We start from the raw sequence: 46,415 nt of genomic DNA, 5'->3' as shown, positions 1-46,415 counted from the left end.
TCTTTACACTGTCCGGAAAAAATCCTGAAGATTATTTTAAATACGTTAAATTAAAAGAAATATGCCGTTACTTTTATGAAGATGGCTTAAGGTTAAACGCCACTGCTGACCTTGATCAGTTTGCAAAGAATATAGCCGAAAAAACCCATTCTACTGCAGCAGAAGTACAGCATTATTTTAAAAAAAGCAAGACGATTTACGAGGTTACGCATCGTGTTTTTTTAGAGAGAAGTCTGCATAAACTTAAAAGCTACCTACATTGGGATACGTTAAAATCAATATTCCGATTCGGTCAGATTGATGCTTTCAGAACACAGGCTAAGGCAAACCAAGCGTTTTTTAAAGATGAGCGCATTACGCAGCTTTTTAACCGATACGCTACTTACAATGGTTCAGATCCATATCAGGCACCAGCTACGTTGAATGTAATTCCACATTTCGAATATCATTTCGGCGCTTTTATACCAAAAGACGGCATGTATGGTATTGTTAATGCTTTAGTGAAATTAGCTGAAGAACTGGGAATTAGGCTTCATTATAGCCAAAAAGTTGAAGAAATTTTGTATAGCACGGCAGGCAAACCTGAAATTCAAGGGTATTAAAGTTAACAATAAAACCCTCAAGGCAGACTTAGTGATCTCCAACCTCGATATCTGGTTCACATATAAAAATCTACTTAAAGGTATAACTGAACCGAAAAAACTATTGAACCAGGAAAGAAGCAGTTCAGCGTTAATTTTTTACTGGGGCATGGATGGCAATTATAGCGACTTAGGTCTGCATAATATTTTCTTTGCTGAAGATTACCAAAAAGAATTTAATGCCATCTGGAAAGACAAAACCCTCAGCGACGACCCTACTGTTTACATTAATATCAGCGCTAAACACATCAGATCAGATGCACCAGCTAATGCTGAAAATTGGTTTGTAATGATTAATGTGCCAGCCAATAACGGCCAAAACTGGGATCAGCTGATTAAGGAAGCAAGAACCAATATTATAAAAAAAATCAGCCGGATCTTAAACCGGAACATTGAAAACGATATCATTTGCGAGCAGATTCTTGATCCGAGAGGCATAGAAAGCAAAACAGGATCTTATCAGGGCGCTTTGTATGGCAATAGCTCTAACAATCAATTCTCCGCATTTTTAAGACACGCTAACTTCAGTTCGAAAGTGAAGAATCTTTACTTCTGTGGTGGAAGTGTACATCCAGGTGGAGGAATCCCATTGGCATTGTTATCGGCCAAGATTATTGATGACGATATTAGTTCAGTTCAATAGTTCATTAGCCATTTGTTTATTGTTCATTTGTCATTGGTTATTGGTCAATAGTTTAATGGTTGATAGCTTATAAACTATAGCAGTATTGTTTAAAGCGATAACCGACTATTGACTGAAGACTCCGGACTAAGGACTAACGACTTCCCTTAATCGCTTCCTCCAGCTTCTCCCCATCGAGGTCAAACGCATCTACAATTATTTTCGCCTGGGTATAAAAAGGATCCCGTTCCTGGAGTTTTTCCTTAATAAAAACAAGGAGTTGTTCATCATCCAAATCTTTAATTAGAGGACGTTTTTGACGATTATGCAAACGCGATACCAAAGCAGCGGGTTCCATCTGTAGGTAAACTGTTGTACCGTGTGCATTCATCCATTCCATATTATCGAAGAAACAAGGTAATCCACCTCCAGTAGCCACCACACAGGTTTCCGGATAATCGAAGGTTTTAAGCATCTCACTTTCGTAATCCCTGAAACCACTTTCTCCAAATTCAGCAAAATAATCGGCAATGCTTTTGCCTGTTTTCGTAACAATTTCGGCATCCAGATCAATCACCGGACATGTTAAGCGGTGTGCCAGTTGTTTTGCTTTAGTGCTTTTGCCGCAGCCCATATATCCAATCAGGAAAATTTTCATGTGATTTCTTATTGCCGGACCTAAAATAACTGGTCGCGTTTTAATATAATGTAATCAGTTACAGGCGGAGTAAAACCAGCCTTTTTTAATAATGTTACTACCTGCCCTCGATGATAAGTAGAATGATTAAACAAATGAAATAAAATTTCATCTACACGGTTTTCATATTGATCCCCTCTCGAATTTGAGTATAAAATCCTTTGATCTAAAGAATGATTTTTCAATGCCTCCTTAATCAGTTCAAAATTTTCTAAAGAAAGACTTTCAAATTTTTCTTTTGGGTGAATATCCCATACGCCATATTGTGGTTTTTGTCCTGAAATGCGATATGCCCAGATATGCTGTGCATTAAGCACATGGCTGAACAAACGCTCAGCATCAGGCATTTCAATCTTCGCACGCTTAAAGATTTCGATAATGCGCTGGTCTGTAAGCTCAGTATACTTTATTATTTCTTCTTCGCTCATCACTTAGTTTAATTCAACCCTTGGATCAACATAGGCATATAAAATGTCGACCAAAATATTAATGACCACAAAAACAAAGGCAATAAAAAGAATAGATCCCATTACCACTGGAAAGTCAGACATTTCCAAAGCAGTTACCGTTGTTCTCCCTAAACCATTGTAACCGAAAATGTATTCTACAAAAAAAGATCCTGCCAATAAAGATGCAAACCACCCGGAAATAGCTGTAATGACAGGATTCATGGCATTTCTTAAGGCATGTTTATAAATAATCGCATTTCTGCTCAAACCTTTCGCCTTTGCTGTTCTGATGTAATCTTGTGCTAAAACATCAAGCATGGCGCTACGGGTCAATTGCACAATAATAGCCAATGGCCTTAAACCCAGCGTAATCATCGGTAGCCATAAATTCCGTAAAGTTAATACCTCTCCATTAAAAGGATCATAGGAATACAAGCTCCCGCTCATTTTTAAACCTGTAAAATTACTCAGCACAAAGCCGAATAGCCAGGCAATGATAATCCCAGCGAAAAAAGAAGGTGCAGATATCCCCAAGATGGCAAATGCATTGGCTGATTTATCAATCCACGAATCTCTATAAACGGCAGACAGCACGCCTAAAAACACGCCGATTATAGTGGCAAAAATCATTGCGGTTAATGCCAGGATAAAAGTATTGGGCACTGTTTCAGAAAGAATGGCAGTAACATCGCGTTTAGTTTGATATGAACTGCGCAGATATGGCCATTTAAGTGCCAGTACTTTTTGATCAAAAGTCATTAGTTTGGCGTAATGGTATTTCTGCTGGCTGATACTGTCATTATCGAGAATACTGATTGGAGATAAGTCGTTGAGATATAAAACAAACTGAACCGGCTTGGAGCGGTCTAAACCAAATTCTTTACGAACAGCCTCAAGTGATTGCACATCGGCCCGCTGCCCCATTGTCATCCTCGCAGGATCGCCGGGCAAAATATTAAACAGCACAAAAACAACCAATATAACACCGCCCATTACCAGCAGTCCATACAATAGTTTCTTTAGTGCATATCCGATCATGTTTATTTATCGAAATATTTTCGGCTGAGCTGGTCGAAAGTGGGTACATTATGGTAATGCCACTTATTGATCACCACTCCGTTTTTCATCAATAAAACACCGGGATTTGCCCTTACCATACTTTTTAACGGAACGGCATCTGCGAAAAACACTTCTGAAAACAAGTTGTTTTTTTTGATAAAGGCCTGTGCATCCTGTGCCGAGTTAGCAGTAAGCAATACTGTGCGGATATTAAACTGTTGTGTGGCATTTAAGGCCAATGCATTTAATTTAGCAATTGCGACTTCATTAGTTGCATGCAGATCGTAAGCCACAAAAATTAAATTATAGTATGGGTTTTCGATCAGTTCTCTGGTATAATCAGTTCCGGAAGCATCAGTGATGTTCAAATCCTTGATCTTAGGCTCAAACCCTTTTTTAACCAGCCTTTTAGACGGTTCGCCAATAATTTCCCAATTTTCATCCTTCCATATCTCAGTTTTAAGATAGGCCTTATCGCTCATGTCTTTTTCCTCTTTGGTTTTCTTGTTCCTAAGGTGATACATAATTTCATATTCATCAGGCTTTTCTCCTGAAGGAATCACCATTAACGATGGAATATGTGCGCCAACCTTATAAGGTAGGAAATCAATAATTGGCAAAACATTATAAGTATATAAGCCAAAGCCTAAAGATACAAGTGTTACGGCAATGGCAATATTTCTTTGCGTGGCTTCTTTTCTAAACAGTGGATGAATGAGGTTTTTATTTAGGAAAATCACGATAATCAGCGCCAAGAGGATCAGATCCTTGGTAAATGACTCCCATGGTGTAAGCGGAATGGCATCGCCGAAACAACCACAACTGGTCACCACTTTAAATGCTGCAGAAATAAACGTGAGTAGGGTAAAAAAGATGATAAGCAACAATAAGCCCCAGGCTACCTTTTTACTCCAGAAACCCAATACCAACAATGCACCGAGAACAATTTCTAAAGTACAAAGTAAAATGGCGATACCAGTGGCCATTCCGCTCAGGAAATTCAGGTGAAAAACTTCAAAATATTCCTGTAGTTTATAACCAAAGCCAAGTGGATCGTTTGCTTTGATTAATCCTGAAAATATGAATAAAGTGCCGACAAAAATCCTGGAGAATCTTAAAAGTATATTTCGCATCTATGTGTCTATTTTTAAGGCTATTTTGTTATTACTTAACGCCAAGTTTGATCAGTGCAAAAACAGAATAGTTCAACATATCCTGATAATTCGCCTTCACGCCTTCAGAAGCCAGCGTCTGCCCTTCATTATCTTCTATCTGTTTAACCCTAAAGATTTTCATCAAAATCAGGTCGGTTAACGAGCTAATGCGCATATCACGCCAGGCTTCACCATAATCGTGGTTTTTGGCAAACATCAAATCTTTGGTTTCTGTTACCTTTTCATTAAACCTTTTTTCAACCTCCGCATAAGGCATTTCGTTAGGATTGCTTTCCGTTAATTCGAGTTGCATCATGGCAATCACGCAATAGTTTACAATCCCAATGTATTCAGATATCACACCCTCTCCCACCTTACTTACTTTTTTTTCTTCAAGGGTGCGGATGCGTTGTGCTTTGATAAAAATCTGATCAGTTATAGAACTTGGCCTTAAAATCCGCCAGGCAGTACCGTAATCTTTAGTTTTTTTTAAAAATAATGATCTGCAAACCGCAATCACTTCATCAAATTCTGTAGAGGTATTTGTTTGTGCCAAAGCCAATAATTATTTAGTTTTTAGTGTATTTTTGTCCTGAAAAAACAAAAGCTAAAGATACATTTTTAAAGCGAAACCCAAATCCCGAAAGGGTTTATTATGGCAGAAAAAAACTTTTTTGAGCCCAAGCAAAGCTTAAACATAAAAGGCAGACTTATCGATTTAAGCACGCCAAAAGTGATGGGAATCTTAAATATCACGCCCGATTCTTTTTATAACAACAGCCGTACAAAAACGATAGATGAAGCCTTAAACAAAGCAGCTCAGTTTTTAAATGAGGGAGCTACATTTATTGATGTTGGCGGTTATTCATCAAGGCCAGGTGCCAAAGATATTTCCACCAATGAAGAAACAGACCGTTTGATACCCGTGGTAGAAAGTTTGGTAAAAACATTTCCAGAAGCCATTATTTCCATTGATACCTTTAGGGCAAAGGTTGCCCAGGAAACCATTGCAGCTGGTGCCCATATCGTTAACGATATTGCCGCTGGCGATATGGACGAGCAGATGTTCGAAACAGTAGCGAAGCTACAGGTCCCCTATATTATCATGCACATGCAGGGTACTCCGCAAAACATGCAACAAAATCCCACATATAACAATGTATTGCTCGAAGTAATCGATTATCTGGCAAAAAAAGTTGCCGCACTCAAGGCATTGCATATACATGATGTCATCATCGACCCAGGTTTTGGTTTCGGAAAAACCACTGAACATAATTATGAACTGTTAAGGCAAATGGAAGCTTTTAAAATTTTCAAACTTCCGGTTTTAGTCGGTTTCTCACGTAAGGGAATGATTTATAAAACGCTTGGTACTACTGCAGGGGAAGCTCTGAACGGAACCTCCGTTCTCAATACTATTGCGCTACAAAGAGGTGCTGGTATTTTAAGGGTACATGATGTAAAGGAAGCGGTAGAATGTGTGAGATTGGTAGAGAAGTTAGCGCATAGCGGTTAGCGCATAGCGTCTTTTATACATCTATAATATGCTATCAACAATAACCTTGCTTGTAAACTGGAATCCGTTTTGCTATCTTGCCACTAATGAAAGGTTTTGATTTTGACTTCCTCAAAGTATCGCCAACTGATATCGTTGATATTATTTTGGTGGCTTTATTAATTTACTACGTTTATACCCTAATCCGCAATACACTGGCTGTTAACCTGTTGGTTGGGATGTTTATTATTACAGTTTTTTACTGGATAGTAAAAGCCCTGCATATGGAATTATTGACTGCCATTATAGACAAGTTCATGAGTGTGGGGATTATTGCCTTGATTGTAATTTTCCATCCGGAGATTAGGCGCTTTCTTTTGCTGATTGGCAAAAATGCCTTTTTACAAAAGAATAAAGCCTGGTGGGGTTATTTATTTGGCCGAAAAGAAATTGAAAGGAATAACCTAACCCGTATAAAACCGATCATAGATGCTTGTAAAAGCATGAAAAAAACGCGTACAGGAGCCTTAATCGTATTTGTTAAATTTTACGATGAACAGTTTTTTGCCAATAGCTGCGAACTGGTCGATTCCAAAATATCGAAACGTTTGCTTGAAAGCATTTTCCAGAAAAACAGCCCGCTGCATGATGGTGCTGTAGTAATCTCTGAAAACAGGATAAAAAGTGCCAGTTGCATTTTACCGTTAACAGATAACGATCAATTACCCCCGCAATTTGGATTAAGACACCGTGCAGGTATCGGCGTTTCGGAAACGACTGATGCTGTCGCCGTAATTATATCCGAAGAAACCGGAGAAATATCTTATGCTAAACAAGGCCGTGTAAGAATGAATGTATCTTTCGGAGAACTGGAGAAATTGCTCAATAAGGATTTTTAAAGCACTGATTGAAGATTTTTTTTCAAGCCGTCACCCTGAATTTATTTCAGGGTCTTAATGGTAAAAGATGCTGACCACGAAGTAGCTTCTCTAGTTTAGCGTCTCGCTAAGACTAGAGAAGCTACCTCAATAGATCTCTCGAATACGTTATACTTCGCTCTAGATGACGAAAAGTAACAAACGCAAAAAGGCGAATGTTTCCATTCGCCTTTTTAATATAATTTTAAGATCACCAATCGGTGTATCCCCAAATCTTCGCAATCATTAATTAGCAATACTGTTCAAAAGCACCGATCAGGTTATCAGCGATCATTTGCGCCGGTCTGCCTTCAATCTGGTGGCGCTCAATCATGTGTACCAACTTGCCATCTTTGAATAAAGCCATAGCTGGAGAAGATGGAGGAAAAGGCATCATATAATTTCTAGCCTGATCTACGGCTTCTTTTTCCATGCCTGCAAAAACAGTAACCAATTTATCAGGGTGTTTTTCGTGCGCTGCCGCTGCTCGAGCAGCCGGACGTGCGTTTGCTGCTGCACAACCACAAACTGAATTCACAACAACTAGCACTGTTCCCTCGCCTTTAATTGCTTGATCTACGTCTGCTGCATTTTTTAACTCTTGAAAACCAACGTTGGTCAATTCCTTACGCATTGGCTCTACTAAATATTCTGGATACATTATCTTAGTTTTTTATTTACAATATCAATAGTACAAAAATAAGAAAATCGAATGGCATGCACCATCCGATTTATATTTTTAAGGTAAAATTAACGACCTATTTCATCCCTTTGATAAAGTTATCAAACATCTGAGGATTAGAGATGGCTCCAGCTATAATTAATATAACCATCACGATTAATAGTGCGCTTAAAATGGTCGCGATCATTCCACAAATTTTGCCTGCTTTTGCATTTTTATAGGATGACTCTGTATACAAGCCCGGATTAAGCTGATATTTTTTCATATCGCCGGCACCTAATATCCAGGCGATTACACCAAATATTAATCCAAATATGCCGTAAAAACAGCATGCTGGAATTGCCAAAATACCTAACACAAGCGCGGCTGTAGCGTTTGGCAAATTTTGCTGACCAAAACCTCCTCCAAACTGACCAAATGGCGGCGGTTGCTGAAAGGGTGGCGGCTGCTGAAATGGTGGTGGAGTTGCAGGCCCCTGATCAAGCGGCTGAAAAGGTACGGGTTCTGGATTTTGATTCTTTGAAAGATCAATAGGTTTATTTTCCTGAGGGTTTTCCTGTTCTTCTGACATAGATATTAGATCAATTGGTGAGTGTATATTTTGTAAATGTAGTTGATTAAAATAATTACTGCAACTCCTGCAAAGACGATTTTAATCAGCTGTGCGCCATACTTAAAATCTAATTTTAGATGAATAAGAGTGAATATCAACACAAAAATAAGGGGAATTGTTGCAGGGTAAAACTTAAAGGATGCAGTCAAATCGCCCCGAAATAACGCCAAAATTGAACGCTGCAGTCCACACCCCGGACAATCGATTCCGAAATAGGCTTTAAAAGGACAACTAAAAAGATGTTCGCCCAACCATTCTAAAAAACTTTTATGCGGTTGAGCCATTTATATCGATTACTTTTCCCTGGGCATCTTTCCAGGCTTTATAATTTTCCAGATCTTTAAGCACTTGCCTGTACACCAGGTTTAGAATGTATATGTCATCAATGAAACCCAAAACAGGTACAAAATCAGGAATTACATCAATTGGAGATAGGAAATAAATCAATCCTCCTAAAATGGCAATGATCGATCTCTTAGGGATTTCGGTATAATCGCCATTTACATAGTCTTTAGATACCGCAAAAAGTAGGACCAGTTTCGACCAAATGCCTTCCAAATCGCTTTTATTTGTTACAGCCTTCCCCAAAGCATCTTTAATCGTATTACTGGCTTTAGTTTTATCACTCAAGATTATTGAAGCTTTACTTTGCGATTTCTTAAAAAAGCCAAGTATTTTGTCCTTGTTAAATTTCATAGTTTGGATATATCACAAATTAACGGCCAAAAGCATAATAATTCTCTTCTGCATATCCGGTACAACGGCCTGATGCTTTCATCTACCTTGATTAAAGCGCTTCAACAACTTTTTGTCGAAAGTGATGTCGATTAGTTTGTTGTTTAGCACATCTTCCTCGTAAAGTTGTTGTTTTTTTGGATCAAATACAAACCGAGCTAGAATAGGCATCCGATCGGAATAACTTTCGTGAAGATTAAAATTATAGTTTTTTGAATACGACTGAGAAAGATCCGTTTTAGGATTTGGACTACTTTCGAGCATAATGCCATAAGAGGTACCACCATTTTTTACAACCCTTTCGTAAAGTCCTTTGGTAAGCTGTTTGCAGCGCGGAGAAGTTTCTACAATTTTATAAGCAATCTGTGCCTTATAACTTTCTTTGATCTGGGCTTTTGATTGGTAAATAGACAATCCCAAAACAAAGAAAAAAAATAAGATATTTTTCATGATGGAGTGAAGTTATTTATAGCAGGCACACTAAGGAATAATTTATCTTATAAAAACCAATATTATTGAGAGCAACATCTAATTGAAATAAACCTCTCCGAGGATCGTCATTGCGAGAAGGCTTTTTCAGCCGACGAAGCAATCTTATAGTAAGGATCATCAGCATGAAAGATTGCTTCGTCGTTCCTCCTCGCAATGACGACTTTTTTAGGGCGTCTGTCAATAATAGTATGCTGCAGCACCGCTAAATGGTTTTCTACAGTTTCAGACTGACATGTTTAAATCGAAGTTAAGCTGATTTCATCATCTCCAAAATATCATCTACGTACTTACGCTCATTTGCTAACCGGGGTACCTTATGCTGTCCACCCAACTTATCTTTCGCCTTTAACCAATTGTAAAAAGTATGGGCAGGAGCATTATGTACTTTCGGACGGGCAAGCGCCATATCTTTAAATCTTTTGGCGTCGTAATCAGAATTCACCTCGCGCAAGGTTTGGTCCATCACATCAACAAACTTTTCAAAATCATCGGGCTGCTTATCAAACTCAATAATCCATTCGTGTCCGCCGGCCTTTTCATCTTTGAAGTAAATCGGCCCGGCAGTATAATCTTTTATTTCAGCACCTGTTTGCTGGCAGGCTTTAGTTAGGGCCTGTTCTGCATTATCAATAATCACTTCTTCGCCAAAAGCGTTGATAAAATGTTTGGTACGTCCGGTAATTTTTATCCGGTAAGGAGAAAGTGAAGTAAACTGAACCGTATCACCGATCATGTATCGCCATAAACCACCGTTTGTAGAAATAACAATAGCATAGTTTTTATGCAGTTCAACCTCGCCCAACAGCAGTGCCTTGGGATTTTCTTCTCCAATATTTTCCATCGGCACAAATTCATAGAAAATACCGTAATCGAGCATCAACAACATTTCTTCGGAGTGATCCTGATCCTGGATGCCGAAAAAGCCTTCAGATGCATTATAAGTTTCCAAATAATACATTTCAGTGGATGGGATCAGCTGTTTAAACTGCTCACGATAAGGCGTGAAGTTTACTGCTCCATGAATATATAATTCGAGGTTTGGCCAAACCTCCAATAAGTTTTGCTTTCCGGTTAGCTCGAGTACTTTTTTAGCCAACACGATGGTCCAGGTGGGTACGCCCGAAATACTGGTTACATTTTCATTAATGGTGGCTTCTGCCATTCGATCCATTTTAATTTCGTAATTGTCCATCAAAGCGATAGACATGTCGGGTGTGCGGTAATATTCTGCCCAGATAGGTAGATTTTTAATCAGCACAGCCGATAAATCACCATAAAAACAATCTTCGTTTAACTGATTAACCTGATGGCTACCGCCTAAAACCAAACCTTTGCCGGTAAACATCTGGTTATCGGGCCGGTTATTACAATAAATGGAAAGCATATCTTTCCCACCCTTAAAGTGGCATTCTTCTAAAGATTCTTCAGAAACCGGGATAAACTTACTTCTATCGCTAGTAGTACCTGAAGATTTTGCAAACCATTTGATATCAGAAGGCCATAAAATGTTCTGTTCGCCATTAAGCATACGCTCAATGTAAGGCTTTAAGCTATCGTAGTTTTGAATCGGAACACGCTCCTGGTATTGCTGCTGTGTTAAAATTGATTTATAATCGTACAACTTGCCCCATTCGGTATTTTCTGCACTATCAATCAAACTATGAAACCACTCCTCCTGAACATCGTGTGGATATTTCATAAAAAGCTCGATCTGGTGGATCCGCTTTTTCATTAACCAGGTAAAAATTGAATTTACAAATGCCATTTTAAATGTCAAAATTAACGGGCATCCTATTGCCACAGATTTTTACACCTGCCCCTTGGTTAAATGGACATATGCAGAAATTTTTATACACAGTAAACTTTATAATTTTTGGTTTGACGTCGCGATTATGCAACATGATAATTCAAATTTTGTTTGCTGAATCTTATTAAATATCAAATTTCTTGCGTTTCAACACAAAATTTGATCCCAAATATACTTTTCTAACCATTTCATTTTCAGCAAGCACTTCCGGAACGCCCTGCTCCAGTATTTTTCCTTCAAAAAGTAAATAAGCCCTATCGGTAATGGAAAGTGTTTCCTGTACGTTGTGATCGGTAATCAAAATCCCTATATTTTTGTGTTTTAGTTTAGCCACAATACTTTGGATTTCCTCTACCGCAATAGGGTCAACCCCGGCAAAAGGTTCATCTAATAAGATAAAATTAGGATTTGCGGCTAAAGCACGGGCAATTTCGGTACGGCGGCGTTCACCTCCTGACAATAGATCGCCCCGGTTTTTACGTACTTTGTGCAAACTAAATTCACTGATCAGTTCTTCAAGTTTATCACGCTGCTCCTCCTTGGTTAACTTGCTCATTTCCAAAATGGCCAGGATATTATCTTCTACTGTAAGTTTTCTAAAAACTGATGCTTCCTGTGCTAGATAGCCGATTCCTTTTTGCGCCCTGCGGTACATCGGATCTTCAGTAATATCTTCTTCCTCCAAAAAGATACGGCCTTCATTCGGTTTGATCAAACCTACGATCATGTAAAATGAAGTTGTTTTCCCCGCACCGTTCGGACCTAAAAGACCAACAATTTCTCCCTGACTTACGTTGAAGGAAACATTGTTCACAACAGTGCGCTGTTTATATTTTTTAACGAGATTTTCGGCCCTTAATATCATAAATCTATCTATCCGTCATACTGAACCTGATTCAGCATCTTAATTAAAAGACCCTGATCCCGATATGAATCGGGACAGGATGACGATTTTAATTATTTAACTTTTATTCCTTTAATATTTAATTGCAAACGTTTTTTATCTTTCCAAACGTTCTCTTCTAAAGTATAACAAACAGAAAACGGCACCCGAGGTTGTAAAAGATTTTGAAATTCAGCCAGTCCGAATGCAATGCCCTCAAAAATAGGCGAATTTTGTTGTTTAATGCTAATTTTTAAATGATTTTGACCAACCGCCATGGCATGCTGCGCAAGATATACGTTATGAGTAACAAATATTGGCGCCATATTTTCTGGTCCAAATGGCCCCATTTGCGATAAAACGCGGTAAAATTTACCATCAATCTGCGACAGTTCAATTTCGGCGTCAATCCTGATCATTGGCGTGAGCAGTTCATCGGTAATACTTGCCGATACAATTTCTTCAAATTTATCGGCAAAGGCATTTACATTTTGTTCCTGCATAGTTAAACCAGCAGCAAATTTATGTCCACCGTATTGATCCAATAAATGTGCACAACCGCTTAAAGCCTCATATAAATCAAAACCGACTACCGAGCGGCACGAACCGGCTACATGTCCGTTAGATTTAGTGAGTACAATGGTTGGACGGTAATATTTTTCCGTTAGACGCGAAGCCACTATGCCAATTACTCCTTTATGCCAGTTTTCGTTAAATACTACAGTGGTTTTTCTATTGATGAGGATTTCACTTTCGCCAATTAAAGCCAAAGCTTCACGGGTAATGTCCTGATCGTAGGTTTTGCGTTCGGTATTTTTGAGGTTAATCAGTTCGCTTTGCTCCAGCGAATTACCGTCTACCCGGCAAAGCAGCATGGCCACGGCATGTTTTGCATGGTCTATCCTGCCGGCAGCATTAATCCGCGGACCTAATGTAAAAACTACATCGGTGATGGTATAATTTTCAGTTTTGCCAGAAACTTCCATCAAAGCACGTAAGCCTTCGCATGGATTGGAGTTTAGTTTTTTCAGCCCATAATACGCTAAAATTCTGTTCTCGCCTACTACAGGTACGATATCTGCAGCAATACTTACCATCACCAAATCTAAATACTGCAGGTAACTCTCTTTTGGGAGCTGATGTTTTTGGGCGTAAGCCTGCGCCAGTTTAAAACCGATCCCGCAGCCCGCCAATTCTTTAAAGGGATATTCGCAATCAGTTCGTTTAGGATCCAAAACTGCAATAGCCTGTGGAAGTTCATCTCCCGGCAAATGGTGATCGCAAATAATGAAATCGATCCCAAATTTATTGGCATAATCAATTTTATCGATCGATTTTATTCCACAATCTAACGCGATAATTAAGGAGAATCCATTTTCATTGGCATAATCAATCCCGGCAGTAGAAATGCCATAGCCTTCCAGATAACGATCTGGAATGTAATACTCTATATTTTTAGTGAGCTGAGAAAAGAAACTGAAGGCTAGTGCAACCGAGGTGGTACCATCGACATCATAATCGCCATAAATCAATATTTTTTCATGGCCGGCCAGTGCCGTTTCAATACGGGCAATAGCAACATCCATATCCTTCATTAAAAAAGGATCATGAAGGTGATTAAGGTCTGGTCTAAAGAAATTTTTTGCCTGATCAAAATCACAGATATTCCGCTGCACGAGGATCTGTGCCAATGAGCGGTCTATGTTAAGTTGTTCTGCTACTTTTGCTACTGTATCATCATTACAATCTGATGCCAGCACCCATCTTTTTTCCATTTATTCTGTCTCCGAACAGTAAATATACATTTTAATTGGATAACAACGAGTGATGAATGACAGGGATAACAAACAAGCACCTCGAAAACAAAAGCTTAGGTTTTTCTATGAATTTCTAACCAATCGGGTGCTCAGTTTGATCTAATTGTAAATTGTAGCATTAGGCAAATCTTTAATTATGGATAGATTGTTACCTTTGTAAAAACATTAAAATATTCATATTTTGCAAGTTCACACCCTATTCGAAGGAACCTACTCTGTTGACGCCTCAAAGAAGTTTGTACCTTTCGATTCCGCTATACACAGTTATAAAGACAGACCTGCTTCATTATTTATCAATGTTCAGCCTTTTTTGGTTGAGCTGAAAAACGACCTCATCCTTTTTGATACTGGCTTAGGTTTTAGTGATGACCATGGGGAACTGATTTTACATAAAAACATCCGTAATGCAGGTTTCGATCCCACTGATGTGACCAAAGTTTTAATGTCGCACTTACACTATGACCATTCTGGTGGTATGATCCACAAACAAAGCAATGATAAAGTAGAATTAAGTTTCCCAGATGCTGAATATGTAATAAACCGGGGCGAATGGGAAACGGCTTTTAGCAGCACTTCATCATCTTACCATACCGATATTTTCGATTTCGTCCAGCGTAATGCACAATTGAAATTTGTTGAGGGTGATGGTGCTTTAGATGAAACCATCGCTTACGAATTTACCGGAGCGCACTGCCCAAACCACCAGGTTTTCCTTTTGACAGAAAGTAATCAAAAAGTATTTTTTGGTGGCGATGTTTTACCTGAACCTGAAGAACTGGTTAAGAATTTTATCGCAAAATACGATTTCGATGGCCGCAAGGCAATGGAATTACGAAAAGAGTTTGGAAAAAGAGCCGCAGAAGAAAACTGGGAATGTTTGTTCTACCATGGAAAAAGTGCAGCTAGTGGTTTTGTGGATACTGTTGAAGGTGGATTTAAGATTAGGTAGTTTAGGGTTTAGGGTTTAGGGTTTAGGGTTTAGGGTTTAGGGTTTAGGGTTTAGGGTTTAGGGTTTAGGGTTTAGGGTTTAGGGTTTAGGGTTTAGGGTTTAGGGTTTAGGGTTTAGGGTTTAGGGTTTAGGGTTTAGGGTGAAACAGATACTAAAGTGATTTAGTATGATTTGAGTTTAAAAAATCAATATATTTTTATTTCTGTGTGCACTTACGGCGTTCCGCCATCTCGACCGCAGCGCCTGCCCGTACAGGCGGGGAGAGATCTTTGAACTTTGCTGCAACTCTGTTTCTTACATATGCCAAAGTTTTTAAACCCTTCTATTTTTTTACCGCAAAGCACGCAAAGCAAGAACGCAAAGCACACAGCTTTTTTTAACACAGAGCTAACAGAGAAAGCACAAAGTAAACAGAGTTGAACGCTTAACAGAATCACTAAAACCTGGTGTCCCTCTGTGTAAAACTCAATGCTCTCTCTGGTTTGTCTTCTGCTCCATTCAAACTTACATCACTTAGCGCTCCTTCGCGTAAAACTTTGTGACCATCGCGGTTAAACAAAAACGGCATCCTTTTTACCGCAAAGTACGCAAAGAAAAGAACGCAAAGCATACAGCTTTTTTTAACACAGCGCTAACAGAGAAAGCACAAAGTAAACAGAGTTGAACGCTTAACAGAATCACTAAAACCTGGTGTCCCTCTGTGTAAATTCAATGTTCTCCGTGGTTATTTTTCTGCTCCATTCAAACTTACATCACTTAGCGCTCCTTCGCGTAAAACTTTGTGACCTTCGCGGTTAAACAAAAACGGCATCCTTTTTACCGCAAAGTACGCAAAGAAAAGAACGCAAAGCACACAGCTTTTTTTAACACAGCGCTAACAGAGAAAGCACAAAGTAAACAGAGTTGAACGCTTAACAGAATCACTAAAACCTGGTGTCCCTCTGTGTAAATTCAATGTTCTCCGTGGTTATTTTTCTGCTCCATTCAAACTTACATCACTTAGCGCTCCTTCGCGTAAAACTTTGTGACCATCGCGGTTAAACAAAAACGGCATCCTTTTTACCGCAAAGCACGCAAAGAAAAGAACGCAAAGCACACAGCTTTTTTTAACACAGAGCTAACAGAGAAAGCACAAAGTAAACAGAGTTGAACGCTTAACAGAATCACTAAAACCTGGTGTCCCTCTGTGTAAACTCAATGCGCTCGGTGGTAAAAAACTTAACGCTCTTCGCAATTAAACAAAAAAGCCCCGAAAAATATCGAGGCTTTCCTTTTTTCCGAGACTGGAAAAATTATTTTTTAGCTACCAATTTAACAGACAATTCGAAGTTATCATCAATTGCTTTGTCGCCAATGCTATCGAAGAATGATTTTGAACCGTATTTGATGTCGTATTTAGTTCTATCAACAACAATTTTACCAGCTAAAGCTGAAGCTGTACCATCTGCATTAACAGATACAGTTGCAGGGAAGCTTAATGGTTTAGTAATCCCTTTGATGGTTAAATTACCTGTTACGGTTACGTTAGCACCTGAACCTGCAACTTTAGTGATTACGAAAGTTGAAGTTGGGAATTTAGCTGTACCAAAGAAATCATCTGCTTTTAAGTGACCTTCTAATTTAGCGCTACCATCAGCATCTTTGATAGAAGTCATATCGATTACAAAAGTACCGCCAGTTACGCTTTTACCGTTAACAGCTAAGGTACCTGATTGTAAAGCCACGGTTCCGTTGTGAGAACCGGTTACTTTTTTACCAATCCAGGTAATAGTCGATTTTGCTACATCTACAGTATAGTTTACTGGTTTAATAGTTGTAAAAGCTGATAAAGAAACAACTGCAACTAATAAAAAAATTGAAGAGATTTTTAATTTCATTTTCTGGTTTTTTAAAATTTGATACAAATATAGATGAACTATCTATCTCTTGTTGTTGACCTATGTTAAGTTTTTTGAAAAAGATTGATTTATTTTAAATCATGCTATTGACTGTGGGATTATCTTAAGGTTTAATTTGCCTACTTTTTTATGAGAATTTTAAAGCAGAGAGCAGGGGCTTAAAGCGAAGGAGCCTATACTAAGGCAAAGAGTGGGGTTAATATTTGGGGTTTCTGTGCTAACTCCTGAAAAGACAAATAGTGTAAGGTAGAAAACTATTCTAATTACTAAGGATACCGCTTTCTCTAGCTAAGATCAAATGCAGATATGTTATTCTTTTACACCCAGCTAATCGATTTTTTTAATGCCAGCTATCTACAAGTACAAAAGAGTTAAACGGCTTATGCATTTTGGTTTTACCTACAGCCCCTCCTTCCTAAACCTGACAGCAGCGGAAATCCTTTTTGTTGGCACTTACAGTAAAAGATTGCTTCGTCGTTCCTCCTCGCAATGACGATATAACGAGAGAAGAACCACAAAAAGATTAAAGCGCCCGCCTGCGTTACGGGCAGGAATGGCAGGGCTGTAACCCCCGATGAAAAACTGACATTCGTTTTCAAAAAAACTGCAAGCTTTATGAAACGATTCCATAAAACCTGCAGATGAATATGTCTCGTGGAGACACGAACCTAGGCATTTGATATTATCTCAATAGACTGCCACGTCGTTCCTCCTCGCAATGACGATCGGGAGTAATTAGGGCGATGGAAAGTGAACCATTATCCATCTTACCTCTTCCCTTTTACATCCTAAGGAACTATCTCTTCTAAGTAGCTCTCTACCGGAGGACAAGCACAGATCAATGATCTATCGCCATGACTATCATTCACACGACCAACTGAAGGCCAGAACTTGCGCTCTAACACATAAGGAAGCGGGGAAAGCAGCTGTTTGACGACTGTAAGCATGCTCCCATTCATTTGCAGTAATTACTGAAACTGTGTGAGGTGCATTTTTTAGTGGATTATCCGTTTTATCAAAAGTTAAATTCTCTACCTGATCTATTTCTTTTTTAATGGCGATTAAAGCATCACAGAAACGGTCTAACTCATGTTTAGGTTCAGATTCTGTAGGCTCAACCATTAAAGTACCTGCAACCGGGAACGAAACCGTTGGTGCATGGAAACCATAATCCATTAAACGTTTTGCGATGTCAGTTACTTCAATTCCAAAAGCTTTGAATGAACGGCAATCTAAAATCATCTCGTGTGCGCAACGACCTTGAGCACCAGAGTAAAGCACCGGATAATGCTGCTCTAAACGCGCTTTCATATAGTTCGCGTTTAAAATGGCATATTTCGTAGCGTTAGTTAAACCTTCAGCACCCATCATTGCAATATAAGCGTGAGAAATGATCAGGATAGAAGCCGAACCCCATGGTGCAGATGAAACTGCAGAAATAGATTTTCCTTTATCAATATCAACCACGGCATGACCTGGAAGATAAGGAACCAGGTGTTTAGCCACACCGATTGGCCCCATACCCGGACCACCACCGCCGTGAGGGATACAGAAAGTTTTGTGTAAATTTAAGTGACAAACATCGGCACCGATATTGGCCGGACTTGTTAAACCAACCTGTGCATTCATATTTGCACCATCCATATAAACCTGTCCGCCATTAGCGTGAATGGTTTCGCAGATTTCGACAATGCTTTCTTCAAATACTCCGTGTGTAGATGGATAAGTTACCATCAAACACGATAAGTTGTCTTTATGTAATTCTGCCTTCGCTTTTAAATCTTCAACGTCAATGTTACCGTTTTCTAAAGATTTAACCACCACAATTTTCATATCGGCCATTGCAGCAGAAGCAGGATTGGTTCCGTGTGCCGAAGCAGGAATCAACGCTACGTTACGGTGGAAATCTCCCCTATCGTGGTGATAAGCACGGATCACCATTAAACCAGCGTATTCTCCCTGGGCACCAGCATTTGGTTGTAAGCTCATTGCCGCGAAACCGGTAATTTCGCTTAACCATTTGTCCAGTTCGTTAAAAACTGAATAGTAACCCAATACCTGATCGGCTGGGGCAAAAGGATGGATGCGACCGAAGTGAGACCAGGTAACCGGGATCATTTCTGCCGTGGCATTTAATTTCATGGTACAGCTACCCAAAGCAATCATTGAATGGCAAAGTGATAAATCTTTCGCTTCCAACGATTTGATATAACGCAACATTTCGTGTTCCGAATGATGCGAATTAAAAATTGGGTGTGTCAAATAAGCAGAAGTACGTTGTAAAGATTCAGGAATAACGGTTTCGACATTTTCTACAACTTCTACCTGATCGCCCGCAAAGCCTTTTGCTCTTGCAAAGATTTTAGCGATCAAAGTAATGTCTTCGAAAGTGCTTGTCTCATCAACAGATATAGTAACGGTATTACCTATATAATTTAAGTTGATTTCGTTATCTAAGCAATAAGCATGAATGCCACCTTTTAAATCACCCAAATCAAAACGGATGGTATCGAAATAAGCTGAATTTAACTGCTCGTAACCTAAATTATTTAGGGTAGATGCCAAACTGATGGCCAAACCGTGTGTACGCTCGGCTATGGCTTTTAATCCTTTCGGACCGTGGTAAGCGGCATAAAAACCGGCCATAATTGCCAATAATGCCTGTGCAGTACAGATGTTTGATGTTGCTTTATCTCTACGGATGTGCTGCTCGCGCGTTTGCAAAGCCATACGTAAAGCATAATCACCGTGGCTATCGATGGTTACACCAATAATGCGACCAGGGATGTTACGTTTATATTCTTCCTTAGTGGCAAAAAATGCAGCATGTGGTCCGCCAAAACCCATTGGGATCCCTAAACGCTGAGTGGTACCCACAACTACGTCAGCGCCCCACTCGCCCGGAGGCGTTAATAAGGTTAAACTTAAGATATCGGCTACTACGGTTAATTTAATATTTTGACTGTGCAAAGCTGATGCAAATGCAGCATAATCTAAAACTTCACCGTTTCCTGCCGGATATTGAACAATTGCACCGAAAAATTCTTCCGTAGCAGCAAAATCTAAATGGTTTCCGATTACCAACTCGATACCATAAGGATTAGCACGTGTTTTTAAAATATCGATGGTTTGAGGAAAAAGTAATTCAGAAACGAAAAACTTTTTAGCTGCCTGGTTTTTGCGTAAGCTGTATTGCATGAACATGGCCTCAGCCGCAGCTGTACCTTCATCCAATAAAGATGCATTGGCAATTTCCATTCCGGTTAAATCGATAACCATGGTTTGAAAATTTAATAAAGCCTGTAAACGGCCTTGTGCAATTTCTGCCTGATATGGCGTATATTGTGTGTACCATCCCGGATTTTCAAATACGTTACGTAAAATAACACCGGGGGTAATGGTATCGTAATAACCTTGACCGATAAAGCTTTTGAAAACTTTATTCAACAATGAAGTTTGTTTTAAAGCACCAAGATATTCAGTTTCTGATTTCGCTGCCGGCAAATTTAAAGGTTGTTTTAACCTGATTGCCGTCGGAACAGTCTGTTCAATCAGCTCGTCAATAGAATTTACGCCAACAGTTTGCAACATTTCGGCTATATCAGCCTCATTAGGAGCAATATGACGATTTTGAAAATCTTCCTTGTAGTGGATATTTAAGCTCATGCGGTATGAATAATAAATTTGCGTGCAAAGGTAGCAAAAATGCAGCTGTATTTCACTATCAATCAGTGTAAAAAAGGCGTCTTATTTAAGCTGAAACGCGACAAAATAGATAGATTTTATGAGTGTGTAACCGAGGTTAATGTTTATTCAGTTTTGAAAGATAGTTAATTATTTGGAAAGCAACTGCTGTGCTAAAATTTAAGCTTGTTCCCGCCATTCCTAACGATCTTTCTGCTACTTTATGGTGATGCTTAATACGAAACATATATTTCATAGCTAGCAGGATGATTCATATCTACCATTGACAAAATCCAGTGGCACTGGTCGTCATCCGATAGCAATCGGATCTCGCGCATGCGGGAATCTTAACGCCCATACGGGAATCTTAAAACGTTTGAAGTAAGATTCACAATCAAGTTGGGAATGACGATCTCTAGAAGGATGTGATCAACTTAAATTTATCTTTCGTACATAGTGATTTTTTTTACAGCAAATTACCCCTCAGCTTGAAAGCGTATCCAAGTTATTGCGGCGAATGGATTTCCACTGCTGTCGGCTTTAATAACAACAGAAAGTCACAAGGATATAAGATTCAGCAATTAAATTTTAAAAAATCCGACTCAACAAAACACATTACACTCAATTTCAATAACTTAAATGAAAAAATCAAATTCATTAACATATACATTGTTATACTATGTATTTTGTTATACCTTTACCCTATGAACGAAGACTTTATTAATAGATGGATATCGCAGGTTAAAAAGGGAACCTTATCCTTTATTGTGCTCAATGTTTTAAAAAGCGGAAAGGCCTATTATGGTTATGATTTGATTAATGAAATAAAAAAGATTACGGAAATAGAAATTGCCGAAGGAACCTTATACCCGCTTATGAACCGGCTTAAAGATGAAAAACTGATTATATCAGAATGGGTTGAGCAAGAATCGGGCATTCCCAGAAAATATTACAGCATCACACCAGAAGGAAAAAATACGGTGACCAAAATGGAAGAATACTGGCACAACCTGAACAACTCTGTTTTAAAAATTACGAAATGAAATTAAAAGAAATACAATTTAACGATCAATCGGCTGAGCGGATTTACAAAGATTACCTGTACCGAATAAGAAAAGAAGTAAAGGGTCTCAATCAGCCAAACCAGGACGAAATATTGATGGAGCTGAATAGCCACATTTATGAGAACCTGCAGGAAAATCAAACGGGAAATGAAGTAGAAAAATTACTGAATATCTTAGAGAAATTAGGAAGACCTGAGGAAATACTCAAACCACTTGTTGCTGATAAAAAATTGGCAGAAGCGACTAGAACATTTAACCCGATACATGTTTTAAAAGCTTTATTGCTCAATTTAACCAATGGCGTATCTTACATCATATTTTTTATACTGTACCTGTTTCTGTTTGGTTTTGTGTTTTTAATCGGTGCTAAAATATGGAACCCTTCACAGGTAGGCTTTTTTTATAAACCAGATGAAGTTTTCATAATCGGCCTTTCAAAAGGCTTGGTAAACCCTGCCGATGAGCTTCTCGGCAACTGGTTTATTCCTGCAATGGCTATCTCGGCAATCACACTTTACCTTATTATTACTTTACTCCTTAAATTAAAAAGAACATTCAACAAATAATATCATGATCAAAAAATTAATACTCTTTACCATGCTGATAATCCTCGCCCATTTCAGCTTTTCACAATCCTTTGATAAAAACAAGCTGGACGCTTATTTTGACACGCTTTCTAAATACAACAAGTTTATGGGAAGTGTAGCCATAGCTCAAAATGGCCATTTGATTTATAACCGAACACTAGGGTTCGCAGACATAAATGAACAGCAAAAAGCAAACGAAAACACGAAATATCGTATCGGATCTATTTCCAAAACCTTCACAGCCACTTTAATATTTAAAGCAATTGAAGAAAAGAAAATCGGCCTCGATCAAACTATCCAGAAATTTTTCCCGGACATCAAAAACGCTGTTAAGATCACCATTTCGAATTTGCTTTACCACAGAAGTGGCATACCTGATTTTACAGATGACAAAGAGGAATTCCTGAAATGGCACACACAACCCAAAACTGAAAAAGAAATGCTTACCATGATCAGTAAGGGCGGGATTGATTTTGAGCCAGATACTCAATCTGATTACAGCAATTCGAACTATTTACTGCTATCATACATTCTCGAAAAAACGTTCAAAATGCCTTATGCCCAAATATTGGACAAATACATTGCTAAACCTCTTGCCCTGAAAAACACTTTTCTTGGTAAAAAAATAAATTCAAAAAATAATGAAGCCAACTCATACCGTTTTGAAAGAGATTGGAAGTTAGAGGACGAAACTGATATCTCCATTCCAATAGGCTCTGGGGGAATTGTTTCGACCCCGATCGATCTGGTTAAATTTAGCACGGCATTATTCGGAGGCAAAGTGATTTCTTTAAAGAGTTTAGCTCAAATGAAAACCCTTAACGGCAAATATGGCATGGGTATTTCGGCTATTCCATTTTACGATAAGGCGGGTTTTGGTCATTCGGGCAGTATAGATGGCTTCAGTGCTACACTTTCTTATTTTAACGATGGAAATATAGCTTATGCTTTAACCAGTAATGGTACAAATTTCAACAATAATTCCATTTCATTAGCCGTATTAAGTGCTGTCTTTAATAAGGATTATAGTATTCCAGATTTTAAAACAGTTGAGCAAAGTACTACAGGCTTAAATAAATATCTAGGCACCTATGCATCAACTTCAATACCGATCACAATTACCATTACCAAAGACAATACAACCTTAATTGCGCAAGCTACAGGCCAACCGGCAATAAGGTTGAGCTCCAAAGGGAACCATGAGTTTATATTCGAAGATGCAGGCATCATATTAGCCTTCAACCCCGCCGAAAACCAAATGACCCTTAAACAGGGTGGCAAAGAATTTAAGTTTACCAAAGAATAATATAAATTAACTCTTGATTGCAGGTTAGTTTAATACAGACTAATCTGCTATTTCTGTACTTTCCATCCCTCATCTTTACTCAACTTTAATTTATAGGTTTTGGTGATAAAGTTGCTGTTTTTATTGGCTTCTTTATCAAAAGGTTCGAAATCGGTGGTATTCATTTTAAGCGAAACAGTTACTTTGGCCGTACTGGAATTTACCTGCGCAAAATCGACTGGTTTTTCGTCTGACAAAACATATTCAACCACTTTTACCGTAGCCCTGTCGCCATCCTGTTTCAATACCAGAGGACTTGCTTTATCGGTTAAGGTAATCTGATAAACAAAACTACTGTCTTTTGAAAGAAATTTCTTTTTGGCTTCTTTTAAACTCAGGGTAACCAAACCTTTACTGGCCAAAGATTTATATTTTCCCAGTTCGAACATATCGTTTGTACTATTAAATTTCATCTCGCCAAACTTAAACCTGGTGGTCTTATATTCGGGATTGGCTTTTAAATAGTTGGTAATTACTTCAGCTGCCTCATCCTGGTTGATGGTGGTTTTGGTTTTACATCCCGCTAAGCCGATAATGATTAGGGATAAAATATAAATGGTAATTTTTTTCATGAGTAATTGCTTTATGCTTTTTAAAGGTATTTATTTTTTCAATAAGTCTGGTGTCCGAGGTCCGAAAGTCAGAAGATTATTTATTGCTTAATTCAACCTTACACCTTCAACCCTCCTGCCCTCTACCTTTTCTCAAATACTTCAGGTTTGGTAAAACCATTGCCGATAAAATGACCACAACCCCAACCCATCTTAAAAACGAGACCTGTTCCTGCAATACAAAACCAGCCATCATTACGGCTACAGGCAGTTCTGCTGCGCTTAATATCGAACTTATGGCTGTACCAATTCTTGGCACACCTTCAGCATAAAACAAGGGAGGGATTACGGTACCGAATACAGAAATAATCAATCCCCATTTCAATAAACTTCCACCCAAAGCCCCATTAAATAAAAATGCAGGAGGAAAGATCATGAAGATCAGTATACAGGCTCCGGTAATCATAAGCGCACTTTTCTTTAATGGTGCATACTCATTCCCTATTCTGCCGCTCAACAACAAAAAGCCGGCATAACATAGTGCCGCCAGCAAACCAAAACCAATTCCTTTTAAATCCATGCTTCCCAAACTGGTTTCTGCCATTCCACTGGCTAAAACTGTACCACCTAAAACCAATAAAATAGCCACGAACTGCAAACCGGTAGGTTTCTTTTTAAAAATGAGGTATTCCATTAAAATACTTATCCAGATAAACTGCATCAATAAAATAATGGCCACCGAATTAGGCACCAATTTTACACATTGATAGTAAAAAATACTCACCAGACCTGTGCAGGTACCCGCAATTACCATTTGCCACCATGGTGTTTTAGCAGGCAAAGCTTTAGCCTTATAAGTTGAAGTTCTGCTTTGGAAAAAGAATAATACCCACAAAATTACAGCGCCGAAAAAAGCCTGAGCACCGGTAACATCACCCAAAGTGTAACCTTCGTGATAGGCGAGTTTAACAAAAGTAGATAGGATGCCGAAACTGCAGGCACCAAAAAAAACAAGGAGAATTCCTTTTAACATAAATTTTAATATTCAACCGCAAAGGACACAGAGCCTTTCGCAAAGCAGCACAGAGATAATCTAAAATTTATAGCTCTTACTTCGTGTTCTTTGCGCCCTTTTCTTTGCAGTCTTTGCGGTTAAAAACTAAGCCAATTGCTGTAAATATTTTTGAATGGTGGTTTCCAAACCTAAATAAAGTGCATCACTAATTAAAGCATGACCTATTGAAACTTCCAATAAACCCGGGATGCTCTTTGCAAAATAATGCAGGTTGTGCAGATCCAGATCGTGACCAGCATTAATGCCCAAGCCTAATTTATTGGCATGATGTGCCGCAGCAATATAACTCACTACAGCCTTTTCGCGATCGGCAAAATAATTGTGTGCATATGCTTCAGTATATAGTTCAATCCGATCTGTTCCGGTTGCAGCTGCTCCTTCAACCATTTCCACTACCGGATCAACAAAAATAGAAACGCGGATGCCTTCTTTCTGAAAAACCGAAACCATTTCTTTCAGGTAATCTTTATGTTTGATCGTATCCCAACCATGGTTAGAAGTGATCTGTCCTTCAGCATCGGGCACCAAAGTAACCTGTGCAGGTTTGTTGGTCAAAACCAGATCAACAAATTTATCTTCCTTGCAATTTCCTTCAATATTAAATTCTGTAGCAATGGCAGCCTTTAAATCGTAAACATCCTGGTAACGGATGTGGCGTTCATCAGGGCGTGGATGTACTGTGATTCCCTGCGCACCGAAACGTTCACAGTCTAATGCAACCTTAACCAAATCAGGATTATTGCCTCCACGACTGTTGCGGAGTGTAGCAATTTTATTGATGTTAACCGATAACTTTGTCATAAAGCAAAGATAAGGCTTTGCTCCTGTTTATCTTAAACCTTAAAAAAAATTGACTTTTTTTTGCTCATATTTGCTTCCTGTAAATGAAATGAAAGACACCTCTCTATATAAAACTTTAATCGCCCTGATCGCTTTTGTGAGTATATTGGCTCTTTTTGGTGGGGTAATGGAACCCGATTCGGCACTTTATGCATCCATAGCCAAAAACATGGTGCTTCGCAATGATTGGATCAATATTTATGTTCGCGGTGCAGATTGGTTAGATAAACCGCATTTAACATTTTGGCTGACGGCTGCCTCATTTAAAATTTTCGGGATTACGGCTTTTGCCTATAAACTGCCCTCTTTTTTATTTGGATTATTGGGTGCGTGGTACCTTTATAAACTGGCAAAAGATATTTACAACGAAAAAACAGGATTGATTAGTACATTGATTTTTTTGAGCTCGCTGCACATCCTCGTTTCGACCTTTGATGTTCGTGCTGAGGTTTACATTACCACATTTACCTTAGCAGCCATTTATCATTATTATAAAGCGCATCAGGTTTCCTTCTGGCATATTGTTGCAGGTTCTTTTTTCGCTGCATGTGCCATCATGATTAAAGGCATATTTGTACTAATCCCCGTTTTTGGTGGCTTTATCATTTATTGGTTACTAACCAAACAGTTCAAACAATTGTTAAAACCCAAATGGTGGCTAGCCATTATACTAATTTTCATTTTTATCATTCCGGAATTATATACTTTATATATACAGTTCGACTTGCATCCTGAAAAGGTCGTATTTGGGAGAACCGGCGTTTCAGGCTTAAAGTTCTTCTTTTGGGACAGCCAGTTTGGTCGTTTTTTTAACAATGGACCAATAAAGGGCAAAGGTGATATTTCATTCTTTTTACATACTACGCTATGGGCATTTCTACCCTGGTCAATACTGTTTTACACCGCTGTGGTCAGTCTTTTCAAAAAGAAAAACAGGGTAAATTTACCTGCAGAAAGCATCATGATCTGGACGAGTGCAGCCATTACCTTTTTATTGTTTTCACTTTCGAAATTCCAGTTGCCGCATTATATTTTGATCATCTTGCCACAGTTCGCCATCATTACGGCTTTGTATATACAGAAACTGGAGGGCAAAAGTTTAAAAGTGTTTTTTACCATCCAAAATGTACTGGCCGTGTTAATTGTTTTGATTTTATCTGCTGTTGCTGTCTTTTTTGGGTTTAAAAACCATTATGTGGCAATTACCGTTTTAGTTATTTTATTAGCAGTTTCCTTTTTAATTTTCAAAGGATTAAAAACTGAAAATTTACTGGGCAGAAGTGCGATGATTTCAGTTGGCTTAATGATATTTCTATCGGTATTTTTCTATCCATCGGTGTTGAAATATGAATCAGGCATGGAAGCGGGAAATTGGTTAAAAGAGCATTACCCTGGGGTCAAAACTTCGGTATTAATGTACGCGGATGCATATTCATTCGATTTTTATGCCAATGGCGACCCAAAATACTTTTGGAGCTACGAGGAGCTGAATAAATCGAAAGATGAAAAGAACCTGGTGATTTACACTCCAGAATCTGAACTGGCGAAATTGAAAAAAGAATATGGCGCTGAAGTGCTAAAATCTTTCGAATACTATCACATCACTAAGCTTACCCCAAAATTTATCAACGCCAAAACTCGTCCTCAACTGTTAGAACATTTTTATCTGGTTAAATTGCATTAAAATGGATTTATTCTTCCGCATTATAAAATTTGGATTGACGGGACTGCTCGGAATGGCGATTGATTTTGGCGCAACCTGGTTGTGCAAAGAGAAAATCAAAATCAATAAATACATTGCTAATGCCATTGGTTTTACTTTGGCCGTAACCAACAATTACCTCATCAATAGAATATGGACATTCCAGAGTACCAATAGCCATTGGGGGACTGAATTCAGTAAGTTTTTGGTAGTGAGTTTGATCGGATTAGGCTTAAATACCTTTATTATTTACTTATTCCACCAAAGGAAAAACGGAACCAACTTTTATGTGGCTAAATTTTTTGCCATTGTAATCGTATTTGTATGGAATTTTTTAGCGAATATGCTGTTTACATTTAAGTAGTTACCAGAAAGACCCTGAAACAAATCCGATAGCTAGCTATCGGATCAGTATGACGGTCAGCTAAAGATTTTACGCAACTGGCATGGACTAACGAACGAATGGCAAATGAACAAATAAACTAATTACGAAACATTTTTGCCAATAAAGTAGAACACAACAAGCCATATTAATCCTTTAATCAGGAAGAATAAAAACCCCACTAGCCCTACCCGCTTAAACCATAATTTTAATTTTTCTTTGTTCATGGCGATGTTTGTAAAGATAATGGATTTGGCTTAAATTAGAAAGATTTTAAATAAGGAAATATGAGGTTATCTAAATCCATGCTACTCAGCATTTTTTGTATCTGCTTTCTCTGTGCTGAAATTTTTGCGCAAAACTTTGAAGATATAAAACGCTATAAAGTAAGTTTTGGCCTTACTACGCGTAACAATGAACAATTGATTGCCCTTAGAAGCTTTTCTGCCAATAATCAAAAATATTTATTGCTGGTAAACCCTGAAACCTTAGATACCAAAATAGATCTGGCAAGTAATTATAACACAAGAAGCCTACAATATTCCAATGTACTCGCCATTTTTAAAAACACAGCTTATATCAAGTCTTTGGAAGCAGCGGCAGCTAAAGATTTGCAACTTCAAAATGCCGGGATTGATCACGCCATTCCTGGTGAGAAAGGCATTACCTTAACCATTGATCTTTGTCCTTCGCATAAGGCTTTAGACCGCATTATTTTCCAATCGGTTTTTGATGAATTTAAAAAGACGGAACAGCAAGCACCACTTGCGGTATCTGTTTCGGGTAAATGGATGTTAAAACACCAAGATGACCTGAACTGGTTAAAAAGTTTAGTTAAGAATAAGGAACTGAACATTACCTGGGTAAACCATACTTACAATCATGAGGTAAATAAACTGCCATTGGCTGAAAATTTCCTATTGGCACCTGGAACCATTTTGGATGTAGAAGTATTGGAAAATGAAAAACTGATGTTAAAAAATGGCTTAACGCCTTCGGTATTTTTCCGTTTCCCGGGATTGGTGTCGGATAAAAAAATTGTTGAAAGAATTGAAGCCTACGGATTAATTCCAATCGGAAGCGATGCCTGGTTAGCCAAAGGACAGCAACCCAATTCGGGCAGCATTGTACTGATCCACGGCAATGGAAATGAAGAAATAGGCGTGAAAGATTTTATACAGTTATTAAAAATGAAACAGGCTGACGTTAAGAATAAGCAATGGTTGCTTTTTGATTTAAGGCGGGGTTTGGAGAAAGAATTTGAATAATCTATCTTTTAACCGCAAAGGACGCAGTGGGATGGCGCAGAGCACGCAAAGCCAATTATTTTCGTCATTGCGAGGAGGAACGACGAAGCAATCCTACAACGATCGCTACCCTGGAATAGATTGCCTGCCTGCAGCAAGGTAGGCTTCCCCGTAAAGTCGGGGCAGGCTGTCTGCTGAAAAAGCCTTCTCGCAATGACGTATTTTATCTAAACTATTTTCTAACCGGCAATAACTTTATCTCTTTCGCTTTAAAGCGGTTATTTACGATTTCGCCGGTGACTTCTGCTTTACTTACCGCATTGCAAAAACCATGTTCACCATGTGCATCGCCAAAATCATCGATGCCTTTGCCATCTATAAAATAAGGTTTGCCATCTATTTTAACAGCCAGTTCACAATCTTTACCTTTCATTTTAAACTGGCATTCGCCGCAGGCAATATCTACCACCTGTTTGTTAATTACTTTTGCAGTTGCATTTTTTTGAGGACTGGTTTGCGCATTTACAACAACTGAAAATACACCAAGTAAAAGGGTAAATATTAACTTTTTCATCATTTTATTTTTTCAAAGGTAACGAAACCTCGCAGGTTTTAAAACGGTGGGTTTTGCGTTAGGGATTGGAAGGGGTCAGTACCGATCCTACATCGGTACCGAAGCAAAGCGCAGCCCCTGAAAAGCCCGCCCCTTGCGTAGCTTGGGGGACGCCCAAATCGCTATAAATTTGAATTGCTCCTTAATAGATCCTGAAATAAATTCAGGATGACGTTATGCACTAAAAAAACCTCACGGGTTTATATATAAAAAAGGGACATGCAAATTGCACATCCCTTTTATTATTTGTTTTTATGTTAACTGCTAACTAGAAACTGTAAACTGAACTAGTACCTGTAAGTATCTGCTTTGAATGGACCTTCAACCGGTACGCCGATATAATCAGCCTGGTGTTGATCCAAAACATCTAATTCTACACCGATTTTTTCTAAGTGTAAACGGGCAACTTTTTCATCTAAATGTTTAGGCAAAGTATATACTTTGTTTTCGTAAGCTGCAGTGTTGGTCCAAAGCTCTAGTTGAGCTAACGTTTGGTTGGTAAATGAATTACTCATTACAAAACTTGGGTGACCAGTCGCACAACCTAAGTTAACCAAACGACCTTCAGCAAGAACGATTACATCTTTACCATCGATGGTATATTTATCAACCTGAGGTTTAATTTCCACTTTGGTATCGCCATAAGCGCCATTTAACCAAGCCATATCAATTTCGTTATCGAAGTGACCAATGTTACAAACAATCGCTTTATCTTTTAATGCCCTGAAGTGTTGCTCACGAACGATGTCGCAGTTACCAGTTGTAGTAACTACAATATCTGCTTCTTTAATGGCATTAGCTAATTTTTTTACTTCATAACCTTCCATTGCAGCCTGCAAAGCACAAATCGGGTCAATTTCAGTTACAATAACGCGTACACCTTGTGAGCTTAACGACTCTGCAGAACCTTTACCCACATCGCCATAACCGCAAACAACAGCTACTTTACCAGCCATCATGACATCGGTAGCACGACGGATCGCATCAACCAATGATTCGCGGCAACCGTATTTGTTATCGAATTTAGATTTGGTAACCGAATCGTTCACGTTAATTGCAGGTAAGTGCAAGGTTCCGTTTTTCATTCTTTCGTACAAACGATGAACACCAGTCGTCGTTTCTTCTGATAAACCTTTAATACCTGCAATTAACTCAGGATATTTGTCAAAAACCATATTGGTTAAATCACCACCATCATCTAAAATCATGTTTAATGGCTGTTGCTCCGGACCGAAGTGTAAAGTTTGCTCAATACACCAGTCGAATTCTTCTTCGTTTAAACCTTTCCAGGCATAAACCTGAATACCCGCAGCAGCAATTGCAGCAGCAGCGTGATCTTGTGTAGAAAAAATATTGCAAGATGACCAGGTAACTTCAGCACCAAGGGCCACCAATGTTTCGATTAATACAGCCGTTTGGATGGTCATGTGCAGACAACCTGCAATACGCGCACCTTTTAACGGTTGTGATGGACCGAATTCTTTACGTAAGCTCATTAAACCTGGCATTTCTGCTTCGGCTAATTCGATTTCTTTACGGCCCCATTCTGCCAGTGAAATGTCCTTAACTTTATAAGGGATATAGGTTGTCTCTACTGATGACATAATTATTTGTTTTTAAATGTGATGCAAAGTTACGGCATCCCTTTGTGAAAGTCAAATAATTAAAGGGTAACAGGGTAGGATGATTGTAAAATATTGATGCATTTGTTTATACTTAAGTTCAAAATTTCGCGTCTTTTTTTTGGAAAGCAGGTCCAGTGGTTCTTCGTTCAGGTTCGGTCCTGCCATACACTGTAGCTCCGATGATGAATCGGAGGCTGCCGTTCCTGTCAGGTTTAGATTACTCAGGTCTGTAGCATATATTCCCAAAGAAGTCAAGTTAACCTTGTACGGTGCGAATAAAAAACTTGACTTTTTTAAATAGTAGAAACAGAATTTAGTATGGTTGTATCACTCCCAACCTCACAATATAACTCTATAATCCCTTAATCAGTGTAATCAATCGCAAAGCGAAAAAGCAATAAATCAAACCGCAGGTTACTTCCACCGCCATTCACCGGCAATGGTTAAAGGTTCTTTTAAGTTCTGAGATTCTAAAAATGCCCTCAACTCTTCTTCGCCCTGCACACCTACTGGGATTTTCGGTGTATTGGCTAATGCATAAGTCAACATCGCACTATAACGTACCGTATTTTTAAGCTCCTGTTCATCAACCAGTTTAAAGCTATCGCCATCTGAATGATAAAACGGTCCGGAATTGTTTGGAAGTTTACCGCCGAAGCCACCGCCTGTAGGGATCCCTTCCAACATAAAAGGTTGATGATCGCTATGCAAACCTGCACCGGCATTAAACATATTTTTAAATCCAGTGTCTATTTTCACGATATCAGCTCCCCAGGCCATAAATAGATCTTTCATTTCAGCTCTCGAGGTAGAAAAACCTTTCGGGTCGTTGGTCATGTCGTAGTTCAACATAAATTTCACCTGGTTTAAGGTTTTATCCTTTTTAGCCTGATCGATGTATGCTTTAGATCCTAACAAACCTTGCTCCTCACCCATAAACAATACAAACTCCACCGTACGTTTGGTTTTTAGATTCAGCTTTTTAAAAGTCCGGGCCATATCCATAATAGCGAATGAACCAATTCCATTGTCGATGGCACCAGTTGCTAAATCCCAGCTATCCAAATGTCCGCCGACAACAATTTTTTCTTTAGGCATTTCTGTTCCTTTAAAGGTGGCCACTACGTTTCTGGCCTTGATTAAACCAGAAAAATTCGTCATGGCGATATGCGCCATTTGTGACTGCGATTTAATCTGCTCTTTCAAAGCCATTCCATCTTCTAAACCGATACAAACTGCTGGTATTGGGATCAATTTACCTGTTACTGAAGCCGTTCCGGTTAAAAGCACACCATCTTTTACCGTGTTGATGATAATGACACCAATGGCACCATATTTTGTAGCAATAGCGGTTTTTTCTGAACGATGTAAAGACTTTGTGCCTGCAGAAGAGCCAGGCAGTACACCCAGATAAATTAAAGCGATTTTATCTTTAAACTTTTCAGGACTGGCCTGATAATCTGCTTCTAATCCGTTGCCAGCATCCACAATTTCGCCAGTAACATCAGCACTCACTGGGGAATGCGCCAACGTAACGGCTTTTATTTTAGTTAGGCTGTTTCTATCATTACCAATTTCTACATTGATGGTTTTTCTTGCCCAGCTTTCTACTGCAAAAGGCTCGAATTTCACCTCGCAACCATAAGATTTTAATAAATCGAATGCATATTGCTCTGCTTTTGCGCCATTTGCAGAACCTGTTAAACGGTGACCGATGGTTTCGGTTTCATATTTTAGGGTTTGGTAAGCTCTTGAGTTCTGCTGTACATCAGCGTTGATTTTGGCAAAAACATCTCCGAATTTATCTTGCGCGTTGGCAAAAAAAATGGCACAAAGAAGAGCGGTAGTAAAAAGGTATTTCATTAGGTTTAGCTATAGGCGTTGAAAGTACAAATTTTCGGTAGAGATTACCAGCTGTAACGTTTATTTTGCTCAATCGAGTCGTCATACTGAACTTCCGCCCGGCCGGTCGGACGGGGGTTTCAGTATCTAATTTGATGTTCTTAAGACCCTGAAATAAATTCAGGGTGACGACCATTATAAAAGAATCCCATTAAGATTATAACTCTTTTACATGCACCTTTTTCTTTGGAAAAACCAACGAAGCCACAATGCTAATTACCAAAATGCTTAAAATTACAATCAGCGAATGCTCGGTAGTAAAACCCCATTTTTCCAGATAGGTGTGCGCCAACATTTTCACACCAATAAAGGCCAGTAAAAAAGCTAAACCAGTTTTAAGATAATGGAATTTATGAATAATATTTACGAGTAAGAAAAACATAGACCGCAAGCCCATGATGGCAAAAATATTGGAGAAAAATACGATATAAGGATCTTTGGTTACGGCAAAAATAGCCGGAATAGAATCCACCGCAAATAAAAGATCGGTAAATTCCACAATCAGCAACACCAAAAACAATGGTGTAACCATTCTTTTATGGTTTATTTTAACAAAGAAATTTTTACCCTCGTATTTTGGATGAATGGAAAATATTTTTGAGGCCCATTTTACCACAGGGTGGTTTTCGGGATCAATTTTATCATCTTCCTCTTTGCTGAAAAACATCTTCACGCCAGTAAATACTAAGAAAGCGCCAAAAACATATAGGATCCACGCAAATTTGGTAATCAGCGCCGCCCCCACAAAAATGAAAATGAAACGCATAATAATCGCGCCCAATATTCCCCAGAACAATACGCGGTGATAATATTTTTCCTCAACCGCAAATGCCGAAAAAATGAGTACAATTACAAAGATGTTGTCTACCGAAAGTGCATATTCAATAACATAGCCCGTTAAAAATTCGAGCCCCAGATTTTGCTTATAAATTGCTAAACTGCCTTCAAAATCATTTGGAATTAATTTAATATGGTGCTGATGCAGCGTTACAATTTCTTGAAGGTGGGCAAAATCCCTTATTCCGTGCAACTGATGTCCCTCAACCAGCAGGATAAAATAAAATCCTATGGCCAGGGCCACCATAATGACGCTCATGATCCCAGCTTGTTTTAAGCTCACCACATGCTCTTTCCTGCTAAAAAGACCAAGGTCTAAAGCCAGGACAAGTACAATAAAAAGCAAAAAGCCTAAGCTGAAAAGTAATTCGTTACCCATTATTTTTTACGTTCAGTGGTATACAGTACAAGTTGTTCTAAACCTGTTCTGGCTTCGCCTGCATCAAAGCTATGCAGAATCTCAAAGGCTTCATTTTGGTAATCCAACATTTTCTGATTTGCATAATAAACACCTTCATGCGCATTTACAAAATCAATAATCTGCTGTATTTTAACCGGATCGTCCTGGTGATTTTTGACCAGGTTGATCATTTTTTTACGTTCTGTTTTCTCTGCTTTATTTAAGGCATAAATTAAAGGCAGGGTTACTTTCTTTTCTTTAATATCAATGCCCAAAGGCTTACCTACGTCATCTGTCCCAAAATCGAAGGTGTCGTCTTTAATCTGAAAAGCAATGCCAACTTTTTCACCAAACAGGCGCATTTTTTCTATCGTTACATCATCAGCACCTGCCGAAGCTGCACCCGCAGCACAGCAGGAAGCAATTAATGAAGCTGTTTTCTGGCGGATCACCTCAAAATATAAATCTTCCGAAATGTCCATTCTCCTTACTTTTTCCACCTGTAATAGTTCACCCTCACTCATCTGTTTTACCGCTTCTGATACAATCTGTAACAAACGGTGTTCGTTATTGTTTACCGAAAGTAGTAATCCCTTGGCCAGCAGGTAATCGCCAACCAAAACGGCAATTTTATTTTTCCATAAAGCGTTGATAGAGAAAAAGCCGCGTCGCTCATAAGCATTATCTACCACATCATCATGTACCAAAGTGGCCGTATGCAAAAGTTCTACCAAAGCCGCCCCACGGTGGGTCGATTCTGTAATTCCGCCGCACAGTTTAGCTGCAAAAAACACGAACATCGGCCGCATCTGTTTGCCTTTTTGCTTTACAATATAATGGGTTATCCTATCCAGCAACGGTGCGTCGCTGTGCATAGATTCCTTAAAGGTTTTTTCAAACGCTTTAATATCAGCAGCTATAGGTGTTTTTATCTGTTCGATTCCCGGCATTAAGTCGAAAAATTTTGATTGCAAACTTAAGTTAATTTCCCATAAAAAGGTAATCTGCCATCTTATTATTAAGGATTTGGAAAACCACGGGCAGTGAGCTTTAATCTCTTTAGTCCTGCTATTGCCCATAGTCCTCGCCCTCATGCTTCAGGCTCTGGGCTATTTGGCGCTATCAGGTTTAGCGCGATGGAGAACGTGCAGGTAAAAAGGCCGACTCAAAGTGACAATTAATTCACACAAAAATTAGCTTTATTTAAATTCAAATTTTACATTTAAACCAACATTTAAGGTATGAAAAAACGCTACAAAGTAATTGTAGGTCTTTCGGTATTTATTATCGCAGGCTATTTTTTAGGCCCAAAGCCCAAAAAACCTTTGTTTAGCAAAGAGTTGACGAAAGTGCCCGATCTTGCTGATCTGGACAGCTATGTAACCAGCATCGAATCCATGCACAAAATAAAACCAGGTAACGAAGCTGAAATTGTTTGGGCCGATACAACCCGCCAACAAACCGAATACGCCGTGGTGTATTTGCATGGCTTTTCAGCCTCAAAAACGGAAGGTAACCCGGTACATTTAAATTTAGCTAAAGCGCTGCATGCCAACCTATATCTTGCCCGCCTGGCCGATCATGGTATCGACACATTGGCACCCATGCAATATTTTACGGCCGACCGCCTTTGGGAAACCAGCAAACAGGCTTACGCCATCGGTAAAAAACTAGGCAAAAAAGTAATTTTAGTCGGTACATCTACTGGGAGCACGGTGGCTTTAAAATTGGCGGCAACTTATCCTGAAATTAACAGTTTGATTTTAATGTCGCCAAATGTGGCTATTAACGACAAAAATGCCTGGCTTTTAAATAATCCTTGGGGCTTACAGATTGCCAGAAGGGTTGTTGGAGGCGATGAACGTAAGGTAGACGACCGTACTGACGAATATAAAAAATACTGGTACACCAATTACAGGCTTGAATCGTTGGTAGAACTTGAGGAATTTATTGAGCGCAGTATGATAAAAAAAACTTTCCAAAAGGTAAAGCAACCGGTGTTAATGCTCTATTATTATAAAAACGAACTGGAACAGGATCCTGTGGTAAGAGTAGATGCCATGCTGAAAATGTTCGATGAACTGGGTACGCCGGGTAGCTTAAAAAGAAAAATAGCTCTACCAAATGTTGGAAACCATGTAATGGGCTCGTATATTACTTCGAAAGATTTGCCGGGTGTGGAAAAGGCTATTAAAAGTTTTGTGGGGAGTACGCTGAAGGTAAGCATTAAATAACCAGAACAATCATCTCGACTGAAAGGTAGTAAAATGCCTACCTGTGCGGCCAGGCCTGTACGGGCAGGCGGAGAGAGATCTACTAGAGAGATTTCTCGACTGCGTTGCACTTCGCTCGAAATGACGACCCATAGCCAGGCAACTTAATCTCAGCTTAAAGGAAATCCTCTCTAACCCACAATATTCTTCACAATCATTTCGGCATGTACCCTCGAGTTTTCGATAAAAAGCTTGTGCGTATCTAAACCACCGCAAACTACACCAGCCAGGTATAAACCTTTTACATTGGTTTCCATGGTCTCTGCGTTGTAGGCCGGGCAAAGGCTTTCTGGTAATTCAATACCGAATTTCCTCAACATCGAAAAATCGGGTTGGTAGCCGGTCATCGCGATTACAAAATCGTTCGGAATGGTTCTTATTCCTTCAGGTGTTTTAATGTCCACTTCACTTTCCCTTATTTCAAGCAATTCTGAGTTGAAAAAAGCAGTAATTTCGCCCTCTTTAATTCTATTTTGTATATCCGGGCGAACCCAGTATTTAACATGCGGACCAAGTTCACCACTACGAACTACCATTGTTACATTTGCTCCTTTGCGATAAGTTTCCAGGGCGGCATCTACACCAGAGTTATTGGCACCAACTACAACCACATTCTGGAAGGCATACAAATGCGGATCTTTATAATAATGTGTTACTTTTGGCAAATCCTCACCCCGAACGTTCATCAATAAAGGCACGTCATAAAACCCTGTAGCTACAATTACATTAGCAGCCGTATAATTGGTTTTACTGGTAGTAATTTCGAAAACATCATGATTGTTTTTGACAACCTGCTGTACCCTTTCGAAAAGATGGATATTTAAATCGAATTTTTCCGCCACACGGCGATAATATTCTACAGCTTCATTACGGTTCGGCTTCGGGCTGATGGTTACAAAAGGCACCCCCCCCTATTTCCAATTTCTGTGAAGTAGAAAAGAAGGTCATAAAGACAGGATAATTAAATAAACTGTTTACTAAAGCACCTTTTTCTATAACTAAATAACTTAGGTTGGCTTTTTCGGCTTCAATTGCACAGGCCATTCCAATCGGTCCGGCACCAATAATTAATACGTCGTAGTGTTTTTGATTGTCAAGCATGTGATTATTTTGAAAGTTTGCCCATTTCTTGATACTGTACATTTATGAAAAGCTATTATTCAATTTAAAATAGCATTAGAAAACATAAATTGGCAGAAGCTTAATAGTGTGTCAAGGTTTGTGCCTAAAGATGAATTCTCCATTTTTTATTTGAGGCTAAGTCCAAATAGCACATCTCCAAACATTAAGAACCAGGATTAAAGAATATAAACGTAGATTCATAATTACAAAAATAGACAATAACAGGGAAATTACCATTGCATTTTACTTGGATTGATGCCAACTATGAACCATTCAAAATAAGCTATAGGACTGCTATGATTTCGATTATAAGTATATTTGAAATACAAAACCAAATATCATGAAATTTCATTACGCCCTGTTATTGATTATCACACTAAGTACGTCGGCATTTGCCCAAAAGAGTCTTTTTAATGGCAAAGATTTAAAAGGCTGGCACGTAGACGTACCTGCGATGGACAGCAACCCCAACGCCATTAATCCGTTTATTATTCGGCATGGAATGTTGGTTAGTTTAGGCACACCTGGTGGACATTTGATAACTGATAAAACGTATAAAAACTATCAGTTAACCGTACAGTATCGCTTTGCCGCCAAACCAGGCAACTGTGGTGTTCTCGTGCATGCTTCAACTCCACGTATATTGTATGGGATGTTTCCAAAATCGATGGAAGTGCAGATGCAACACAAAGATGCAGGTGATTTTTGGTGTATTGAGGAAGATATTAACGTACCAGATATGGTAACCAGGCGTGGCCCGAAAGAAAACTGGGGTATAAATGGCGATAAATTACGCCGTATAAAAAACTTAACGGATGATAGTGAAAAACCAGTTGGCGAGTGGAATACTATGGTTATCCAATGTTTAGACAATGAAATAAAAGTATGGGTAAACGGCACTCTGGTAAACCATGGCACCAATTGTACTGCAAGTAGTGGACAAATCGCTTTACAGGCGGAAGGTAGCGAAGTAGAGTTTAAACAATTGGATCTGAAACCAATTAAAGTTTTTTCTAAATCTTAAATAGAGTCGTTATTTGAACCGAAGTATTCCAAACGAATTACTTCAGAGATAAAGCTTTGGCTTAAGGCTATTGGAAACTCACATGCTGTTTGCTCAATTCAAGATGACGAAAAGGATATATGCTTCTTACTTTAATCGTTAAAACATAAACAGATCAGATAGCCAACGAAGTAAGCAAGCAGATCATAAACAGAGAAATAAGTCCCTAAAACAATACTCCAGAACTTATTATCCTGCAGGCCCAACCAGTCTACATAATGAACGGCTTGTAAGAACTCGATTACAAAAGAGAAAATCAATACACCTAAAGCAAGCCTTTTATTATTGGTAATTAAAAATATTCTGAAGAATGCATATATTAATATCACCACCAACACATCACCACCAAAAGGCCTGATAAATGAGTCGTGAACGTATCTAGCGATTAAAACTTCTATAACAAATATCGCTAGAAAAATGAAAAGAAATTTTAAGTTGAACGTTAATTTCATTTTTTGATTATAAAAAAGAAGTCAAGTTTGATAGCTTACTGACTATTAAACTTGACTTCTTATATCAAATCAGATTAATCTGGGTTTTGGATTAAATGCCTAGTAACAATCTGGCTGGATCTTCTAATAATTGTTTCACACGAACCAGGAAACCAACCGACTCACGTCCGTCGATAATTCTATGGTCGTAAGATAAGGCAACGTACATCATTGGTCGGATGACCACTTCACCTTTTTCAGCTACCGGACGCTCCACAATATTGTGCATACCTAAAATAGCCGATTGTGGTGCATTAATAATTGGTGTCGACATCATTGAACCAAATACACCGCCATTGGTGATGGTAAATGTCCCACCAGTCATTTCTTCAATGGTTAATTTGCTATCGCGTGCTTTTAAAGCCAATTCTAACACCGATTTTTCAATCTGAGCTAAAGTCATGCTTTCTGCGTTACGGATTACCGGAACCACTAAACCTTTTGGTGCAGAAACAGCGATAGAAATATCAGCAAAATCATTGTACACCAATTCTTCACCTTCAATACGACCATTTACAGCAGGAAAATCTTTCAAAGCTTCAGTAACAGCTTTAGTGAAAAAGCTCATGAAACCTAAACCAACGCCAAATTTCTCTTTAAACTGGTCTTTATATTTTCCGCGTAAATCCATAATTGGTTTCATGTTAACCTCGTTGAAAGTGGTTAGCATTGCAGTTTCATTCTTAACAGCAACTAAACGTTTTGCAACGGTTCTACGCAGTGGAGACATTTTTTCACGGCGTTCGCCACGGCTACCCGCAGGAGCAGCAGCTGCAACTGGCACACTGGTTTTTGGTGCGTCAGCTTTTTTACCGGCTTCAGCCTTTACCGCATCATCTTTAGTAATACGGCCATCAACACCAGTACCTTTTACAGCAGAAGCATCAATGCCTTTTTCGGCAAGGATTTTACCTGCAGCAGGTGAAGGCGTACCTGTAGCATAACTTTCGCCTGATTTTTCAGCAACTGGAGCCGCAGTTTTTTCTTCAGCAACAACTGCCTTTTCTTCAACTTTCGGAGCTTCAGCTTTTGCAGGGGCTGCCCCACCATCTTCAATTTTACAAACTACTGCACCGATGGCTAAAGTATCACCTTCGGCTGCTATGGTTTTTAAAGTTCCAGCTTGTTCTGCGGTTAATTCGAATGTTGCTTTATCCGATTCCAATTCGGCTATAACTTCATCCATTTCAACAACGTCGCCATCATTTTTTATCCATCTTGATAAAACAACTTCGGTTATCGACTCACCAACTGGTGGAACTTTTATCTCTAAACTCATATTTTTAAAATTGGTAATTTTTGTTGTTATATGTTTAAGATTCAAAAGTTACAGTATTCCCGGCTGTTAACCGGTACCTTTACTCCCGAATCTTTAATTAAATTAATCCGCTTCAGCTAATTTCTTGTTGGCCTTTTTAGCTTTATCTTTAACTTCTTCTTCCTTGATCGAAACCTCTAGAGCGTTAGCTAAAATATAGGCTTGTTGATTGGCATGTTGTTTAGCAAAACCTGTCGCAGTACTGCTACTTTCTTTTCTCGATATCACATCAATGCCTTTCAAGCCTGTTTTGTATAATTTGCGGAAAAGGTATGGCCATGCACCCATGTTTTCTGGTTCTTCCTGTACCCAGAAAATTTCATCTGCATTTTTATATTTTGCCTTAATGCCTTCCATCTGATCAACAGGTGTTGGGTATAATTGTTCAATACGAACAACAGCAACATGTTTTACCTGATCTGCCTGCTGCTTTTCTAATAGTTCATAGTAAATTTTACCGCTACAGAAAACGATACGGGTGACCTCTTCTACTTTAACATTTACATCATCAATTACTTCCTTAAAACCACCTTCGGTAAACTCTTCTAATGTAGAAACACAGGCTGGGTGACGTAATAAACTTTTTGGCGTGAATACAACCAAAGGTTTACGGAAATCGCGTTTAAACTGGCGACGTAAAACATGGAAAAAGTTCGCAGGAGTAGTACAATTAGTTACCTGCATGTTGTAATCGGCACAAAGCTCCATAAAACGCTCAATACGTGCTGATGAGTGTTCTGGTCCCTGTCCTTCGTAACCATGAGGCAATAACATCACCAAACCATTTTCACGTTGCCATTTGGTTTCAGCACTTGCAATGTACTGATCGACAACAATTTGTGCCCCATTAAAGAAATCACCAAACTGTGCTTCCCAGATGGTTAATGCATTCGGATTCGCCATGGCGTATCCATATTCAAAACCTAAAACACCGTACTCTGATAAGTGCGAATTGTAAATATCAAATGAGGCTTGTTGATCTGAAATATTTGCCAATGGTACATATTCTTCCTCACTATCTTCAAGCGTTAATACCGCATGACGGTGAGAGAAAGTACCGCGCTCCACATCCTGACCACTTAAACGAACGCGCTTACCCTCTGATAACAGAGTACCATAAGCCAGCTGCTCGCCCATTGCCCAATCGAAAACAAATGTTTCATTCACCATTTTGGTACGCTCGGCAAATAATTTTTCGATTTTTTTGAAGAACTTTTTATTTGATGGTAAAGAGGTAATGCGTTTACCAATTTCCAGTAATGTACTTTTTTTAACTGCGGTAACCGGCGAGGCTTCAAAATCTTTAGGTGTAGCCATCCGCAAATCTGCCCACGCACCACCAAATTTAACTTCGCTATTGCTGGCTACATATTCTTTTGCTTCATTTAAGCGTTCCTGCAAAATACCACGGAAATCTTTTTCCATCTCTTTTGCTAAACCAGCTTCCAGCTTGCCTTCTTTGGTTAACTGATCGATATAAATTTCCCTTGGGTTAGGGTGTTTTTCAATCGTTTTGTATAATAACGGCTGTGTAAATTTAGGCTCATCAGACTCATTGTGCCCAAAGCGACGGTAGCAAAGGATATCAATAAAAACATCGTTTTTATATTTCTGACGGTATTCCATCGCCAGGTTAATCGCATAAACCAAAGCTTCAGGGTCATCACCATTCACGTGGAAAACCGGAGATAAAGTTACTTTGGCAATATCAGTACAATAGGTACTGGTACGGGCATCTTTGTAGTTGGTGGTAAAACCGATCTGGTTATTAATTACCAGGTGAATGGTTCCTCCTGTCTTGTAACCTTCCAAACCAGCCATTTGGATAACTTCATAAACAATTCCCTGTCCGGCAACTGATGCATCACCGTGAATCAAAATCGGTGCTAAACGGCTATTGTCACCGCCATATTTGAAATCTATTTTAGAACGGCTCATGCCTTCTACCACACCATCAACAGTTTCTAAATGTGATGGGTTAGGACATAAACTTAAGTGAACGCTTTTACCTGAACCAGTGGCAACATCTGTAGAATAACCTAGGTGGTATTTTACATCACCACCATATGGGGTATCAGGGCTGTAGCTTTTACCTTCAAACTCGGCAAAAATATCTTTGTATGTTTTTTGCATGATGTTGGCCAACACATTCAAACGACCACGGTGTGCCATACCAATAACAAATTCTTCAATTCCCAGTTCAGCCCCTTTTTCAATCACCGAATCTAAAGCAGGGATCAAAGCTTCTGCACCTTCTAACGAAAAACGTTTTTGTCCCAGGAATTTTGTTCCCAGGAAATTTTCGAAACTTACCGCCTCATTTAATTTCCGAAGAATACGTTTTTTCTCATCAATGGAGAAATTAGGGGTATTACGTACACTTTCCATTTTTTGCTGAATCCAGTTCAACACTTCTGGTGTACGTAAAAATTTATATTCGGCTCCGATAGAACCTGCATATGTTTGTTTTAAAAAGGCTACAATGTCCTTTAATTTTGCTGCACCAATACCAATCTCCACACCCGAATTGAAAACAGTTTCCAGATCGGCATCTGATAATCCAAAATTTGCCAGATCTAGAGTTGGCAAATGTTTACGACGTTCGCGAACGGGATTGGTGTGCGTAAATAAGTGCCCACGGCTACGGTAGCCATCAATCAGATTTAAAACATTAACCTCTTTTAAAAAGTGTTCAGGTGTTTCTGCTGTTGCTGCAGGAGCTTCGGATCCCCTTCCAAAATCAAAACCTTCGAAAAATTTCTGCCACCCAAACTCAACAGATGCTGGATCTTGTTGATAGGATTGATATAAAGACTCTATATATTCGGCGTTTGCGCCATTAAGATAAGATAATTTATCCATTATTAACTGTTTACTATAAGCATTACAAAATTAGAATTTTACCTTATATAAATGGCAAAAATCTCGATTAAATTAAATGAGCGGGCTTTAAATTTGCGAGTGGGTAAATGAGTTGGCCTTATATACAAAAAATGGGCAAAATCTGTTAAAATTCAATTACCCAAATGCGCTCATTCAACACGCAATGATTTTACAATTCAATCCTTACAACTATGATGCCCAAGTTATGGAGTAATTGCCTTTTGGGTCGAGATTTTTGATGTTTTTATCAAGATCGAAAACACTTTTTGATTTTTGATCGTTACCAACCCCGGCTACGTTGGCCCAATTGCCCCAATTACTGGCAGGATTGTAATCAATTAGTTTTTCTTCAAAATAGGCTGCTCCCAAAACCCAGCTTACCTCTAAATTATTGATCAGATAGAGGGCTGCTGTTTGGCGGGCAATATTCGAAATAAAACCGGTTTGGTTTAATTCAGTCATCACCGCATCTACTACGGCAAAACCAGTTTGCGCACTGCGCCATTTATCAAAATTCTCCTGTTCATTTGCTACATCAACCAGTCCCTGGCTACCGAATCCATCCGGATTGAAGAAGGTGTTGCCATACTTTTTAAACATAAAACGGAAATAATCTCTCCACAGAAGGCCTAATAAGACATGATTGAACATGGCTTTGGTGTTGGGTACACTTTCCATCTTTTTAATTTCCCAATATACCTTGCGTGGCGATAAACTTCCAATGGCCAACCAGGCAGAAAGCTTGGAAGCAAGAATTAAGTTTTTGGTGGTTGCAGCTTGTTGCATAGCCAAAATCACCTTTTGGAGATGAGCCAGACCTTCGGCTTCTCCACCGGTAAACTCAAAATCAGCACGCTGGTCTTTTTGCTGGGGAAAAAGATTAAGATCTTCTAAAGAAGGTAAGGTACCCCAGTCAATTACTTCTGCTACGTTTATCCGATCTGGCGCTGCAAAACAAGGCTTGATCATCGAATCGCGTTCAATTTTCTTTTTAAACTGGTTAAAAGCATCAGGAATATCCTTAATGGGAAAAGGCAGATCTTCCTTATTATATAAGGTGTGGCCGATAAAATGTTTCAGGTTGACACGTAGTTTCCAAAGTGCATTTTCCACCAGTGTGGAAATATGTGTTTCTTCGCGTGCTACTTCGCGGTGATGGTAAACTTCGGTAATCTCATATTCCTGTACAAGCTGAGGAATAATATCTTCGGGATTACCCTCTGCAATTAGCAAATTTCCACCAATCTGTTTTAAAGCATTGCGTAAGCCTAAAACGCTTTCTAAAATAAATTGCGCTCTGATATTACCTGTTTTTAAACTACCGTATTTGGTTTCACCAAAAGAACGGTGATCAAGTATATAAACAGGTAAAATCGCATCAGATTTAGCAATCGCTTCCACCAGCATTTCATTATCATGCAAGCGAAGATCATTTCTAAACCAGACTAAAATTTTTTTGGACATCTTTTATCGAAAAGGGTATAAGAACGCTTTACAAATTTATCTTATTTTTGTTCTTCATCCAACCGCTAAGCAATTCTTTACAAATAGGAAACAAAAGAATTAGAACTGAATCAATACCGTTTTAAAGGTACTATAAAAACCCTTTTGCCTCTTTGGTGTTTAAAAAAGATGGCAAAAAAGATTCTGATTACCGGCGCTACAGGACTTGTGGGTACTCAACTGAAAAAGCACTTGCTGACCAAGGGTTATGAGGTGAATACACTTTCGAGGAAGAAAGATAACGATGCAAATAATTTTGTATGGGATGTTTATAAGGGAACGATTGAGACTGACTGTTTAAATGATGTGGATGCCGTCATTCATTTAGCGGGCGAGCCGGTTGCTGATAAAAAATGGACGAACGAACGCAAAAAGCAGATTATTGATAGCCGTGTGAAATCAACTGAATTACTTTTTAAAACGATAAGATCAAAGCCCGGACTTCAACTTAAATCGTTTATTTCTGCTTCGGCAGTCGGTTTTTATGGCGATTGCGGTGATGAGATTTTAACAGAGGAAAGTCCAAAAGGTTATGGTTTTTTAGCAGATTGCTGCAAACTTTGGGAAGATGCCGTAGATGAAGGAAAAAAACTAAGCCTTCGAATTGTAAAACTTCGCACCGGGATTGTGTTGAGCAATGATGGAGGTGCATTGCCGCAACTGGACAAACCGGTAAAATTGTTTGTCGGAGCCGGCTTAGGAACGGGAAAACAGTGGATACCCTGGCTGCACATCGACGACATGGTTGAAATGTACATTGAAGCCATCGAAAACCTTAGGATGGAAGGCTGCTACAATGCATGCGCACCTTTTCCGATGACTAATGTAGCCTTAACCAAAGCCATTGCCAAACAGCTTCATCGCCCATTCTGGCCCATTAAAGTACCTAAAAAAGCATTGGAATTATTATTGGGAGAACGTGCAGAGGCAGTTTTAATGAGCAATAATACCTCGGCACAAAAGATTTTAGATACAGGGTTCAAATTTAAATTTACACA

The 46,415-nt window shown here is 38.9% G+C and carries 42 protein-coding genes and 1 pseudogene (1 of these 43 cut by a window edge); 14 read left to right on the top strand and 29 right to left on the bottom strand.

All coding sequences use genetic code 11. The features are described from left to right. Window positions 1-602 (top strand): phytoene desaturase family protein (locus PGN18_RS12525; protein WP_442955355.1); only part of this gene is annotated, 602 nt, incomplete at its 5' end. Next, a complete protein-coding gene (locus PGN18_RS12520; protein ID WP_335319832.1) occupies window positions 550-1,284 on the top strand; it encodes a phytoene desaturase family protein in 735 nt (244 codons plus the stop codon). The genes PGN18_RS12525 and PGN18_RS12520, both read left to right, overlap by 53 nt. A gap of 133 nt (window positions 1,285-1,417) precedes the next feature. On the opposite strand, the gene PGN18_RS12515 is transcribed toward PGN18_RS12520, so the two are convergent. The 5 genes from PGN18_RS12515 to PGN18_RS12495 are packed head-to-tail and all read right to left on the bottom strand — an operon-like array spanning window position 1,418 to window position 5,178. Beyond that, the gene (locus PGN18_RS12515; protein WP_335319831.1) at window positions 1,418-1,921 is read right to left on the bottom strand and encodes a shikimate kinase; all 504 of its coding nucleotides are present in this window, start codon (window positions 1,919-1,921) and stop codon (window positions 1,418-1,420) included. A 20-nt stretch (window positions 1,922-1,941) separates the two neighbouring features. Then, the gene (locus tag PGN18_RS12510) at window positions 1,942-2,388 is read right to left on the bottom strand and encodes a DinB family protein (RefSeq protein WP_335319830.1); all 447 of its coding nucleotides are present in this window, start codon (window positions 2,386-2,388) and stop codon (window positions 1,942-1,944) included. Between the two features lie 3 nt (window positions 2,389-2,391). Further along, the gene (locus tag PGN18_RS12505) at window positions 2,392-3,447 is read right to left on the bottom strand and encodes an ABC transporter permease (protein ID WP_335319829.1); all 1,056 of its coding nucleotides are present in this window, start codon (window positions 3,445-3,447) and stop codon (window positions 2,392-2,394) included. A gap of 2 nt (window positions 3,448-3,449) precedes the next feature. Then, complete coding sequence (locus tag PGN18_RS12500) at window positions 3,450-4,601, bottom strand: BT_3928 family protein (protein ID WP_335319828.1); 1,152 nt, start codon at window positions 4,599-4,601, stop codon at window positions 3,450-3,452. 31 nt (window positions 4,602-4,632) lie between these two features. Continuing rightward, complete coding sequence (locus PGN18_RS12495; protein ID WP_335319827.1) at window positions 4,633-5,178, bottom strand: DUF1599 domain-containing protein; 546 nt, start codon at window positions 5,176-5,178, stop codon at window positions 4,633-4,635. 99 nt (window positions 5,179-5,277) lie between these two features. Between PGN18_RS12495 and folP the strand changes: the two genes are divergently transcribed. Together folP and cdaA are read left to right on the top strand one after the other, a co-directional pair. Further along, window positions 5,278-6,138: a dihydropteroate synthase gene (folP, locus tag PGN18_RS12490; RefSeq protein ID WP_335319826.1), complete on the top strand. Its 861-nt coding sequence runs from the start codon at window positions 5,278-5,280 to the stop codon at window positions 6,136-6,138. An 86-nt stretch (window positions 6,139-6,224) separates the two neighbouring features. Next, on the top strand, window positions 6,225-7,016 hold the full coding sequence (gene cdaA / locus PGN18_RS12485; protein ID WP_293786288.1) for a diadenylate cyclase CdaA: 792 nt from the start codon (window positions 6,225-6,227) through the stop codon (window positions 7,014-7,016). Window positions 7,017-7,284: 268 nt separating this feature from the next. Here the strand turns inward: cdaA and PGN18_RS12480 are convergent, their stop codons facing one another. From PGN18_RS12480 to recJ, 8 genes are all read right to left on the bottom strand, one after another. Continuing rightward, window positions 7,285-7,695: a BrxA/BrxB family bacilliredoxin gene (locus PGN18_RS12480; RefSeq protein WP_025145566.1), complete on the bottom strand. Its 411-nt coding sequence runs from the start codon at window positions 7,693-7,695 to the stop codon at window positions 7,285-7,287. Between the two features lie 97 nt (window positions 7,696-7,792). After that, the gene (locus PGN18_RS12475) at window positions 7,793-8,287 is read right to left on the bottom strand and encodes a CCC motif membrane protein (RefSeq protein WP_335319825.1); all 495 of its coding nucleotides are present in this window, start codon (window positions 8,285-8,287) and stop codon (window positions 7,793-7,795) included. A gap of 5 nt (window positions 8,288-8,292) precedes the next feature. Next, complete coding sequence (locus PGN18_RS12470; RefSeq protein ID WP_335319824.1) at window positions 8,293-8,613, bottom strand: DUF2752 domain-containing protein; 321 nt, start codon at window positions 8,611-8,613, stop codon at window positions 8,293-8,295. Next, window positions 8,597-9,025, bottom strand: a complete 429-nt coding sequence (locus PGN18_RS12465; RefSeq protein ID WP_335319823.1) for a YkvA family protein — start codon at window positions 9,023-9,025, stop codon at window positions 8,597-8,599. Before PGN18_RS12465 ends, PGN18_RS12470 begins: the two co-directional genes overlap by 17 nt. Window positions 9,026-9,103: 78 nt before the next feature. Then, window positions 9,104-9,514: a hypothetical protein gene (locus PGN18_RS12460; RefSeq protein ID WP_335319822.1), complete on the bottom strand. Its 411-nt coding sequence runs from the start codon at window positions 9,512-9,514 to the stop codon at window positions 9,104-9,106. Between the two features lie 289 nt (window positions 9,515-9,803). Then, entirely contained in the window at window positions 9,804-11,321 is a 1,518-nt protein-coding gene (locus tag PGN18_RS12455) for a GH3 auxin-responsive promoter family protein (RefSeq protein WP_335319821.1), read from the bottom strand. 166 nt (window positions 11,322-11,487) lie between these two features. Further along, the gene (gene lptB / locus PGN18_RS12450; RefSeq protein WP_335319820.1) at window positions 11,488-12,228 is read right to left on the bottom strand and encodes an LPS export ABC transporter ATP-binding protein; all 741 of its coding nucleotides are present in this window, start codon (window positions 12,226-12,228) and stop codon (window positions 11,488-11,490) included. Between the two features lie 92 nt (window positions 12,229-12,320). After that, a complete protein-coding gene (gene recJ, locus PGN18_RS12445) occupies window positions 12,321-14,021 on the bottom strand; it encodes a single-stranded-DNA-specific exonuclease RecJ (RefSeq protein ID WP_335319819.1) in 1,701 nt (566 codons plus the stop codon). A gap of 223 nt (window positions 14,022-14,244) precedes the next feature. On the opposite strand from recJ, the gene PGN18_RS12440 reads away from it, so the two are divergent. Next, the gene (locus tag PGN18_RS12440) at window positions 14,245-15,012 is read left to right on the top strand and encodes an MBL fold metallo-hydrolase (protein ID WP_335319818.1); all 768 of its coding nucleotides are present in this window, start codon (window positions 14,245-14,247) and stop codon (window positions 15,010-15,012) included. 1,292 nt (window positions 15,013-16,304) lie between these two features. On the opposite strand, the gene PGN18_RS12435 is transcribed toward PGN18_RS12440, so the two are convergent. Beyond that, window positions 16,305-16,889 (bottom strand): YceI family protein, encoded by a 585-nt coding sequence (locus tag PGN18_RS12435; protein WP_335319817.1) that lies wholly within the window; start codon window positions 16,887-16,889, stop codon window positions 16,305-16,307. A gap of 809 nt (window positions 16,890-17,698) precedes the next feature. Continuing rightward, a pseudogene (gene gcvP / locus PGN18_RS12430) lies at window positions 17,699-20,576 on the bottom strand (aminomethyl-transferring glycine dehydrogenase). A 722-nt stretch (window positions 20,577-21,298) separates the two neighbouring features. Between gcvP and PGN18_RS12425 the strand changes: the two are divergent. Genes PGN18_RS12425 through PGN18_RS12415 form a run of 3 tightly spaced genes read left to right on the top strand, consistent with a single transcriptional unit; the run spans window position 21,299 to window position 23,551 of the window. Continuing rightward, entirely contained in the window at window positions 21,299-21,637 is a 339-nt protein-coding gene (locus PGN18_RS12425) for a PadR family transcriptional regulator (protein WP_335319816.1), read from the top strand. Continuing rightward, entirely contained in the window at window positions 21,634-22,224 is a 591-nt protein-coding gene (locus PGN18_RS12420; protein ID WP_335319815.1) for an HAAS signaling domain-containing protein, read from the top strand. Before PGN18_RS12425 ends, PGN18_RS12420 begins: the two co-directional genes overlap by 4 nt. Window positions 22,225-22,228: 4 nt before the next feature. Then, window positions 22,229-23,551: a serine hydrolase domain-containing protein gene (locus PGN18_RS12415; protein WP_335319814.1), complete on the top strand. Its 1,323-nt coding sequence runs from the start codon at window positions 22,229-22,231 to the stop codon at window positions 23,549-23,551. Window positions 23,552-23,598: 47 nt separating this feature from the next. On the opposite strand, the gene PGN18_RS12410 is transcribed toward PGN18_RS12415, so the two are convergent. From PGN18_RS12410 to PGN18_RS12400, 3 genes are all read right to left on the bottom strand, one after another. Then, a complete protein-coding gene (locus PGN18_RS12410; RefSeq protein ID WP_335319813.1) occupies window positions 23,599-24,162 on the bottom strand; it encodes a hypothetical protein in 564 nt (187 codons plus the stop codon). 106 nt (window positions 24,163-24,268) lie between these two features. Then, window positions 24,269-25,174, bottom strand: coding sequence for an EamA family transporter (locus PGN18_RS12405; protein WP_335319812.1), 906 nt, complete (start codon window positions 25,172-25,174; stop codon window positions 24,269-24,271). A 126-nt stretch (window positions 25,175-25,300) separates the two neighbouring features. Continuing rightward, window positions 25,301-26,017: a pyridoxine 5'-phosphate synthase gene (locus tag PGN18_RS12400; protein ID WP_335319811.1), complete on the bottom strand. Its 717-nt coding sequence runs from the start codon at window positions 26,015-26,017 to the stop codon at window positions 25,301-25,303. Between the two features lie 88 nt (window positions 26,018-26,105). On the opposite strand from PGN18_RS12400, the gene PGN18_RS12395 reads away from it, so the two are divergent. The 3 genes from PGN18_RS12395 (at window position 26,106) to PGN18_RS12385 (ending at window position 29,408) form a co-directional block, all read left to right on the top strand. Further along, window positions 26,106-27,740: an ArnT family glycosyltransferase gene (locus tag PGN18_RS12395; RefSeq protein WP_335319810.1), complete on the top strand. Its 1,635-nt coding sequence runs from the start codon at window positions 26,106-26,108 to the stop codon at window positions 27,738-27,740. A gap of 1 nt (window position 27,741) precedes the next feature. After that, window positions 27,742-28,122 (top strand): GtrA family protein, encoded by a 381-nt coding sequence (locus PGN18_RS12390; protein ID WP_335319809.1) that lies wholly within the window; start codon window positions 27,742-27,744, stop codon window positions 28,120-28,122. Between the two features lie 305 nt (window positions 28,123-28,427). Further along, entirely contained in the window at window positions 28,428-29,408 is a 981-nt protein-coding gene (locus tag PGN18_RS12385; RefSeq protein WP_335319808.1) for a polysaccharide deacetylase family protein, read from the top strand. Window positions 29,409-29,619: 211 nt separating this feature from the next. Here the strand turns inward: PGN18_RS12385 and PGN18_RS12380 are convergent, their stop codons facing one another. From PGN18_RS12380 to PGN18_RS12360, 5 genes are all read right to left on the bottom strand, one after another. Then, window positions 29,620-29,964 carry a DUF6370 family protein gene (locus PGN18_RS12380; RefSeq protein WP_335319807.1) on the bottom strand — a complete coding sequence of 115 codons (345 nt, stop codon included), beginning with the start codon at window positions 29,962-29,964 and terminating at the stop codon, window positions 29,620-29,622. A 323-nt stretch (window positions 29,965-30,287) separates the two neighbouring features. Then, a complete protein-coding gene (ahcY, locus tag PGN18_RS12375; protein ID WP_335319806.1) occupies window positions 30,288-31,604 on the bottom strand; it encodes an adenosylhomocysteinase in 1,317 nt (438 codons plus the stop codon). A 435-nt stretch (window positions 31,605-32,039) separates the two neighbouring features. Then, the gene (locus PGN18_RS12370; protein ID WP_335319805.1) at window positions 32,040-33,488 is read right to left on the bottom strand and encodes a M20/M25/M40 family metallo-hydrolase; all 1,449 of its coding nucleotides are present in this window, start codon (window positions 33,486-33,488) and stop codon (window positions 32,040-32,042) included. 196 nt (window positions 33,489-33,684) lie between these two features. Continuing rightward, on the bottom strand, window positions 33,685-34,743 hold the full coding sequence (locus PGN18_RS12365) for a TerC family protein (protein WP_335319804.1): 1,059 nt from the start codon (window positions 34,741-34,743) through the stop codon (window positions 33,685-33,687). Beyond that, window positions 34,743-35,714 (bottom strand): polyprenyl synthetase family protein, encoded by a 972-nt coding sequence (locus PGN18_RS12360; protein ID WP_335319803.1) that lies wholly within the window; start codon window positions 35,712-35,714, stop codon window positions 34,743-34,745. The genes PGN18_RS12365 and PGN18_RS12360 overlap by 1 nt, the downstream gene beginning before the upstream one ends. Window positions 35,715-36,005: 291 nt before the next feature. Here PGN18_RS12360 and PGN18_RS12355 point away from each other — a divergent pair, with 291 nt between their 5' ends. Continuing rightward, the gene (locus PGN18_RS12355; protein ID WP_335319802.1) at window positions 36,006-36,998 is read left to right on the top strand and encodes an alpha/beta hydrolase; all 993 of its coding nucleotides are present in this window, start codon (window positions 36,006-36,008) and stop codon (window positions 36,996-36,998) included. Window positions 36,999-37,168: 170 nt separating this feature from the next. Here PGN18_RS12355 and PGN18_RS12350 read toward each other — a convergent pair whose 3' ends face one another. Further along, window positions 37,169-37,942, bottom strand: coding sequence for a YpdA family putative bacillithiol disulfide reductase (locus PGN18_RS12350; RefSeq protein ID WP_442955354.1), 774 nt, complete (start codon window positions 37,940-37,942; stop codon window positions 37,169-37,171). Beyond that, window positions 37,905-38,180 (bottom strand): NAD(P)-binding domain-containing protein, encoded by a 276-nt coding sequence (locus PGN18_RS22420; RefSeq protein ID WP_442955353.1) that lies wholly within the window; start codon window positions 38,178-38,180, stop codon window positions 37,905-37,907. The genes PGN18_RS12350 and PGN18_RS22420 overlap by 38 nt, the downstream gene beginning before the upstream one ends. A gap of 319 nt (window positions 38,181-38,499) precedes the next feature. Between PGN18_RS22420 and PGN18_RS12345 the strand changes: the two genes are divergently transcribed. After that, window positions 38,500-39,183, top strand: a complete 684-nt coding sequence (locus tag PGN18_RS12345) for a 3-keto-disaccharide hydrolase (RefSeq protein ID WP_335319801.1) — start codon at window positions 38,500-38,502, stop codon at window positions 39,181-39,183. A 131-nt stretch (window positions 39,184-39,314) separates the two neighbouring features. On the opposite strand, the gene PGN18_RS12340 is transcribed toward PGN18_RS12345, so the two are convergent. From PGN18_RS12340 to PGN18_RS12325, 4 genes are all read right to left on the bottom strand, one after another. Continuing rightward, window positions 39,315-39,674, bottom strand: coding sequence for a ribosomal maturation YjgA family protein (locus PGN18_RS12340; protein ID WP_335319800.1), 360 nt, complete (start codon window positions 39,672-39,674; stop codon window positions 39,315-39,317). A gap of 91 nt (window positions 39,675-39,765) precedes the next feature. Continuing rightward, entirely contained in the window at window positions 39,766-40,992 is a 1,227-nt protein-coding gene (gene odhB, locus PGN18_RS12335) for a 2-oxoglutarate dehydrogenase complex dihydrolipoyllysine-residue succinyltransferase (RefSeq protein WP_335319799.1), read from the bottom strand. Window positions 40,993-41,094: 102 nt separating this feature from the next. Further along, on the bottom strand, window positions 41,095-43,893 hold the full coding sequence (locus tag PGN18_RS12330) for a 2-oxoglutarate dehydrogenase E1 component (RefSeq protein ID WP_335319798.1): 2,799 nt from the start codon (window positions 43,891-43,893) through the stop codon (window positions 41,095-41,097). Window positions 43,894-44,103: 210 nt separating this feature from the next. Next, a complete protein-coding gene (locus PGN18_RS12325) occupies window positions 44,104-45,378 on the bottom strand; it encodes a DASH family cryptochrome (RefSeq protein ID WP_335319797.1) in 1,275 nt (424 codons plus the stop codon). Window positions 45,379-45,546: 168 nt separating this feature from the next. On the opposite strand from PGN18_RS12325, the gene PGN18_RS12320 reads away from it, so the two are divergent. Next, a protein-coding gene (locus tag PGN18_RS12320; protein ID WP_335319796.1) for a TIGR01777 family oxidoreductase crosses the window boundary here: on the top strand, window positions 45,547-46,415 show its 5' portion. 34 nt of this gene lie beyond the right edge of the window; the window shows 869 of its 903 coding nt (coding positions 1-869); it begins with the start codon at window positions 45,547-45,549; the stop codon falls past the right edge of the window.

This window comes from Pedobacter terrae (genome assembly GCF_036946585.1).
In the GTDB taxonomy this organism is placed as follows: Bacteria; Bacteroidota; Bacteroidia; order Sphingobacteriales; family Sphingobacteriaceae; genus Pedobacter; species Pedobacter terrae_C.
The sequence above is the reverse complement of the archived record's forward strand: the minus strand, read 5'-3'. Positions and strand labels throughout refer to the sequence as shown.

Bases quoted from the DNA above. Each gene is read 5' to 3' on its own strand.
- PGN18_RS12505 (WP_335319829.1), bottom strand. From the start codon at position 3,447: ATGATCGGATATGCACTAAAGAAACTATTGTATGGACTGCTGGTAATG.
- PGN18_RS12515 (WP_335319831.1), bottom strand. From the start codon at position 1,921: ATGAAAATTTTCCTGATTGGATATATGGGCTGCGGCAAAAGCACTAAA.
- PGN18_RS12345 (WP_335319801.1), top strand. From the start codon at position 38,500: ATGAAATTTCATTACGCCCTGTTATTGATTATCACACTAAGTACGTCG.
- PGN18_RS12510 (WP_335319830.1), bottom strand. From the start codon at position 2,388: ATGAGCGAAGAAGAAATAATAAAGTATACTGAGCTTACAGACCAGCGC.
- PGN18_RS12460 (WP_335319822.1), bottom strand. From the start codon at position 9,514: ATGAAAAATATCTTATTTTTTTTCTTTGTTTTGGGATTGTCTATTTAC.
- odhB (WP_335319799.1), bottom strand. From the start codon at position 40,992: ATGAGTTTAGAGATAAAAGTTCCACCAGTTGGTGAGTCGATAACCGAA.
- PGN18_RS12360 (WP_335319803.1), bottom strand. From the start codon at position 35,714: ATGCCGGGAATCGAACAGATAAAAACACCTATAGCTGCTGATATTAAA.
- PGN18_RS12415 (WP_335319814.1), top strand. From the start codon at position 22,229: ATGATCAAAAAATTAATACTCTTTACCATGCTGATAATCCTCGCCCAT.
- PGN18_RS12420 (WP_335319815.1), top strand. From the start codon at position 21,634: ATGAAATTAAAAGAAATACAATTTAACGATCAATCGGCTGAGCGGATT.
- PGN18_RS12465 (WP_335319823.1), bottom strand. From the start codon at position 9,025: ATGAAATTTAACAAGGACAAAATACTTGGCTTTTTTAAGAAATCGCAA.
- PGN18_RS12435 (WP_335319817.1), bottom strand. From the start codon at position 16,889: ATGAAATTAAAAATCTCTTCAATTTTTTTATTAGTTGCAGTTGTTTCT.
- PGN18_RS12325 (WP_335319797.1), bottom strand. From the start codon at position 45,378: ATGTCCAAAAAAATTTTAGTCTGGTTTAGAAATGATCTTCGCTTGCAT.
- PGN18_RS12470 (WP_335319824.1), bottom strand. From the start codon at position 8,613: ATGGCTCAACCGCATAAAAGTTTTTTAGAATGGTTGGGCGAACATCTT.
- PGN18_RS12410 (WP_335319813.1), bottom strand. From the start codon at position 24,162: ATGAAAAAAATTACCATTTATATTTTATCCCTAATCATTATCGGCTTA.
- PGN18_RS12500 (WP_335319828.1), bottom strand. From the start codon at position 4,601: ATGCGAAATATACTTTTAAGATTCTCCAGGATTTTTGTCGGCACTTTA.
- PGN18_RS12390 (WP_335319809.1), top strand. From the start codon at position 27,742: ATGGATTTATTCTTCCGCATTATAAAATTTGGATTGACGGGACTGCTC.
- PGN18_RS12380 (WP_335319807.1), bottom strand. From the start codon at position 29,964: ATGATGAAAAAGTTAATATTTACCCTTTTACTTGGTGTATTTTCAGTT.
- PGN18_RS12340 (WP_335319800.1), bottom strand. From the start codon at position 39,674: ATGAAATTAACGTTCAACTTAAAATTTCTTTTCATTTTTCTAGCGATA.
- PGN18_RS12395 (WP_335319810.1), top strand. From the start codon at position 26,106: ATGAAAGACACCTCTCTATATAAAACTTTAATCGCCCTGATCGCTTTT.
- recJ (WP_335319819.1), bottom strand. From the start codon at position 14,021: ATGGAAAAAAGATGGGTGCTGGCATCAGATTGTAATGATGATACAGTA.
- PGN18_RS12480 (WP_025145566.1), bottom strand. From the start codon at position 7,695: ATGTATCCAGAATATTTAGTAGAGCCAATGCGTAAGGAATTGACCAAC.
- PGN18_RS12365 (WP_335319804.1), bottom strand. From the start codon at position 34,743: ATGGGTAACGAATTACTTTTCAGCTTAGGCTTTTTGCTTTTTATTGTA.
- PGN18_RS12455 (WP_335319821.1), bottom strand. From the start codon at position 11,321: ATGGCATTTGTAAATTCAATTTTTACCTGGTTAATGAAAAAGCGGATC.
- PGN18_RS22420 (WP_442955353.1), bottom strand. From the start codon at position 38,180: ATGTACAGTATCAAGAAATGGGCAAACTTTCAAAATAATCACATGCTT.
- PGN18_RS12405 (WP_335319812.1), bottom strand. From the start codon at position 25,174: ATGTTAAAAGGAATTCTCCTTGTTTTTTTTGGTGCCTGCAGTTTCGGC.
- PGN18_RS12475 (WP_335319825.1), bottom strand. From the start codon at position 8,287: ATGTCAGAAGAACAGGAAAACCCTCAGGAAAATAAACCTATTGATCTT.
- PGN18_RS12385 (WP_335319808.1), top strand. From the start codon at position 28,428: ATGAGGTTATCTAAATCCATGCTACTCAGCATTTTTTGTATCTGCTTT.
- cdaA (WP_293786288.1), top strand. From the start codon at position 6,225: ATGAAAGGTTTTGATTTTGACTTCCTCAAAGTATCGCCAACTGATATC.
- PGN18_RS12330 (WP_335319798.1), bottom strand. From the start codon at position 43,893: ATGGATAAATTATCTTATCTTAATGGCGCAAACGCCGAATATATAGAG.
- lptB (WP_335319820.1), bottom strand. From the start codon at position 12,228: ATGATATTAAGGGCCGAAAATCTCGTTAAAAAATATAAACAGCGCACT.
- PGN18_RS12400 (WP_335319811.1), bottom strand. From the start codon at position 26,017: ATGACAAAGTTATCGGTTAACATCAATAAAATTGCTACACTCCGCAAC.
- PGN18_RS12425 (WP_335319816.1), top strand. From the start codon at position 21,299: ATGAACGAAGACTTTATTAATAGATGGATATCGCAGGTTAAAAAGGGA.
- PGN18_RS12370 (WP_335319805.1), bottom strand. From the start codon at position 33,488: ATGAAATACCTTTTTACTACCGCTCTTCTTTGTGCCATTTTTTTTGCC.
- PGN18_RS12355 (WP_335319802.1), top strand. From the start codon at position 36,006: ATGAAAAAACGCTACAAAGTAATTGTAGGTCTTTCGGTATTTATTATC.
- ahcY (WP_335319806.1), bottom strand. From the start codon at position 31,604: ATGTCATCAGTAGAGACAACCTATATCCCTTATAAAGTTAAGGACATT.
- folP (WP_335319826.1), top strand. From the start codon at position 5,278: ATGGCAGAAAAAAACTTTTTTGAGCCCAAGCAAAGCTTAAACATAAAA.